Below are 57671 nucleotides of genomic sequence, written 5' to 3'. Positions count from 1 at the left end.
TGGCCCGCCGCTCCGACAACGGCGCCGAACTCGGTCGGCTGCTCGCCACCGTGGATGACCAGACGGCCATCGTGCTCGCCCGCGCCTTCACCTCCTACTTCCAGCTCGCCAACATCACCGAGCAGCTACACCGGTCCCGGGAGCTGTCCGACCGGGCGCAGGGCCCGCTGGCGGAGACCTTCGCCCGGATGGCCGCCGCGCTCGACGCCGGCACCCTCGACCGGTCGCTGGCCGAGTCGATCGCGCGGCGCCTGGAGCTGCGCCCGGTCTTCACCGCCCATCCGACCGAGGCCAGCCGCCGCTCGGTGCTCGACACGCTGCGCCGCATCGCCGACCTGCTCGACGCGGACAGCCCGGACGGCGCGGCGCCGGCCGCCGACCGGGACCGCACCCAGCGGCGCCTCGCCGAGATGGTCGACGTGCTGTGGCAGACCGACGAGCTGCGGGTGGAACGGCCGAAGCCGGCGGACGAGGCCCGCTCGGCGGCCTACTACCTGGAGCTGATCGCCACCGAGGTGCTACCCGACCTGCTGGAGGAACTCGACCTGGCACTCGCCCGGGTGGGGCTCACGCTGCCGGCCGGGGCGCACCCGTTGCGGTTCGGCTCGTGGGCCGGCGGTGACCGCGACGGCAACCCGAACGTGACCCCGGCGGTCACCCTGGAGGTGCTCACCCTCCAGCACGAGTTCGGTATCCGGCTGCTGACCTCCCAGGTCGAGCAGCTCATCAAGGAGCTGACGGCGTCGACCCGGGTGGTGGGGGTCGGCGACGAGCTGCTGTCCTCGCTGGCCGCGGACCGCCAGGCGCTGCCCGAGGTCCACGACCGCTACATCCGGCTCAACGCCGAGGAGCCCTACCGGCTCAAGTGCAGCTACATCCTGGCGAGGCTCGCCGGCACCCGGGAACGGCTGGCCGCCGGCTCGCCGCACGTGCCCGGGCGGGACTACGGCGGCGTAGCCGAGGTGCTCGACGACCTGGAGGTGATGCGCGCCTCGCTCGCCGCCGGCAACGGATCTCTCGTCGCGGACGGCCCGCTACTGCGCGTGATCCGCACCGCGCGCGCGATGGGGCTGTCGTTGGCCACCCTCGACATCCGCGAGCATGCCGACAAGCACCATGCCGCCCTGGCCGCGGTGTATGACCAGGTCGGGGAGCTCGACGTCCCCTATTCCCAGCTCGACCGGCCCGAGCGGCGCACTCTGCTGTCCGCGGAGCTCGCTCGGCGTCGGCCGCTGCTCGGCGCCGTGCCGCCGCCGCTGCCCCCGGCGGTGCTGGGCACGCTGGAGCTGATGCGCACCGTCCGGGAGGCGCTGGACCGCTTCGGCGGGGATGTCATCGAAAGCTACATCGTCTCGATGACCCGCGACGTCGACGACATCCTGGCCGTGGTGGTACTCGCTCGAGAGGCCGGCCTGGTCGGGCTCGGCTTCGCCGACCGCCCCGCCTGGGCCCGCATCGGCTTCGTCCCGCTGTTCGAGACGGTGGCCGAGCTGCGGGCGGCCGGCTCGCTGCTCGACGGCATGCTGTCCGACCCCTCCTACCGCTCGCTGGTGCGTGCCCGCGCCGACGTGCAGGAGGTCATGCTCGGCTACTCGGACTCGTCCAAGGACGCGGGGATCACCGCGTCCCAGTGGGAGATCCACAAGGCGCAGCGGGAACTGCGCGACGTCGCCCGCCGCCACGGCGTCGTGCTGCGGCTGTTCCACGGCCGCGGCGGCTCCGTCGGCCGCGGCGGCGGCCCGAGCGGCGAGGCGATCATGGCGCAGCCGTTCGGCACGCTGGACGGCTCGATCAAGGTCACCGAGCAGGGCGAGGTGATCTCGGACAAGTACACGCTGCCCCAGCTCGCCCGGCACAACCTGGAGATCACCCTCGCGGCCGTGGTCGAGGCGTCGATCCTGCACCGATCCTCGCGGCTGAACCCGACCACCCTCGCCGGGTGGAACGAGACCATGCAGGCCGTCGCGGATTCGGCCCGAATCTCCTACCAGGCGTTCGTCGGCGATCCGGCGCTCGTGCCGTTCTTTCTCGCCGCCACCCCGGTGGAGGAGCTCGGCAACCTCAACATCGGCTCCCGGCCGTCGCGACGGCCCGGCGGATCCGGGGGGCTCGCCGACCTGCGCGCGATCCCCTGGGTGTTCGGCTGGACGCAGTCGCGGATCATCCTGCCCGGCTGGTTCGGCGTGGGCACCGGCCTGGCCGCGGCCCGGGCCGCGGGGGCCGGCGACACCCTCGCCGAGATGTACCGGTCGTGGCACTTCTTCCGGACCTTCCTCGGCAACGTGCAGATGACCCTGGCCAAGTCGGACCTCACGATCGCCCAGCGGTACGTCTCGACCCTCGCCGGCGACGACGGCGGCTCGATCTTCGAGGCGATCCGCGCCGAACACGCCCGCACGGTCACCGAGGTCCTCGCGGTCACCGGCCAGGCCGAGCTGCTGGAGAACACCCCGACGCTGCGCCACACCCTCGAGGTCCGCGACGCCTACCTCGCCCCGCTGCACGCCCTGCAGGTCTCCCTGCTCGCGCGCGCCCGGGCCGCCGGGGAGGGCGCCGATCCCCTNCTGCGCCGGGCGCTGCTGCTGACGATCAACGGCATCGCCGCCGGCCTGCGCAACACCGGCTGACTCCACCCGGCCGGCCGCCGGACCGAACCACCCTCGCGCAGCTTCTCAATTGTCTTGGTTGACAACCTGTTGTGCGCTATCTACCGTCGGACGCATGAGCCGGCGCCTTCTCCTGGTATGCCGTGCCCACATCGACTTCCATCGCGTCGCGAGCGCGCTCTGTAGACCTCGCCGCTGATCCTTCCGAGTCTCAGGGCCAAGCCGCGCGCCGCGGTCGGCCGCGTGAGCCGGAACAGTCGGGACGGCGGGTCGGCTCCTGCCGTTGAGGCAGCCTGGCCGGAGCAAGCGTCGTTGATCGCCGCGCTTGTCGCGGCGCTCCTACCGGTCCGGCTACCGCCACGGGGCCCAAGGTCCGCTACGACTCCCCTCCCACCCAGCCGACCCGCCGGCCGTGGTCGGCGACCACGGTCATCGTCACGCGCCGCGGTCACAGCGCGTCCGGGCGTGGCACCCGCGGGCCGCCGGTGGGACCCTGCCCCGGTCATCCACCCGAGACGCCGCCACGGTGCGCGCCTCGGCACGCCTCACGCCCGCGCCGCGGAACGGCCGCACGTGGCCCGGCTGTGACGCGAGGAGGTTCCCCGTGTCCGTCCAGCGCAGCGTGTCCGTCCGCAACGAGGTGGGTCTGCGCGGCGAGCCGCCGACCACCCGCGCCCCGCGCACCCGGCCCTCCGGCCGCGGGGGCGCCCCCGGAGCAGGCACGGCGCCGTCAGCCGGCCCGGCAGAGGCCGCTTCGACCGGCAGCGGTCCGGCGGAGGCCGGTCCGACCCGCGGTGGGTCGACCGGCAGTGGGTCGACCGGCAGTGGCATCGGCTCCGGCGCTGCGGCGGCGATCCTGCGGACGGTGCTCGACCACGGGCCGGTCGCCCGCACGGCGATCGGGCGGGCCACGGGGCTCAGCCCGGCGGCGGTGTCACGGCAGACCGCGGGGCTGATCTCGCTGGGCCTGCTGCGCGAGCTCCCGGCGAGCTCGCTGTCCCCGCGGGTGGGGCGCCCGCATGTGCCGCTCGACGTCGACACCCGGCGCCATCTCGCCTGCGGCGTGCACATCGCGGTCCCGTTCGTGACCTTCAGCGTGGTCGACNTGCGCGGCCAGGTGGTCGCCCGGGAGCAGCGGCCGCGGGAGGGAGACGCCATGGCCGTCCTCCAGATGATCATCCGGCACCTGCCCGGCTTCCTCGCTCGGCACGCCACCGGAAGCCGGGTGCTGGGGCTGGGCGTGGTCACCGGCGGTCGGGTCGACCCCGAGCTCGGCCTGGTGGTCGAGCACGAGCCACTGGACTGGCGGGACGTGCCGGTGCGCGCCGTGCTGGCGGCGGCCACCGGGTTGCCGGTGCACGTCGACGGGCACGCCCGGGCACTGGCGCAGGCGGAGATCCTCTTCGGCGACCCGCGTGCCCGGCGCAGCCTGCTGCACCTGTTCGTGGGCAACGTCGCCGACGCCGCGTTCGCCACCGACGGCTCGGTGCACATCGNCCCCAACTCGGCCGCCGGCGGCATCGCCCACCTGCGGCTCGCCGACAGCGACGCGCCCTGCCGATGCGGCCGGTCCGGCTGCGTGCAGGCGACCCTGTCCGAACGCACGCTGCTACGGCACGCCGTGGGCGAGGGGATCATCTCCCGGCCGGACCTGCAGGACCTGCTGGCCACGGCCCTCGGCGGCGACCGTCGCGCCGTGGCGCTCTTCCGCGACCGGCTGCGAGTGGTGGGACGGCTGATCGCTCTGCTCGTCGACATGATGGATCCGGAGATCGTCGTTCTCACCGAGGCCGCCACCCTGTTCCTGCCAGCCCTGCGGGCCGACCTGTTCGCCGAGATCTCCGCGTACTCCCGGGTGTGCGCCGAACCCGAACGGATGGTGNTGCCGAGCAGCTTCGGCCCCGACGTGCTCGCGGTCGCCGCGGGCGCGGCGGTGCTCGACGCGGTGCACCGCAGCCCGCACAGTCTGCTGGCCGGCCTGACGACGCCGCGGCCGGCCGCGGGGGCGGCTTCTACTCGCCGTCCGGCCACCCCGCTCACCCGCCGCGGCAATTAATTTCAGCGGAACGCAAAATATTGACGGCCCCATCGTTCATCACCGAAGATTGGTCCGTGAACAACATCGGACGCAGCGGCGGGGGNATTTCTCCGCCTCCCGGCCCGTGTTGTCGCCGATGTTGACGCTGGATATCCTCCACCGTACCGAGCGGAGATCCAGGCAGGCTCGCGTCGAGGATGCCGCTACTGCCATCCTCCCCTGCATTTCCGGCTGCTCCGTCGGCCACCCCTGAAACAAGGACGCCGCCTCGGCCGTCGCCGATTCCGGNCGATTTCGGCTGCCCTGAAGGCGTGCAGCCAAAGACCTGGGTCGGCAGCGCGCGAAAACATCGGATGCCCCATTCCCAGCTTCATCCATTCCTTTTCCCGCCCTGGAGGAACTGCAGGATGACCAGCATCACACCCACCGCCCTGGGCATCGACGTCCGCCCGCTCTCCGGCCACACGGGGGCCGAGATCCACGGAATCGACCTGCGCGAGGAGCTCGACGACGCGACCGTGGCGGAGATCCGTTCGGCGCTGCACCAGTGGAAGGTGGTCTTCTTTCGGGACCAGCACATCGACCACGCCCAGCAGGTCGCGTTCGGGCGTCGGTTCGGCCGACTGACGCCGGCGCACCCGCACGAGGAGGCGCCGCCGGCCGGCTTCCCGGAGATCCTGCCGATCGACAGCCGCCGATACGCGAAGGTCTTCGGCAAGCGGAAGGCCACCTACGACAACGGCTGGCACACCGACGTCACCGCCCTGGTGAACCCGCCCACCGCGTCGATCCTGCGCGGCGACGTCATCCCCCCGTACGGCGGGGACACCGCGTGGACGAACCTGGTGGCGGCCTACCAGGGGCTCCCCGAGCCGCTGCGGAACCTGGCGGACGGCCTGCGCGCCCGGCACAGCTTCGGGAACTTCCCCAGCGACAGCGAGTACGGCCGCAGAGTGGCCGCCAATCCGCTGGTGGCAATCCACCCGGTGGTGCGGGTGCACCCCGAGACCGGCGAGCGGGCGTTGTTTGTCAGCCCGAGCTTCACCGCGAAGGACGGCGAGATCATCGGCTTCTCGCCGAAGCAGAGCCGGCAGATCCTCGACGTTTTCTACGACCAGATCTCCCGCTCCGAGTTCACCGTGCGGTTCAAGTGGAACCAGGGCGACGTCGCGTTCTGGGACAACCGGGCGACCGCTCATCTGGGGCCGTCCGACCTCGGCCACCTCGACTTCGACCGGGTGNTGTACCGGGTGACCATCGAGGGCGACATCCCGGTCGGCGTGGACGGTCGAGAGTCGGAACTCGTCGCCGGCGAGCCTTTCCTCGGTACCTGACGAGACTGAACCGGCGGGCCCGCAGGGCCTGACCGACGGTCCGCAGCCGAGGGCCGAGACCCCCCGAGGGCCAAGAAATCCGCCGAGAGCCGCGAGGGCCGTCTCCCTCGCGGCTTTCGGGCGCACGCCGGACGGCCGCCGACCACCGGCCGGGTTTGACCGACCAGCCGAGTTTAACCGACCAGCCGGGTCTGACCGACCAGCCGGGTCTGACCGACCGACAGGGAGATCTCCATGCATCATCGACGACCGTGGGCGCGGCGTCCTTCCCTCCTGACCGCCGGACTCGCCGTGCTCATCGCGGTGGTCCTGGCCGCCTGCGGCAGCGGCGGCGGGGACGGCGCGCGGGCGGCGGCCGGCGACCAGCGGGTGACGNTGCGGATCGGCGACCAGAGCAAGACCCTGGAGCTGCCGCTGACGCTGTCCGGCGCGGCCANGGGCGCCCCGTACGGTCTGGCCTACAGCACGTTCGCCGACGGGCCGCACATGAATGCCGNCTTCAGCGCGGGGCGCCTCGACGTCGGCTACATGGGTGACACGCCGGTGCTGTTCGCGAACGCCGCGAACGCCGGTGTCGTGGCGATCTCCGTCGCCGAGAACCCGGTGAACAGTCAGACGATCATCGCGAGAGCCGGCTCCGGGATCCGCACGCCGGCTGATCTGCGCGGCCGGCGGGTCGCGTTCACCCTCGGCACGTCGCTGCACGGCTACCTGCTCAACCAGCTCGACGGCGCCGGCCTGAACCAGGACGACATCAGCCCGGTCAATGTGCCCGTCACCAGCCTGACCTCGACGCTGGCCTCCGGCAAGGTCGACGCGATCGTCTACACCCGGCAGTACACGGCCGCCGTCGCCAGGCAGGCTCCCGGCTCCTACGAGATCCAGACCCGTCCGCTGCCGCAGTACTCGGTGCTGCTCGCGTCGAAGTCGGCGCTGAAGAACCCGGCGAAACGCGCCGCGATCCAGGACTTCGTCCTGCGGCTGGCACGGGCCTGGTCCTGGCCGAAGGCAAACGCCGCCGTCTGGGTCCAGAAGTACTACGTCGACCAGCTCAAGCAGGATCCGGTCGCCTCGCGCAAGTACTTCGACTCGCTGCCCGAGGCCCGCTACCGGCCGGTCTCCCCCGCCTTCGTGGCCAGCCAGCGGGTGCAGGCCCGGCTGCTGGNCAGCGTCGGTGAGCTGCCGAAGTCCCTCGACGTCGACGACGAGCTCGATCCCGCGTTCACCGGCGAGCTGACCGCGGCCTTCGCGAAGGCGTTCCCCGCAACCTGAGTGGGCCGCAATGCGACTCCGCGCGACCGCCTGCGCGGCGGTCGAACAGAGCCGGTACTGGGACAGGTTCATCTCCTTGGAAAGGCAGGTCAACCCGTGACCAGCAAGGGACGGCGTCTCCTCCCCGCCGTGAACGGCGCAGTCTCCACGCCGCAAGCCCGATGACCGAACGCATCTCGCACCACGACGTAGCCGGGCAGCACGCGACGTCCCCCGGTCCGCTCGCGGCCGAACCTTCGACGACCGCAGCCGAACCGGCGGGACGGTCCCAGGTAGTCCTGGTGGACCTCACCGCCGGGCGGCGCCGCACCACCAGGCGGCGTCGGGTGCCGACGGAGGTGCGCCGCTTCCTCGGCCCGGCGCTGCTGTTCGCACTGTGGTGGGCCGTGACGGGGCTCGACCTCGTCAGCGATCGCGCGCTGGCCTCGCCCGCGGCCGTCCTCGACGCGGCCCGCGAGCTGTGGCGCAACGGAGACCTCGTCGACAGTCTCGGCGCCTCCCTGTACCGGGTGGGGGCCGGCGTGCTGTTCGGCGTCGGCATCGGGCTGGCGCTCGCCATCATCGCCGGCTTCTTCCGGACGGCCTCGGACGTCGTCGACTCGGCGATGAACTTCCTGCGCACGATCCCGGTCATCGCCCTGCTGCCGCTGATCATCGTGTGGATCGGGATCGGCGAGAGCGCCAAGATCTTTCTGATTACCGTCGGCGTCGCGTTCCCCATCTACATGAACACCTACGCGGCGATCCGCGGCGTCGACGCCCGGCTCGTGGAGGCCGGGCAGACCTTCGGGCTGGGCCGGTTCGGGCTGGTGCGTTCGGTCATCGTGCCGGGGGCCGCGCCGGGCTTCCTCGTCGGGCTGCNCTGGGCGCTCGGCGTCGCCTGGCTGCTGCTGGTGTTCGCCGAGCAGGTCAACACCGACTCCGGCCTCGGCTATCTGCTCAACAGCGCGCAGTCCTGGAACCGCACCGACATCATCGTGCTCTGCCTGGTCGTCTACGGAATCCTCGGGCTGGTCAGCGACGGCCTGGTCCGCCTCTTGGAAAGGACGCTGCTGTCATGGCGCCGCAGCTTCGACGGAACGTGAGCACGCAGGATCCGCAGCACCCGGCGTACGCGGCGGCGGCGGATCCTGCGCCGGGGGCGGGCGGCGGGGTCGCCGTCCTCGCTCGAGCCGACACCGAGAGCTCCAGGAACGCCGAGGAAGCCCGTCGCAGGGACGCCGGCACCGTGGACGCCAGCACCGTGGACGCCGGCACCGTGGACGCCGGCACCGTGAGCGTTAGCACCGTGGATGCCGGCAGAGGGACCGCCGGCGGAGGGGCTGCGAGCGGGGTCGCGGTGCGCGTCCGCGGGCTGCGGCGCGTCTTCGGCGAGCAGGTGGTGCTCGACGGGCTCGATCTGACGATCACGCCGGGCGAGTTCGTCGCCCTGCTCGGCCGCAGCGGGTCGGGGAAGAGCACGCTGATCCGGATCCTGGGCGGCTTCGACGATGGTGTGGAGGGCGAGGTGCTGGCCGCCCGGCGGCGCTCGGTCGTCTTCCAGGAGGCGCGGCTGCTGCCGTGGAAGCGGGTCCTGCCGAACGTCACGCTCGGCCTGGCCGGCCGGGACATCGCCGAACGCGGCCGCGTGGCGCTCGCGGAGGTCGGTCTGGCCGGTCGGGAACGGTCGTGGCCGGCGACGCTGTCCGGCGGCGAGGCTCAACGGGTGGCGCTGGCGCGGGCGCTCGTGCGGGAACCGGATCTGCTCATGCTCGACGAACCGTTCGGCGCTCTCGACGCCCTGACCCGGATCCGGATGCATGCCCTGCTCCAACACCTGTGCCGGCGGCACCAGCCGGCGGTGCTGTTCGTGACGCACGACGTCGACGAGGCGATCCTGCTCGCCGACCGGGTGCTCGTGCTCACCGAGGGCCGGTTCTCCCTGGACGTCCCGGTGGAGGTGGCATCACCGCGCCGACGGGCCGACCCCGCCTTCGACCGGCTGCGCGCCACGCTGCTCGCCGAGCTGGGCGTGGACGACCTGGCGGCGGGCACCCACTGACGCCTCCGTGCGGTCGGGCCGCACCACACCNCCCGGCCGCACCACACCGCTGTCGCCGCGGCCGTTCGCGCAGAAACCACCATCGGGCGGATCGTGCGGCCGATGGATCGGCCGGACGATCGGCCGCCACGCCGTCTGAGTGATCGGACGGGTGCGAGGCGGCTCCGAATGCGGCGGATCATCGTCGTCCCCGCACTAAACTCTGATGCCGTGACGGGTCAGGGCGGTCCGCGGGGCAGGGGAGGGGCTCCGGCGGCCATGCCGCCGCCCGAGGAGCCCACGACCGGCACCGGCACCAGCACCGGCGTGGGGGCCGTGCCGCGCCCGCCGGCCGGATGGGCCGCAACCCGCGGCGGGCGGATCGCCCGGACCACGGTGGCGTCACTGCTGACTGTCGGGTTGGCGGTGGCCGCGCACGTCCTCGCCTGCGGCAGGGCGCCGGCCGTCGCGGTCGCGCTGGTGGGGATCGTCCTGGTGATGCGCGTCTGCTGGGGCGTGTCGGAACGCCGGGCGTCGATGCCCCGGCTGGTCGGGCTGGTGCTCGCCGTCCAGGCGTGCCTGCACGTGGCCTTCGGGCTGTCCGCCCCCGCCGGCCATGCCGGCATGGCCGGCGAGGGAAACCACGTGGGGCTCACGGCGGCGTCGCCGGTGGACCTGGTGCCCGGCGGGGCGGCGATGCTCGGCCTGCACCTGACCGCCGCGCTGCTTCTCGCCGGGTGGCTCGCGCTCGGCGAGCGCCTGCTCTGGCAGGCCGCGCGCGGGGCGGTGCGGGTGGCCCGCCGCGCGGTGGACCGGCTGCACCGCCCGCGACCGGGCGACGGTGTGCCCGCAACGGTCGCGAGCCCGCGATTTCCCGCCCCCTCCGGGCCGCCTGGCATGGCGTGCTCGCTGTGGCTTCGGCATGTGGTGGNGCGGCGCGGGCCGCCACGCCTCGCGGCCTGACCCACCGCCGCCCGTCGCGGCGCACAGGATCCGTTTCGTAGCACCGGTCTCCAGGACTCGGAGCAACCATGTCACGCTCATTTCCGGCACTTTCCGCCTCGAATCCGTCGCTGCCGGCGGCTCGCACCTCGATGAGCCGCACCGGCCGGGCAACCACGATCAGCCCGGCAACCACGATCGGCTCGGCGACCACCTTCGGTGCAGCGACCACAACCAGCCCGGCGACCACAGCAGGCCCAGCAACCACGGCAGGCCCAGCAACCACGGCAGGCCCAGCAACCACCACCGGCCCGGCGACGACAGGAGCGGTCAGATCGACCGCCGCCCCCACCGTGGCGCGGCCGTCGGCCGGCTCGGCCGGGACGGTCATGGCAGCGCCGGCTGCCTCCGCCGTGCCCCAGCCCAAGAGGGCGGCCGGGGATCTGGAGCGGGCCGTCCTGACCCTGCTGTGGTCGGCCGACGAGCCGTTGATGCCCTTCCAGGTCCANCAACGCCTCGGCGCCGGTCTCGCGCAGAGCACGATCGCGACGACCCTGCTGCGGCTGGTGAACAAGGGGATGGTCCAGCGGGCGCCGCGGGGAAGGGGTTTCGCCTACCGTCCCCTGCGGCGGGCCGCCGACCACGCGGCGGGGCAGATGCTCGACTTCCTGCTTCGCGGCGAGAATCCCGACAGCGTCCTGCGAAGCTTCGCCCGCCGACTCTCCACCGATCAGCGCGATGTCCTTCTCCGCGCGCTGACCTGATCAGCGGCGGATTCGCCTACGGCGTCGCGGCCGGGTCCTCGCCGGCGGGGTCCTCGCCGGCGAGCTGGGCGGTGATGCGGTCGAGCGCGGCGAGGTCGGCCGTGTCGAGTGCGACGAGCGCCGCGGGCGGCCGGTTGAGCATGTCGTCGGCGAGGCGGGCCGCCGTCCGGCCGGAGGCGGTCAGCTCGACGAGCTTCGAGCGCCGGTCGTCCGGGTGCACGGTGCGTTCGGCCAGGCCGCGCCGTTCCAGCTCGTGAACGGTCAGGGTGGTGTAGGGGCGGTCGATCGACAGGGCGGCGGCGAGTTCGCCCAGCGTCAGTGGCCCGGCCTGTAGCGCCAGGAGCGCCTTGACCCGGATGAAGCTGAGATCGAGCGCCTCGCAGACCTCTCGCCGGCGCTCGTTGCGATCGACCACGACCGCCCGGATCCGCCGCCACACCCGAGCCGCCCGCGCTGACCTCTCCGCCCGCCCGGCCAGCACCGCCGCCCCGGAGCACGCGCCTGCCTCGGTCGGCCCGGCTGCCTCGCCTGGGCCGGGCGCATGGGCCGGGCGGGACGGCTCGGACAGCACGGGCCGCCCGACGGAGACGCCGACGGGCGCGGGCGTCGGGCCCGTCGGGTCGGCCACCGCCGCAGCGGTCAGCGCGGGAGCGCGCCGGTCAGCGCGTGGGAGCGAACTCATCGTGACCATCCTGCCCGGAGGAACCGTGGGACCGAGACCGGGCCGCGGCGCCGGCGCGCCCCACCCCGGACCGCCGCCGGAAAGCGCCCTGCCGCCCGACGGGGCGGCCGGCACGGCGCTCGTCGCTCCCGCCAACCCCCGCCGCCGCGGGCCGCACCGGACGCCGGTGCCGCCCGCCCCCCTGGGTGTCCCCGGGGCGCGGACCGGCCGCGGCCGGTCCGTCGCCCTCGGTCTGCCTCGCCGACGCGGCGTCCCGGGCAGCCGGCGTCCGACGGGCATCGGCATCGGCATCGGCATCGGCGACAGAACCAGCGGCACCAGCGGCATCAGCGGCATCAGCGGCGAGCCGGGCGGCGGTGCGCTGCGCGGTGCCGCGCGCCCAGGTACCGGTGCTCGCGGCTCCGAGCAGCAGCACGCCCGCTCCGCACAGCACGATGGTCCACCAGCCGACGGCACTGGTCGGGTCGACGACCCCGGCGCGGCCGGCGACGCGCGCCGCGGCGAGCGACCCGATGACCGCGACGCCGAGGGACTGCCCGACCTGGCGACTCGTCGAGGCGATGCCAGCGGCCACCCCGGCCTGGGACTGCGGCATGCCGGTCACGGCCGTGTTGGTGATCGGCGCGTTGACCATGCCGAATCCTAGCCCGACGAGCACATACGCCGACACGAGCCAGGGTATCGAGGTGCTCACACCCAGCCCGGTCAGCATCACGCTGCCAGCCGTCATCGTCACACCCGCGATGAGCAGCGGCGTGCGGGCCCCACGACTGGCCACGAGCCGCCCGGCGATCGGCGCGGACACCACCGTCATCCCGGCCATCGGCAGGGTGGTGATCCCGGCGAGCAGCGGCGAGTAGCCCCGGACCTCCTGCAGGTACAACGTGTTGAGGAACAGGAAGCCGGCCAGCGCGGCGAAGGCGAACACGGCGATGCCGGTCGCCCCGGCGAACGGCGCCGCCCGGAAGAAGCGGACGTCCAGCAACGGTTCGGCGCGGCGGCCTTCGTAGCGGACGAGCACGGCCGCCCCCACCGCCGACACCGCGAACAGCGCCAGCGTCCGGGCGGCGAGCCAGCCCGCCGACGGGGCCTCGATGATCCCGTAGGTCAGTGCGGCCAGGACGGCGATCACCAGGGCCTGCCCCACCGGGTCGAACCGGCGGGCCCGCGCCGCGCGCGACTCCGGGACGAACAGGCCCGCGAGCACCAGCGCCGCGACGCCGACGGGGACGTTGACCCAGAAGATCGCCCGCCAGCTCACCGACTCGACGAGCGTCCCGCCGAGCACCGGTCCCAGCGCCATGCTGACGCCGATCACTGCGCCCCACACCCCGATCGCCCGGGCCCGTTCCCGCGAGTCGGTGAAGGTGTTGCTGATGATCGACATGGCGACCGGGTTCAGCATCGACCCGCCGACCGCCTGCACCATCCGGAAGGCGATCAACCAGGTCAGGCTCGGCGCGAGGCTGCACAGCAGCGACCCGAGGGTGAACAGGACCAGCCCGGTCTGGAAGACCCGGCGACGGCCGAGCCGGTCTCCCGTCGACCCGCCGAGCATGAGCAGGCTGGCCAGGACCAGCGTGTAGGCGTCGATCGTCCATTGCAGGCCGGAGGCGGAGGCGTGCAGGTCGCGGCGCAACGACGGCAGCGCGACGTTCACGATCGTGTTGTCGAGCCCGACGATGAACAGGCTCATACAGCAGATCGCCAGGACGAGTAGTCGCCGTCCCCGGGTCAGGTCGGACATCGGCAGCTCCCCAGCGAGCGGCGTGGCCGGCACCGACGGCACTGTGCGGCGGCCGAGCCTGACCACGCCCCCGGATAGTTGTAAATCAACAATTTTTAGCCTACTACAACGGTCTCGCGGTGCGCCCGGCACCGCCGCCCGTCCTGCCCGCCGCGACGAGATCGGCGAAGCACGGGGAGTTGCTGGCGGCCGATGACGAGGGCGAGCCCATGGGACCGTCACCAACCTCCAGCACTTCCCCATCGCTATACGGTCCCGACCCCTCCGACCACCGGGCCGATCGGCGTCACCCCGGCTCGCGCCGGGCCGTGAGCAGGAGGCGGCCGGCGCCCAGGGTGAAGGGCGTGCCGTCCGGGCCGGCATAGCGTCGGATGTCGGTGAACCCGGCGTCCGTCAGCAGGTCGCCCAGATGGGCGCTCGTGTAGATGTGGTGCAGCGCGGTGGCGTCGAGCCGCCGGGCCCCCTGGATGAAGCGGTAGCGGCTGATCAGCCGGCTCGCCGCGACGTCGTACTCGGTGGTCGTCTCCACGGTGATGTCGCCGGTCCGCATGGTGCGCGGCGCCCCGGTGAAGCCGGGCAGGATCGACTCGGCCGTCGCACCGAAGTCGACGACCAGCCCGCCACCCGGGCGGACAGCCCGGCCGAGCGCCGCAGCGAAGGCGCGGGTGCCGGCCAGATCCAGGTAGCCGAAGCTGTTGCCCAGGCAGACCGCGGCGTCGAAGACGCCGAACCGGCCGATGTCGCGCATGTCGCCGTGTTCGAACGCCACCGCCTGCCTGACGACCCGCGCCGCACGCTGGGCGTGGGCGATGGCCTCCGTGGACAGGTCGACCCCGGTCACCCGGTGGCCGCGCGCGGCGAGGGCGAGGCTGTGCCGGCCGCTGCCGCACGGGACGTCCAGGATCCGCGAATCGTCCGGCAGACCGAGCCTGGCCTCGACGAAGTCGATGTCGGCCGCGGTCCATTCCGGTGAGGCGGCGCGCCGCCAGAACTCGTTGGGAAGGTCGGTGAAGAAGTCCGCGTACCACGCGGACGGGATGTGTGCGGATGGGCTGTATGTGGACGGAGTGTGCTCGGACAACNCAGGATGCTCCCGATTGAGGTACCTCGACAGGACGTTGCTGTCGCGGGGCACCGGGAGAAGGACAGCCGCGCGCGGTCAGCCCGACGGCGGACGGCAGTGCTCCGCGGACGGGCTGTGCGCCGCGGAACGGCCCGAGGCCGGCGCGGCGCTGCGCGTGACCGCCGCCGGACCGGGCTGGCCGGGCGATCACCGGTGACCCGGGACGGGGCCCGGGGCAGCCATGGCATCCTCCATGTTTGCCGCCGGGCCGTGGCCCGACGGGTCTACGGGCAAGGCTAGGCCGGCCGGTCCGGGCCGGCAACGGGTTTTCCGCCCCCGGCCCTGGCCGCGCCTACCCGGCTGGGATCCAAGCCGGCGCACGCCCGTATCCTCAGTGCGGGTCGAATCGGGATCGGGAGGGCACTGCGGTGTTACCCCTGCGTCCCGACGATCCGGAGCTGATCGGCGACTACCGGCTGTTGCAGCGGCTCGGCGCCGGCGGCATGGGTCGGGTGTACCTCGGCCGCAGCCCAGGCGGGCGCACCGTGGCAATCAAGGTGATCCGATCCGAGTTCGCCGACGACCCGCAGTTCCGCCAGCGGTTCCGGCGCGAGGTCGACGCGGCCCGTCGGGTGGGCGGGGCGTGGACCGCCCCGGTGCTCGACGCCGACCCCGACGCCGAGCAGCCCTGGCTGGTCACCACCTTCGTGCCCGGTCCGTCGCTGCATGAGGCCGTCCGCGCCCACGGCCCGCTGCCAGCCCGCACCGTCCGGGCCCTCGGCGCGGGTCTGGCCGAGGCGTTGATCGCCGTGCACGGCGCGGGCCTGGTGCACCGGGACCTCAAGCCGTCCAACGTGCTGCTGAGCCTGGACGGTCCGCGGGTCATCGACTTCGGCATCTCACGGGCGGTCGATGCGACCACGCTGACGCACACCGGGGCGGCGATCGGCTCGCCGGCGTTCATGGCGCCCGAGCAGATCAGGACCGGGGACGTCGGGCCGGCCAGCGACGTCTTCGCCCTCGGCGCGGTGCTCGTGCACGCCGCGACCGGCGCCGGCCCGTTCCAGGCCACCACCGTGCCGGCGATGATGTACGCCGTCCTGTCCCGGGAGCCGGACCTGGCCGCCGTGCCGGCCGACCTGCGCGACCTGATCGGCGCCTGCCTGCGCAAGGCCCCCGGCGAGCGCCCCTCCCCCGCCGCGGTGCTGGCGGCGCTGGCGCCCGCCGGTGGCGCGGCCGGGCTGATCGCCGCCGGCTGGCTGCCCGCGACACTCGTCACCGCCCTGAGCCGCCGCGCCGTCGCCCTGCTCGACCTCGACGCCCCGACCCGCCCGCCCCCGCCGCAGGGCCTGTCCGGCACCGGGTCACCGCATGCGGCTGNCACTCCGAACCACCCCGAGCCGCCGCCCACCAGCACCGGCCCGGACGCGAGCCACGGACCGTGGCCGGATCGCGGCCGCACCCGCACCGTCCCCTCCGACCCGCGCGGGTATCCGCCTCCTGGCACCACCCCGCCGCCCGATCCGTACCGACCACTCGGTAACACCCCGCCACCCGACGGCTTTCCAGCACCCAGTGCCCTCCCGCCACCCGGCACACCCTCGCGCCCCGGCACCGGCTCGATGCCCGGGCCCCGGCCGGGTCAGGACCTGCCGTGGCCGCCGGCCGCGCCCAGGCAGCCGGCGACGCCACGCCGACGGTCTCGCGTCCTCGCGGTCCTCGCGGCCGCGGCCGCCGTCGGTCTGGCTCTGGTCGCCCTGGCCGTGGTGCTGATCGTCGATCGTGGCTTCGGCGGCGGCTCCGACGGCGGCACCGCCACTGCCGGCGGTGCCCGCGCGGGTTCCACGTCCGGCGCAACCGCGGGCGCGGCATCGGGGGCGGGGGCGGGGGCGGGGGCGGGGGCGGGGGCGGTCGGCGGCGAACGGCTCACCGGGACGAACCCGTCGACGAGCCCGGCCGTGACCGCGGGCGCGGCGGTGCCGGCCGGATACGTTGGCACCTGGCGTGGCGAGATCGCCACCCCGTCGGGCCTGGCGCAGAACGCCGTCGTCACGGTGCACCCGGGGCGGACCGGGCAGGCCGTGGCGCATTCCGAGATCACCGTCGACGGGCTGACCCAGCCCGACGGGCAGCTCATCCGCTGCACCGCCGATCTGCGGCTCGTGAGCGTCTCCGGCGGCCTGACCCTGCAGGACATCCCCGGTACGGGCTCGGACCCGAAGATCCTTGGCATCTCCGCGTGCTCCCACGGCGGCCGGATCTCGCTGCTCCTGCAGGCGGACGGCACGGTCCNCTTCGCCGCCGAGGCCCCCGGCACCGGCAACCCGACCGGCACCCTGACCCGAGACCGCTGACGGCTCCCGGCCGCCGTCAGCGACGGCGCAGCGCCGACGGCGGCGGCCCGGCCGCGTGTTCCTGGGCGTCGAGGAGTTCGTCGCCATGCTCACGCGTCCAGTCACCGAGCGCCTGCATCGGGCCCTCGACCAGGCTGTGCCCCAGCGAGGTCAGCNCGTACTCGACCCGGGGCGGGGCCTGCGCGAAGGCCCGGCGATCCACCAGACCGTGGGCGCACAGCCGGCGCAGCGCCTCGGTGAGGACCTTGTCGCTCAGGCCACCGATCGCTGCCCGCAGCTCGCGGCGCCGCCGAGGGCCAGGGCGAAGCGCCATCAGGACGACGGGATCCCAGGTATGGGCGAACAGGTCGGTCGTCGCCCGCAGGCGGCAGTCCGCGACCAGTTCGACGCAGGAGTCCTCGGCCTTGCTCATTCCCGCCATCGTCGCAGGTTCCCCACGCACCGATCGGTGCGTAACGAAATCTCTACCGTGGGCACCGAAGCGGTCGGCGACATGGGGAGGTACCAATGCGGATCGGGATTCTGGGCACCGGAGCCCTGGCCGAGGCACTGGGCACGGGCTGGGTCCGCGCCGGGCACGAGCTGGTGATCGGCGGTCGGTCGCGGGCGAAGGCGGAGGCGCTCGCCGGACGCCTGGGCGGCGGGACACGCGCCGACACTCCGCGGGAGGCGGTCACCGGGCAGGACGCCGTGCTGCTCGCGGTGCTGTGGAGCGGCGTCGCGGACGTGCTGCGCGACGTCGATGCGGCCGCCGGCACCCTGGCCGGGACCACCCTGATCGATCCGACGAACGCCGTGGAACATGGCGTCGGAGTGCTGCTCGCCGGGGCCGGGACATCCGCCNCCGGCCAGATCGCCGCCTGGGCACCCGGCTCCCACGTGGTGAAGGCGTTCCATCTGTTCCCCGCCGAGCAGTGGACGGCGCCGCCGCCCGGCGACGCTGCCGGCCCGGCACACGCGACGGTGGTGATCTGCGGCGACGACGCCGGCGCATTGCGGATCACCGGGGAGCTCATTCGCGCCGTCGGCGGGACGCCGGCCGTGCTGGGTCCGCTGGATCGCGCTCGTCAGCTTGAGGAGGCCGCAGGCTTCGTCATCGGCCTCGCCTTCGCTGGCGTCGACCCCAGCTCCGCCATCCCCCGCGTCCCGACCCAGTCACCGTCCCCGGACGGCTCGGTGGTCTGACCGCCGCGATGCGGCCGGACGGCCGGGAAGCAGGAGCGAGGCAACGGCCGCGGTGGCGGTGACGACTGCTGCGCCGAGCAGTGCGTGAGCATAGCCGTCGGCGAGGGCGGCGGCTACGGAGTGGGTTTGCAGGCGCGCGGCGGTGGTGGGGACGGCAACGGCGTGGGCAGCAGCGGTGGTGTGGGCGGCGAGGGTGGCCAGCGCGGCGAGGCCGAGCGCGCCGCCGACCTGCCGTGAGGTGTTGACCAGGCCGGCGGCCAGGCCGGAGTGCGCCCGGTCGATCCCCTGGGTGGCGGTGACGGTGACCGGGGTGATCGCCAGGCCCAGGCCGAGAGCGGTCAGCAGGAACGGTGCCAGCACGTCGGTGCTGTAGTCGCCGCTGACGCCGACCCGCGACAGCCACGCGAAGCCGGCCGTGCTCAGCACCATGCCGGTCGCGAGGAGGCGACGGGGGCCGAGCGTCGCGAGCAGGCGCACGGAGATCCGGGCCCCGACGATGAGGGCCAGGGTGCCGGGAAGGAGGCACAGCCCGGTGTGCACGGCGCCGAGGTGCAGGACCTGCTGCAGGTACAGCGACAGCAGGAACCACATCGGGAACAGCGCCCCGCCGATGAAGATCATGATGAGGTTCCCGCCGGCGAGGGTGCGGCGGCGCAGCATCGCCAGGGGGACCAGGGGTTGCGCGGCAGTGGACTCGATCACGACGAACCCGGCGAGCAGCAGCACCGCGGCGGCGAGGGGAACGGCGACCCGGGGGTCGGCCAGGCCGTGAGTCTCGGTGTTGACCACCCCGTAGACCAGCGCCGTCAACGCGGCGAAGACGGCTGCGGCCCCCGGCAGGTCCAGGCGGCGCAGGGCGTCCGCCGCGCGCCCGTCGGCGGCGGGGATGCGGCCGCCGGCCACGGCGAGGACGGCCGCGCCGGCCGGGACGTTGACGAACAGGACCCAGCGCCAGCCCAGGTACTGGGTGAGCACCCCGCCCAGGACCGCGCCGGCGGCCCCGCCGGTGGTCGTCACGGTGCTCCAGGCGCCCACGGCCCGGGTGCGGGCCGTGGGCTCGGTGAACGTCGTGGTGATCAGAGTGAGGGTGGCCGGGGCGAGGAACGCGGCGCAGACTCCCTGGCCCGCCCGGGCGGCGATGAGCACGGCGCCGCTGGTCGCCAGACCGCCGGCCAGCGACGCCAGGGTGAACCCCGCCAGACCCGCCAGGAAGACACGCCGGACGCCGACGAGGTCCGCGACCCGACCGCCGAGCAGCAGCAGNCCGGCGAACCCGAGGGTGTAGGCGGTGACGATCCACTGCTGGCCCGCGGCGCTCAGGCCCAGGCCGTGCCGCATCGCGGGCAGCGCCACGTTCACGATGGACACGTCGAGAATGACCATGAACTGGGCCACGCAGGCGAGCGTCAGGATCGCGGCCTTCGAGAAGGTCGTCGAGGAGCTCGTCGAGGAGGTCGCCGCCGATGGGGCGGGGCGGGCGATCTCCTGTGGTCGAGCGGACATCGGCATGGACACGGCGCTGACCTCCCGGTCGGTCGGATGATCAGGACTTCGCCGGCTACTGTCCGTCCGTCGGCGTGCCGTCGACGAACTGCGCGAACTGCACGAGCAGGGTCAGCAGCGCCTCGGGGGCCTCGAGATGCGGCAGGTGTCCGGCTGCGGGCAGCAGGTGGAAGGCGGCGCCGGGGATGGCTGCGGCGTACTGCCGGCCGTAGGCCGGCACGGCCATCCGGTCCGCCTCGCCCCAGACCACGAGCGTGGGAACGGCGAGTCCGCCCAGCCGTCCGGCCAGGCTCGGGTCGGCCATCGTCGGGCCGCCGTAGGCCTGNAGGGCCGCCCGGTTGCCCGCGGCGACGGACTTCTGCGCGTCGGTCAGCGCGGCCAGGTTGATCCGGAACCTGTCCGGGTCGGCGTAGCTGAGGTTCACGACCTCGTCCAGCGTCAGGGCGAAGAAGTCGGCGACGGGGTGCTCGGCGCTGGTCGGGCCGACCGCGTTGAGCAGGACGAGGCGTCCGACCCGCCCGGGCGCGGCGAGGGCGAGTTCCGCGGCGGTCCAGCCGCCGATCGAGTTCCCCACGACGGTCACGTCGGTGAGGTCGAGCAGGTCCAGCAGGCCGCGGTAGACCTCGGCGAGCCGGCGGACGGAGTCGATGCCGTCGGGCCGGGGAGTACCGCCGAACCCGGGGTGCTTCGGGGTCAGGACCCGGGCCGGCCCGCGGGCGGCGAGCAGGTCGGCGAAGCCGGCGACCGAGTCAGGACCGGCGCCGCCGTGCAGCAGCAGGACGACCCGGCCCTGCCCGCGCTCGGTGACGGTGACGGGAACGGGGCCGGATGACGTGGGCACCTGGTGGACGGTCGTCGAGAGGTCCGTGGTGGTGGNCATGCGATCTCCTCGTGACAGAACGGGTGCCGCGCGGCGCCGCGCGAAGGGGCGGCGCACCGCGCGGGTTCGGCTGGGGGCGGCCGGGGCGGCCGGGTGCGGGGCCGATCAGTCGGCGTAGTCGGTGGCCACCTCGGTGGCGTACCGACTCATGACCTGTGCGGTCGCCTCGGGCGTCGCGGGGCCGGTCTGGGCGATCATCTCCCGCAGGTCGCGGAAGTACTGCACATACAGGTCCGGGGTGAAGGTGTTGAGCAGCACCAGTGGTTCGTCGCCGGGGTTGGCGAAGGTGTGCGGCGCGCCGGGCGGGATCATCGCGAGGGTGCCGGCCGGCGCGTCGTAGGTGGTGGTGCCGACGGTGAACCGGGCGGTCCCGGAGACGACGTAGAAGCCCTCGTCGTGCCGGCCGTGCCGATGTTGGGGCGGGCCGTCGGTGTGCGGGGCGAGGGTGATCTCGCCGATGCCGATGCGATGGCCGGTGGTGCTGCCGTCCTCCAGGATGCGCATCGTCGCCGGGCCGAGGTGCACGGCCTCTCCACCCCCGGGTCCGACGATCGAAGCCTTGGTGCCCATGGGATCTCCTCCACACTTCTTCGTGAGAGCTGACACGCATGAAGATAGCGAGCTCGCTTCACTGATGCAAGCGTACTCTCGCGAAGAGACATCGCCATCATGATGAGGAGGGGGACGTGAGATGGCCGTATCAGGCGCCACCGGCCGGACGAATCAGAAGGCCAGGACCCGCAAGGCCATCGTGGAGGCATGCCGTGAGCTGATCCGCTCGGGAGCCGAGGTCACGATGCCGCAGGTCGCGCAGCTCGCCCTGGTCTCCGAGGCCACCGCCTACCGCTACTTCCCCGACCTGGTCTCGCTGATCCAGGAGGCCCTGGGCGGACTGTGGCCGGAGCCGGCGCAGGCTCTCGCCCCGATCATCGGGTCGACCGATCCCGGGGAGCGCGTCGCCTTCGCCTGCGAGCACCTCCTGCGCCATGTGCTCGCCTACCAGGGCGCGGTGCGGGCGACGATCTCCCACACGATCACCGCACCGCTCCGGGCGCGGGACCGCCCCGGCCTTCGTTTCGGCCTGATCGACCACGCCCTCGCGCCGTTCCAGGACCCGGCCGGTCCGGCCTACCTCAGCCCCGCCGCGCTGGACCGCCTGAAGCTCGACCTGGCAATCACCGTCAGCGCCGAAGCCCTGTTCGTCCTGACCGACCTGTGCCGGCTGCCACCGGAGGAAGCGATCGCCAGCGCGGTATGTACGGCCACCACCCTCACCCGAGCCGCCTTCACCGACCCGCCCGCCTGACAGCGCAGGACAGGGTCAGCGCCGATAAATCGATGTACTTCCGTGGGCGCGAGATCCACAATGACCCGGTGACTGGGACTCGCACAATTCGGTCCGCGACGATGGCGGATGTGACCGCTCTCGGCGAGTTGAACGCCGACGTTCAGGAGTTGCATGTCCGTATGCAGCCAACCGATTTCCGTGCGCCTGACACAACCGCCGCCGCCGCCTACTTCCGGGAGCGGCTGACCGCACCGAACGTGCTGGTGCTGCTTGCCGACGAGGATGGCCAGGCACTTGGCTACCTGTACGCCGAGGAGCAACGCCTGGAAGCAGACGCCTTCCGGCAGTCATCCAACGTCCTGCATATCCATCACCTCTGCACTCACCCCGCCAGGCGGAGATCTGGCATCGGCCGCGCCCTGATGACCACGGCGGAACAGCACGCAGCCAGCCGATCCCTGGATACGCTGCGACTCAACACGGGAAGTTTCAACACGGACGCACAGCGGTTCTTCGGGCGACTCGGTTACGAGCCGTACAGGATTCGACTCATGCGACGTCCCTGAACTTTCGCCGGCTACCCTACTTGCAACCGTGCCGGGGCGGGCAGCTTGGAGTGCCTGGACACCTGTCGTGGACCGACTCCGTCAGCGAGCGTCGATCCCTCAACCTCGAGTGCACGCGGCGTTCCACTGAAATGCGCGAACTCTCACGCCAGGCCAGCTCAGGGCTGTGGGTGAGACGGCAGCGGCGCCGCGCCGTGGTGGGCGGTGAGCCCTCCGTCGGCGACCAGCGTCGTACCGGTGATGTAGGACGCCTCGGGCGAGGCCAGGAACCAGATGGCCGCCGCGTGCTCACGCGCCTGTCCCCAGCGCTGCATCGGGATCCGCCGGCCTACCGCCGCCGTGGACTCCGGCTCGGTCCGGTGCCGCGCCGTCAAGGGGGTCTCGCTGAGGCCCGGCGCCACCGCGTTGATCCGGATGCGCTGGGCCGCGTGATCGAGTGCCGCGGCGCGCACCATGTTGATCACCGCCGCCTTGGACGCGTTGTACGCCCAGTTCCCCGGCTCCCCCTGCAGCCCGGCACTGGACGCGGTCACGACGATCGCGCCGCCGCCGCCGGCGCGCATGGCCGGAACGACAGAACGTATCCCGATCGCGACGCCTCGCACATTGACGGCAAGGATCCGGTCAAGCCGATCGATCGCATCGGCGTCCTCCCACGGCAGGGTCCCGCCGATCCCTGCATTAAGGACCGCGACGTCCAGCCGCCCGAACCGATCGAGCGCGAGCTGCGCCATGGCCGTACCGGTCTCCTCGCGGGAGACGTCCCCGACGAGCGGCACGACCTGCTCCGATGCCGGCCGGCCGATCAGGGCGGACAGCCCGGCCTCGTCCAGGTCGACCGCGACGACCCCGAACCCCCGGGCGGCGAACAACTCCACGCACGCTCGCCCGATGCCGGACGCCGCTCCCGTGATGACGACCGACGAGGCGACCACGCTTCCTCCAGGGAGCTCGGGGAGACCACCGCGGCGGCGAATCCGGCTGGCGATGCCGACGTAAGCCTCACCCGTCGGAGTGAACGGGAATGTTCCACGTCATGACGCACAGGAGTCGAATCCCGGCCGGGCGCCCAAGCCCGATAGACGAGTCGGCCCGAAGGACGACCACCGGGCTCACCCGGCCAGGCCGCCGAGGGCTTGGAGGGTGCGATCGCGCTCGGCGGGAGTGGTGATCCCGGTGGTGTTGGCGATGAAGTTGGTGGCGCCGGCGTCGGCGAGGCGATGGAGCTGCGCTTCGAGGTGCCGCTCGTCGCCGATGATCGCGACGTCGGCGGGGTTGGTCGCGCCTTCGTGGTCGAGCATGGCCCGGTAGGAGGGCAGCTCGGCATAGCAGGCGAGGTGAGCGGCGGCGCGTCGGCGGGCCTCCTCGGGGTGGTCGGTGACGCAGACCGGCAGGCTGACCGCGACCTGCGGCGCCCCGGCGGCAGCGGCGGTGATGGCGGGCACGATGTGGTGCTCGATCGTCCGGGGCCCGGCCATCCAGGTCATGGCTCCGTCGGCGAGTTCGCCGGCGACGCGGAGCATGGCCGTGCCGAGCGCGGCGACAAGGACGACGGGCGGGGTGCTCCCGGCGACGTGACCGGCGAAACCGCTGGTGTCGGCGGTGATCATGTCTCCCTCGAAGACGACCGTGCCGTCGCGCAGCAGCGGCCGCAGGGCGCAGAGGTATTCGCGCATATACGTAGCGGGGCCGTCGAGATCGATGCCGAAGCGCCGCGCGACCGGCCGCCGGTGCAGCACGCCGAGGCCGAGAGTGAGCCGACCACCACTGGCCGCCTGAACGGTCTGCGCCTGGCTGGACATGGTGATCGGATGTCGGCTGTGGGTGACGGTGACGGCGGTGCCGAGCCCGATCCCGGGCACGTGGACGGCCAGCACGGCGAGGGCGGTGAGCGCGTCGAGGTCGTACTGCTGGCCCAGCCAGACCGAGCCGATGNCGGCCGCCGCGGCGTCTCTGACCTGGCCGACCAGCACATCGATGGCGTTCGACGCCTCGGGTCCGGGTGGCACGAGCGCGAGCCCGATCGGGATCATGCCGCCCACGCTAACCACGTCACCCCGAACTATCGAAACCACTTCAGTGGAATCCAGTGCCGGCGCCGAACCAGGGGCTACCGAAGAAGGTTGGGTCTCGCGGGCGAGGACGCCGCCAGTCCCACCTTGGTCAACCGGCTAGGTGATCCGTGGCGCGGCGGACGGACGCTTCCCCCGGACGCACTCGAGTCGCTGGTCGAACGATCCGCTCACACACTCGCCATACTCTCCGAATCGTTTCTCTCGACTGTACACGGAAAGGTAGAATGGCAGGCCGTCTACNGTGCCGACCCCCAGGGTTTCAGACGCCGCCTGGTGCCAGTCCGGATCGAGGACTGTCGTTGACCAAACCCGATTTCCCCGGCGGCAGACCGCTCGGACCGCATATTCCCAGGAACGCCGCCGATGCCGCCGCACTGTTTGGTGGCGTGCACCCAACCGGGCGGCGGCCTTCTACGGAACCACCCGATTTTCCGCGGACCCTGCGGCACCAACCACCGCGGACACGGGCAGCCGCGAGGCACATGACCGTGGCCGGAAACCCCGACCCCCGGTCGGTCGCCGTTGTAATCGGATGCGTGTTCTGGCCTGCAGATCGTTACAGGTGGATCGACCGCCAATGCCCGTCCGCGCGCGAATCTCGCGATTGTAAACCCGATTCACGAACCGCCCCACAAGAACAAGGATAAATCGGGCGAATATTCTTGCCGGTCGCACCGCGTTGCTCTAACTATCGGCGCCGCGATCACTCTGGTCGCTCCGGTAATCCTGGTCATGAACTCTCCTAGGTCGCCGTCAGGGCCGACAGCAACGGTTCCCGGTACGCCGACACCAACTTCACCCTAGATCCTAGAAGTGGAGTCCGTGGGAAACCTGGAGTCCGCGGGAAACCCGGCAAGGCCGGCGTCGAATATTCCCCGACGGGAACCCGTACCCTCGCCAGTGGAGCCGGTGAGTCCGCGGACGAATACCAGATTTTTTCCAGGGACGAGGAAGCCAGTCGAAGCGACAGGACTACATACCGTATATATGCCAGNGATCCCGGCGAGCAAAGAGACGTGACATTTTGGTTCAAAAATAACGAACTCTGTCCGCCAGACAGAGCGAATGGCGGCTTAATTTACCACATACTTCACGAGGGATAAGGGGCCGTCCTCGCCGAAGGGGGCACACGCCTCGTGCCAGCCGGGCAGCGCCACGCCGGCCGCCGNGAGAAACTCGCGCCCAGCTCGTCNGGGTCGAACGCCCCGAGCTCCGCCCGATCCCCGTCCTACTCCTCGGATCGGGGTCACGAACGAGGCGCCTTGGATCTCCGGCGACCTCCGAGGTCCACTCAGGCAAGTGCCAACCAGCGAAGGCTGGGAAGGGGTCCGAGCCGGCCGTAGAGCGATCATGCCGGACTTCGCCCGGCATGGCGACCGTCGTCGGCGAGGTCGACGCGCAGTGAACGGACTGATACATCCCCCTCCCCGGACGTGGTCCGGTCAGCCCGCGGCACGTGGCGGTTGTGTTGCTGTACAGGCGAGCGACACATAAAGGCCAGGTCGTAGTGCTGTGCAGCAGCTACGGTCCCCTGCTAGGTCCGACGGGGGTCGGACAGAGGGGACCTACCTGTAGATGCGTAGATCGCTGTTCGCCATGGGGGCCGCCGCCGTGCTCGTGGCGTTGACCGCACTTCCTGCCGCGGCCAGTCCGCCGGCCGATCCGGGTGCGCTCACGCTCGCTGTGTACGGCGACGAGCCGTATGGCACCACGCCGACGGACAACTCCGAGTTCCTCGCCACTCCGGCGTTCATCAACTCGATCAACTCGGACCCGGCCGTCGGCCTGGCCATGCACATCGGGGACATCCACTCGGGCAAGCAGTACTGCACCGCCCAGTACGACCAGTCGATCGCACAGCTCTGGCAGCAGTACCAGGTGCCGCTGGTCTACACCCCGGGCGACAACGAATGGACCGACTGCCACAAGGCGGGTGAGGGCGGCGGCACGTACGACCCGACCACAGGGAAGATCAAGTATGTGACCGACCCGGCCACCGGCCAGCCGGTCGACTACGCCGGCGGCGACCCGGTCGCGAACCTCGCGCTCCTGCGCTCGCTGTTCTTCCCCACGGCCGGGAAGACCCTCGGCAGCGGCAAGCTGCCCGTCCAGTCGCAGGCGAAGGAGTACGACCCGGCGTTCCCGTCGGACGCGCAGTACGTCGAGAACGTCATCTTCGAGCGGAAGGGCACGCTGTTCGTCACGCTGAATGTGCCGGGTGGCTCGAACAACGACGCCGACATCTGGTACGGCGCGCCGACGATGAGCACCGCGCAGGCGCGGGAGGCCGCGGAACGCACCGGTGCCGACCTGCGTTGGCTCGACCACGCGTTCGCCCAGGCCCGCCAGAACGGCGACACCTCGGTCGTCATCTCCACGCAGGCCGACATGTGGGACCTCGACGGCAAGACCGCGGCNCACCTGACCAACTACGAGCCGCTGGTCTCCAGCATCGCGTCACACACGACCGCGTTCGGCAAGCCCGTTCTGCTGATCAACGGTGACTCGCACGTCTACAGATCGGACAACCCNCTCTCGCCGACCGCTCCGTGCGTCACCGACTCCGCTGCCGGCGAGGTCAGCTGCGCAAACGAGTCCGCTGCGCACCCCGGGTACGACGTGGAGAACTTCCACCGGATCGTCGTGCACGGCAGTACGTTCCCGCTCGAATGGCTCAAGCTGACCGTGAAGCCCAGCGCGAACTACCCGGCGGGCGCCAACGCGTTCGGCCCGTTCGCCTGGCAGCGCCAGCCGCAGGCCTGACACGCCCCGCGGCGGGGCCGGTGGCTACCCGCCACCGGCCCCGCCTTCCTGAGACGCCGGCGAGGGGCAGCACACAACGGCCCCCGGCAACGTGTCCCGCGCACGCCACTATGCCTCCGAGGGGTTCGCGGCCGTCGCGATCGGCGCGCCCAACGGGGTGCTCTCGATCCGCGGCAGTCAACCCACCACCAGTCGCGTACCTCATACACACGACCTATCCGCAGAAGCATGCATCATGCACCTCTCGACCCCGCGGGTAAAAGCTCGTCAGCTCATACGGCGCCGCAAACGCCCGCTCCAACGGGATCTGCTAATCCCAGCAAGTTCGGTAAACAAGGAACGGACGGCCCCGACATCTAATGATCTTCATTGCCTCCCGGCGGTCCCCGCCGGCGGCAGCGGGTAGCACAAGTGCTATCATGAGGTCATGGACGAGATAGGGCTGCGTGAGGTGCGNCAGAACGCGAGCGAGCTGGTGCGGCGGGCCCAGGCCGGCGAGCGACTGACGATCACCGTCTCCGGTCGGCCGGCAGCCGTTCTCGGTCCAGTGACCCCGCGTGCATGGCGGCGTTGGGACGATTTCGCGGAGGTCTTCGCCCTGCCGGCCGTCGCCGACTGGTCCGGGGATCGCGACCTCGTCGACAACACCCTGACGGACCCCTGGGAAGATCGATGAATCGTGGCGTCCTCGACACCAGCGTGCTGGTCGCCACCGATGTCCTCCCGATCCCCGGCGAACTGGCGGTCAGCGTCATCAGCATCGCCGAACTCCAGTTCGGCATTCTCGTCGCTAAGACCCCCGAGGCCCGCGCGAACCGACTCGCCCGGCTCAGTGCGCTCCAACGACGATTCGACCCGCTACCGGTAGACGACGCCGTCGCCGACAGCTACGGACGACTGGCCGCCCGAGTGGTCGAAATCGGCCGCCAGCCACGGGCACGGACGATGGACCTGCTGATCGCGGCGACGGCGCACGCCCACGGGGCCAGCATCTACACCCGCAACGCCGCCGACCTTGCCGGCCTCGAAGATCTCATCACGATTGTGGCGATCTAGAAAAAGGCTGCCCCTCCGGACGTGACGTCGAAGACCAGTGACTCGGGATAGCGCGATATCGACGATCAGGGCGGCTACGCCTTGGCCGCCACCTTCATCGCCTTCTTGTAGTCCCGGACCTTGCTGCGGGACTCGGGGCTGCTGATGTCTGCGACGGAGCGGTAGCTGCCGTCCTCGCCGAACGGCGCACACGCCTCGCGCCAGCCGGGCGGGGTCACGCCGAGCTGCTTGCCGAGCAGGGCGACGAAAATCTTCGCCTTCTGCTCGCCGAAGCCGGGCAGCGCCGCGACCTGCCTGAGGAGCTGACGGCCATCGTCCGCCGTCGTCCACACCGCCGCCGCGTCACCACCGTAGGAGTCGAGCAGCAGCCGGCACAGCGACTGCACCCGCTTCGCCATCGAGCCCGGGAAACGATGCAACGCCGGCTGCCGGGAGAAGATCGCCCCCAGCTNGTCCGGATCGAACTCCGCGAGCTCCGCCGGATCCAGCGGCCGTCCCAGCCGCACTACCAGCTCGTACGGCGCGGCGAACGCCCGCTCCAACGGGATCTGCTGATCCAGCACCATCCCGATCAGCAGCGCCAACGGGTCGTTCGTCAGCAGCTCGTCCGCCTCGTCGATCTGGCTCAGGTGCAGTCCCACGGCATTACGGTAGCCGACCGCCTGACGCGGACCGCTACGGCGCCCGCCACCTGGAAGGGACCGGGACGGACAAATACGGACTGAGGCACGGGACGGATGAGNATCGAGCCTGGACGCGGGACGGCTGACACCGTTCCGGATCACCACACCGGACGACACACTGGAGCAGATCCGACGTAGTTCACCGNGATCGTCGACGGGGTCGAGGCGCGCCTTCTCCGCGAGCCCGTTCCGGAACCACGCCTCCGACGCTGCTGCTGCACGGATGGCCGACCTCGTTCGCGACGTTCCGCACGGTCATCACAGGCTCGCGCACCCGGAGACCGTCGGCGGCGATCCTCTGCTCGCAAGCCGTGGCTGGTTGGGCACCGGAACACCTCGATCGGACATCCGCATCTACCGCGGACAACGCGCGTCCCGCCGCTGCGGCTCGTCACCTTATGTGATCGCGACGCTCGCGGCCGTCGACGGTGCCGACGGTCACGGACCGAACAGCGCCAGCGGGACTACGCCGACATCATCACGTCGACGATAGGCGTGCTCCCCCGCGTAGATGACGAGGGCGTCGATCAGATCTGTCCCGATTCGGTCGCGTAGCCAGGTCAGGTGCCTGACGTCGGAATCCTCAACCCGGTCGGCCAACNTCACCTCGACCGCCAGCACGCGGCCGTCCGAGCGCTCGACTATCAGATCGACCTCATGGTCGTTGTTCTGGGTACGTAGGTGACCTACCCGGGCCTCGGCGGCCTCGGCGTAGGTATGGATGCTGAGCGCGGCGAGATGCTCGAACAGGGCCCCGAGTATCGTCCCCGCCGACAGGACGGTATTGCCCTGCTCGGCCCGCAGCAGCGCGGAGTTGTCGAGTCCGAGCAGCCGCGCGGCCAGCGCTGGATCCGCCAGATGATGCTTGGCGGACCGGCCGAGCCGGTCGAGATGGTTCCGGCTGGGAATCCACGGCGGGACCGCGTCGAGCAGCCACAGTGACGACAGAGCATCACGATAGGCAAGAGTGGTCTCCTTCGCTGGCTTGTTACCCAGGCCGGGAGTCGCCGCATCCAGAANTTTCGAGTAGGCCGTCGTCGTCGACGTGGCGGCAGCATAGGCGGCGAGCCAGGCGCGCAGTACCGTCGGGCGCCGGATCGGGTAACCCTGCTCGGGAAACTCCCGTTGAACGACATTGTCCAGGTACGCATCGAGTTCGGCTCGACGCACCCGCGGCGGCAGGCTGCGGATAGCGGGAAAGCCCGATGCCGTGATCTCCTCGACGTAGTCCGTCAACCGCACGGCGGTCGCACCCCCGACGTCGCCGTTTCCTTCGAGGAGCGCGGCGAGGCTCACAGTCGGCTCGTCGACGTCCCGCTCGGCCATGCTCAGCGGGCGCATTCGCAACGGCACGATACGCCCTGCGCCCGAGTGGACCACTGCCCCTCTGGGTACGGAACTGCCCGCCATGATGAAGTGACCGGCCGGCGAGCCAGCGTCGACCGCGCGCCGCACGTGGTCCCACACCTCGGGAAGGCGCTGCCACTCGTCGACCAGGACCGGCCCCGGCAGCCGGGTCAGGACGGTCGGATCGGCGGCCACGATCTCACGCTGGCCGGGAAGGCTGAGATCGATGATCGACTCTGCGCGCCGCATCGCGGTCGCGGTCTTGCCCACCGCCTTCGGCCCGTGGATCGACAGAGCGCGAAGATGCGGCTGAAGTGGGTCCAGTGTGTCGTCGAGGACACGACGCCGATAGTGGACCACATCCCTACTCTACCAACAGCAGATACTCTAGTCTTCCGATAGCAGGCCCGCAGGTCTGCCGATCCGACCTCGCAGGCAGCCCCGCCGCGGAGGGCAGCGGGGGTTACAAACGCGGTGCGGCGGACCAGAACCTGGCGCTACGTGTCAGGCGCTACGTGTCAGATGGGTGCGGACCGTCCCGTCCTGTTCCAGCCTGCCGATACTGGCTGGTCCAGCACCATCCCGATCAGCAGCGCCAACGGGCGTTGGTCAGCAGCTCGTCCGCCTCGGCGATCTGGCTCAGATGNAGTCCCGCGCCATCACCGTAGCTCCCGCCAACCCGGCCTCGACAGGCAACCGGCCGCGGGATGAGTTCGCCGGTGTTGCCGGTCAGCCCAGACCGGCAACACCGCACGGTCGTCGTCGGCGCTCAGGTCGATGACCTGCGTGCGCGAATCTGGTGCGGCCGCGTGCATCGAGCCATCGCTGTTTGACCGAGCCGGGTCCGCCGGTCCGTAGCGAGTGGCTGTTGCTCAGCAGGCGCTCCCCGAATCCTCGGGTGCGCGACCGGCTTCGTCGGCGAGCGCGCCCGCCAACAGTCCAAGCTGACCGAACGCCCGGGCCCGGCCTATGTGGTCGCCGTAGTCGCNGGACTCGACGATGTGCCCGTCGTGGACACGGACGACAAAGACGCACGGCAGTGTGAACTCGCCGCGGTCGCCCGTCCCGACGTACGTGAACTCGACGACGATCAGCTCGGGGTCCGCCGTCCGATGCACGACGATGTTCGTCGGCTCGAACCGTCGGATGCCGGCTGCCCCACCGGCCCCCGCCGCGAAGTGCTCCCGTAGCTCGGCACGGGTTCGCAACGGATGATCGCCGAGCGGTGCGAGCGGATGCCGCACATCCGTCCGTTCCGCATACAGACCGGCGAGTACGTCGAGCTGACGTTCTCGCTCGTCCGACGCTAGATCGTCGGCCATCAGCCGGCCCACGCCAGCGACAACCATGCGAATGACGTCACCTGGATCAGGTGCCGGCAGCATCGAACCGCCAAAACAAAGTCGCGACTCCGCAACGGTATCGAAGTCTGGACTCCACTTGCAAGCTTGGCTGGTCCGACCGGGAGGAGGTGGGCCATCCGGAGGAACGCCAGCCAGGGCGGTCCGCTCACGGCCAACCACGCCCGCCGGACGGTCGTCACATCGCACGGAGGAGGGGCGGAAAGGAGTGGTCCTGCCAGATCAGCCGGGATCGCTCCTCCGGGTAGGCGGTGACGAGCGAGGTGGAGTCGAAGACCTGGGTGAGGCGTCGGTCGCGATCGTAGGGCGGCCAGCCGGGGTCGCCCCGGGTGGCGAACGTGGTCCAGGCGGCCCGCATCCGCGCCGACAGCGCCATCGCCTCGGAGGTGGGGCGCTCGCCGATCAGCAGGGCAGGCTGGCCGCTGGTGAGGGTGCCGAACACAAGCGGAACGTCGAGGCCGTGGCAGGCGCCGAGGGCGCCGCCCAGGCCCGGGGCCGGCCAGGTCAACTCGTAGAGGTGCACCTGGCCGCCGCCCGCGACCTGCGCCTGCGCGAGGTGCAGGGTGGGCATCCGGAACAGCCAGTCCGAGTGCACCAGTTCGTACAACTCGTCGGGGCCCGCGTCCGGGTAGGCGTCACGGTAACGGCGGGCGCCGTCCGGGCCGGGGGCGAAGACCTGGAGCGCGGTCGCCGCCTGATCGGATGTCACCTGGCCGAGCAGGCCGGTGAGGGCGGTGAACAACCGCTGTTCGTCGCGGGTGTGGCCGGCGAGAAGGTCTACCTCCCGGCTGGAGCCGGCCGCCACAGCCTGCCACGGCGTGGCCGGCAGGACCTCGCCGTCGACGACGGGCGCGAACAGGATCGACCGGTGTGCGGCCTGGCCCCAGCGCTGCGCCCGGGCGGCCATCGTGGCGGCCACGGTGTCACCGGCGAGGGCCAGCAGAGCCGGGTCCACGCCTGCCAGGTCCGCGACGCAGGGACGCAGTCCCAGTTCGTCGGCGCAGGTGCTGGCGATGTCGGCGGCGAGCTGCGGCGAGAAGAAGGTGCCCGGCACGCTCTGGGCGACGGCTCGGCGGAACAGCCCGGCCGCCCGGGGCATGGCCAGCAGGGCGGCGACCGATCCGCCGCCGGCGGACTCGCCGAACACCGTGATCTCGTTCGGGTCGCCACCGAAGGCGGCGATGTTGTCGCGTACCCATTCCAGGGCGGCGACCTGGTCGAGCAGGCCGCGGTTGGGGGGCGCTCCGGCGATCTGGGCGAAGCCCTCCATCCCGAGGCGGTAGTTGAAGGTCACCACGACCACGCCGCCGTCCCGGGCCAGGTGACCGCCGTCGAACTCGGGCCGGCTGGACGCGCCGATCGCGTACGCACCGCCGTAGATCCAGACCATCACCGGAAGCGTCGCGGCCGGGCCGGGCTCAGGCGACCAGACGTTGACCGTCAGCCAGTCGTCGCCCGCCGCGCCCTGGGATGACGGGTCCCGGCCGAGCACCTCGGACTGCGGCGGTGGGGGGCCGTAGGACCGGGCCGCCCGCACTCCGTCCCAGCTCGCGGCCGGCCGCGGCGCGGCGAAGCGGAGCCCGCCGACCGGCGGCTCGGCGTAGGGGATGCCACGAAAGACCGCCACGCCCGACTCCAGGCTGCCGCGCAGCGCCCCGCCCGCCGCGCGGACCTCGGGCTGGGACGCGGCAGACGCCGGTCCGGCGACGGCGGTCGTCATGGTTCCTCCTGCGCGGACGCCGGGCACTCGATCGTGACCGCGGGCGGCAGCATCATCACGCAGGACCGGAAGCCTCGCCAACCATTTATCGGCGATCAATACGCGGGGAGGTGGCCAGAGGTGCACGCGTGCGAGCTGACCGGAGCGGGCGGTTGACGGTAGGGATCAATCCCCCGTCGAGGCGGAGGTTGACGCCCGTCCCGAGTCGCCTATGACGACGAGGGGTCGGAAAGTGCCCCAACTATGATCATCGCGCAGAGCAGGCCGACCACGACTCCGATCACGACCCAGATCCGGCTCCATTGCCATGCTCGGCGAGCAGCCTGGAGATCGTTCCGCGCGAGATCCCTCCTCCATCTTCTGCCATACCAGACGGCGAGCAGTCCGGCCGGCGGCATCAGGATTACCGCAAAGAAGACCATGATCTCGTAAATTTCGGTTGCCAGCAGCGATGGCGGCGACATCGCGGAATTGGGAAACACTCGCGGCTGGCCGGGAAAAGGCGAAGGGCGCCCCCGGGGCGGATAATTCCGCCACTCGTAGTGACCGGTTGGATAGTACCGGTTCGTCGGCCACTGGTAGGCACCCGGGTAAGACCCTCCGGTCGGCCACGAAGGTGGCGGAGGTGGCGGCGGAGGCGGAGGCGGTGGTGGAGGAGGTGGCGGNGGAGGTGGCGGCGGAGGCGGAGGCGGTGGTGGAGGAGGTGGCGGAGGTGGCGGAGGTGGCGGACCTTGCGGTGAGGGCTGATCCCACAGGCTGGTCCGGCGTGGGTTCCTGGCGTTCTGGCTGGTCGATGCCGCGCGAGATTTTCGGGGGCCGCCGGCCGACCCGGCCACCGAGGCGGCCGAAACCGACCGCAGGTGGGCGTCATAGCCGTCCCGCCATCTTTTCAGGATCTCGTAGGCGAGGGTGATGAGCCGCATCCGGCGATCCGAATCCCGGTCTCTGCTGTCCGGATTATCGGGATGGTTTTCCCGGGCGCGGGCCCGGTACTGCCGGTGGATTTCCGCCTGACTGGCGGTGCTGGTCACCCCGAGTATGTCGTAGGCATTGTTGTCACCGAGATCGCGAATCAGTCGTCCGAGCGGGGTCATCGTCCGATCCGCTGGACGACGTCGCCGCGGTAGCAGGCCAGTGACCAGTGCGCCGTCGCGGCCGTGTGACCCGCCGGCACGATCATGCTTCCGGCCGCGACGGTCACCTGGGCTGGACCGGCCAGGACGAAGGTGTAGTTGGCGAGCTCGGAAGGCCAGCCGTTGTTGTCGTATCCCTCGTAGTGCCACTCGGTCCNCAGAATCTCCTGCCCGTCCAGGAAGGGCTCCTGCAGCAGGTGTTGCGCATACGCGGGAAGGTAGCCGAAGGCCCGCCGCGCCGGCGCACCGATCTTGATCGGCAGCGCCGCGCGGGAATCCGGCGGTGGCAGGTAGCGATTCTCCAACCCCGGCGTGGTGCCGACAGTCGGGCGGCTGCGGCCGGGGCCGGGCGGTGGCCGGTGCTCGATCGCCTTGCGCCGCAGAGACCCCTCGCGCAGCAGGTACGAGCTGAGCCGGTAGGTCGGCGAATGATCCGTACGGATCGCCGGTTCGGCGAGNCAGAGTCCCCTGGGCCCGAAGGCNACGCCCTTGACCCGCTGGTCGTCGCCCTGCACGATCGCCCACCAGGCGTAGATCGGTCCGGTCCGGGCCTCCATGCGGGCCTTCACCGCGCCATCGAGCTCACTCCAGCACTCGTCGCGCAGCTTCGCGCCCGACGAGAAGGGCAGCTCCTCCGCACGGAAAGTGGTCGACGTCCGCGCCTGGCCCACGACGGCCGGGGAACGTCCGGCCGGGGAACGTCCGGCCGGGGAACGCAGCACCACGTCACGACCGGGATGGGCGTTCCCCGGTGAGCCGACTGGTGACCACGGCTGCACGGGTCCGTGGCCTGAATCGGAAGGGGCATTTTCCCACTCGGAAGGCATCATCGAACCCATCCATCGTGTTGTCAGCCGACCACCTTTGGTGCGAATTCTACGTGATGGCCGGCCGTCTCCCGCGTTTCTCTCATCGCCCGGCTTCGCTTGGAGATATGGTTGCCGCCGAAGTGATCAGCACACCTGATCAAAGACGAGCGCTGCGGTCGTCACTGCCGGTCGTACGGAACCGCAGCTCATGCGGCTCCGGCCTCACCGGCGGCCTTCCTCTGCTTTTTGTCGCCGCGGACCTTGTCGCGATAGTGCTGATCGACGATGTCGGCCACCGAGAGGTAGCTCCCAGCCTCATCGAACGCAGTGGCGGCCTCCCCCAGCCCGGAGGATCGACACCGAGTTGCCGGCCAGCAGTGCAACGAAGATCTTCGCCTTCTGCGCGCCGGAACCCGGCAGTGCCGCGACCTATTTCAACAAGCACACGGCCGTCCGCCGCGCTNGTCCGGACCGCCGCCACGTCGCCGTCGTAGGAGNCCAGGATCAACCGGCAGAGCGACTGCACCCGCATCGTTCGTCAGCGGATCGTCCGCCGCGGGAAGCCGGCTGGTGGGTTGTCAGCAGCGCACCACCACGGCTGGTACGCCGCCCGCCTGAACGAGCCGGGTAATGTCCTTGGGGTCGCTGGTCAGGATGCGGTCGCCTGGGCGGACGAGCAGGGCGACCATCGCGTCAACCACATCGGAGGTACCGGTGCGGCCAAGTAGCACACCGGCATCGCGGCCGGTCCGGTCGTCAACGGTGCACACCTCCACCGCGCGTAGCAGGCGGGTCAGCGCGGCCTGCCGCCCGGCGTGATCCCGCCAGACCTGGGCAACGACGACGGCGTTGCTCCGTAGCCCGATGCCCCNCTGCTGCGCAACCCGGAGTCGGGCGACCATCTCCCGATCGCCGCGCTCGACAGCCAGAAGCGCGCCCGCGTCGAGAACGAGCGCGCTCACGCCGCCGACTGATCCGCGCGCAGGCCCAGCTCGCGCTCAGCCCGCGCCAGTTCCTCCGGCGTCAACGCCGGGTTTGCCGTCTCCCACGAGTCAAGGAACTCGGCGAGGGCATCGGCTCGAAGCTTCGCGGCAGCGGCGCCCGCGAGCCAGGCCGACAGCCCGACGCCAGCGCGCCGGGCGGCGTCCCGAACCGCGTCGCCCAGTTCGCCGTCGAACGAGACGCTCATCTTGTCGACCTTCACCGCTCCAGAATACCGGGGTAGCAACTACCGCGGTATGTCATCTCGGTGTGGCTCGTCCACGATGTCTGCCGGGCAGGAGGGATCAGGGGCGGCGGTGGGTAATCGGCGGCTCTGCCATCGCCGTGGGCGAGCCCGATCGCGGTCAGGACTGTCGCGCCCGCCGGACAGTCCTCACATCACGCGCAGGAGGAGGGGCGGAAAGGAGTGGTCCTGCCAGATCAGCCGGGATCGCTCCTCCGGGTAGGCGGTGACGAGCGAGGCGGTGTCGAAGACCTTGGTGAGGCGTCGGGCGGAATCGTGGGCCGGCCAGCCAGGGTCGCCCCGGGTGGCGAACGTGGTCCAGGCGGTCCGGCGACGGCGGCTCGGCCACCGATGGTCGGTGGCCAGCAGGTCATTCGCCAGCAGCTCGTCCGCGTCGTCGTCCCTCGCCCCTCGTCTCGCGATCGCCGGCGTCCGAGCAGTGACATCGCGGTCGCCGCGAGTCCGAGAGTTCAGGGCAGCTTCTCCTGCTGTCACTGAGCAACGGCACCAAACACGGTTACGCGATCGCCACGAATGTGTTGGAACAGACCGCGGCCGGTCTGACTGCGGCCCGCCGGTCCCCGCGCCCGCGCCGACGCCCTGACTCGCTCGGCCAGGGTGAGGAGGGCCCGGGCTGGAGGCGTGGGCGGTTAACGCCCGGCACGGCATTCGGCCGGTGCGTGGGTGGGTAGGCACGTCCATCGCTGCCGGTGAGCCGTCAGGCGGCCGGGCCTCCCACTGGCAGGCGCCGCCGCGAGTACAACCCACAGCGGCGCCGTGGCGGGCCGGTGCGCACGGCGATCAACTGATTACCAGTGCCGGGCACGCCCGGACCACCGCGATACCCCGGCTCGGGCTGCCCAGCCGGAAGCGGACCCGGTTGTACAGGACGGTCCCCGACACGGCGCGGCCCTTGACCATCGGCTCGCCGGGCAGAAGCGTGAAGGTCCAGTGTCCTGCCTGTTCGCAGTCGGGCAGCTGGGCGCCGCTCTGCAACACCCGGGCCCCCCAGATCTGCCGGACCATGAGACGGCGGGTGTCGACGCCCGCCACGGTGTACGCCGCCTCCGGGCCGTTCACGATGTCGTTGTAGCTGCCGAGGTGGATGCCTGCGGCGCCGGTGATCGTGGCGACCATCGTCCACGGGACCCCGGGTTCGACGGCCACCTCGCCCGCCGGCAGAGCACGGTCCACGACATCGCCGGCGTCCGAGCCGGTCTGATCCCGGCGGACAGCCGGGTCGAGCCCGCCGCGGGTGTCGAGCCGGCCGGGATCGGGCACCAGCAGGATGCCGTAGACGGCCGCGTCGGCGAACCGGGCGTCGGCAAAATGAGTGGACAGCGCGACCGTCGCGCGGCGTGCCCGATCCCACTGGTCCGGGGTGAAAGCGTCCCGCAGGTATTCCGCCGAGGGCACCGGAAGACCGGCTCTTTCGGTGCCCTCGCGTACGGACTCGCAGGTGTTCCAGCCGGAGCGGGCCAGTATCTCGATCTGCGCGCGCGCGAAAGCGGTGGTATCCGACACCGGGAACCTGTCCATGCTCAGATGCAGTCCCACCACGTCACCGTAGCCCGGACCGAGCGAATGTCCCACGACGGGGCGGTGCCGGCTCCCGCGGTGGCACGGCACCGAGGCCAGCCGGCTCCCGCCGGCATGCCGGAGCACAGTCGATCTGGTTCAGGGGAAGCCTCACCGCACAACCGCTGCTATCGGTTGGGAAGGTCGGCCGCCACCAGGTCGGTGTGGATGAAGTCCAGGCCCTTGAACAGCAGCGGCTCCCGCCGCGCGGCCGTGAGCGCATACGCAAAGCAGTCACCGAAGTTCAGCCGGGCAGGGCTACCGCTCCCCCGGCCAAAGTCCCGGTACGCCTGCCTGGCCAGAGCCGCGTGCTCCGCGGTGACCGCGACCACCTCTATGTCAGCCACCCTGACGAGTTCGTCAAACCGCCGACTGGCGACCGGGTCACGGACCGAATCGACGACGACCGCGGCCTCCACGTAATTCACGGCTGACATCGCCGGGCTGGCCGCGTTGGCCAGGGCAGCGGCATAACGAGGCGCCTCGGGCTCCGCTCGGATGATGGCGACGAGTGCGGAAGAGTCCACGATCATGCCGGCAAACCATAATCATCATAGAGGTCGTCGATGCTCATAGTAGAGGCGGAAACCGCCGACGCTATCTGGCGGCCAAGGTCCACGATGCGGGCGGCTCGCCGTTCACCCGACTCGCGATCAGCACGAATCCGGTCCAGACGTTCACGGATGGCCACGGTCACGGCCGTTGTGATGGTCTCCCCTGTCAACTCGGCCAACTCGCGGCTGAGCCGCTGCGCCTCCTCGTTCTTGATGTTCAGCGCCATCTCCGACCCCGTCCACCATGGAAGCTCCAAGTTCCACCATGCTACACCGACTGGCCGGATCGCCGCCCGCCGCGCGGACTTCGGGCCGGGAGCGGCTTCTCAGTTCGGGCCCACGTCGAAGGCGACGACCCACTGCTCCTGGCCGCGGACCATCGCGTGGATCTCCGTCACCCGCACGCCGGTCTGCGGATTCGACTCGTAGATCTCCCGAGATCTCCCGATGCACGCCGACCCCCACCGAGAAGTTGGGCGTCTCGGTGTCGGCCACCGCGTACTCGACGACATCGGCCAGGCCGGCGACGGAAGCACGCCGCGGCGCGGTGAGGTCGATGCTCGCGCGCAGGAACAGGATTCGCAGGACGTCGTCACCGGCTATCGGCACCACCCGACCGTCCGCCTGGGTGAGCTCGCTCCTGGCCACCCAGCGGAACTCGTAGGTGGGGAACGACGCCCCGCGGAAGGTGAAGGCGATCCGGTCGTAGCCGGCGGGCCGACCGTTCTGACGATGACCGATCGCGGCGATTCCCACCAGGTTCGGCGTCGGGCCGTCGTACGGGTGGGCGACCGACCCACCGTTCCCGGAAGCGTTGGGCCACTGCCACTGGTACGCGACCCGCGAGGAGATCACCCGGATCGTGGCCGGCGCGGTAGGCGTCGGACGCGGGCTGAGCCGTGCGCTCGGTGTTGCCCGCGGCGGGGTTTGCAGCGGGGTTTCTCCGGTCCCGGGAGCGCTGTTCGACGGCCTGGTCGCCGTGATGCCGGGGGACGCGCCGGTTCCGCCGGCCGACCCGCGCGGCCTGTACCGACCAGCCCGGGTTCCGGTTGCGGCCCGTCGACCAGTTGCGGGCACGGCGGGCCGCGCTGCGGGCCGCACGGTGGGCCGGGTGCGGCCGGGTCGTGCGGTCGCGGGTCACGATGTGACGCCGGGTTTCACGCCGGAGCAGGTGACGGCGTCGACGAACATGGGAGGTAGGTCATGCCGCGCACCTGTAAGGACGAAGCCCCGCTGCTGGTGGACTCGCCCGTCATCAAGGGTCGATACGTCGACCTTGACGGTTTCACGGTTGGATTCGAGACGTTCGAGGCGGATGCGGACGGGGCGCCGGTGTTCCGGGGCCTGCCCGACGACCGCTGCCAGTGCCAGCACTGGGGACTCGTGCTGTCCGGCCGGTTCGTGCTGCGTTACGCCGACCGGGAGGAGACCTACGTGGCGGGCGACGCCTACTATGCCCCGCCCGGTCACACCCCGGAGGTGACGGCCGGCACGCAGGTGGTCGAGTTCAGCCCGTCGGCCGAGATGCGGGCGACGATNGCCGTCGTGTCCGCGAACATGCAGGCACAGTCCGAGAGCGGTGAGTAGGCGATGACTCTCGACGAGGCGACGGCCCGGGAGCTGGCGGAGAAGCTCGTGGTCTTCCTGGAGACGAACACCCCGCCGGACGGCCTGTTCACGCCGGACGTGTTCTGTGATCTGAACGTGCCGCTGTGGCGGCTGCAGGCCGTCGGCCTTGAGGAGTCGGTCGCGCTGCGCAAGGCCGGGCATCCGGTGTCCGGCCGGGTGCCGCGATCCCGGTTCGACGTGACCGGCGGCGGCTTCCTCCTCGAGGTCGAGGAGGAATGGGAGCAGGGCGCGGAGACGTGGTACTGCCGTGAACTGATCCGAGCCGACGTCACCGACGGCGCGGTCTGCGCCCTCACGGTCTACTGCACCGGGGACTGGGACAGCGCGCTGGTGGCCCGGCATGCGGCCCAGGTGCGCCTGGCCCGGCCCTGACGGCATGCCTCGATCCTCACCCGGCGGCGGACGAGGTCCCGGCGGCGGATCAGCCGCCATACACTCTCAGCCGTGAACAGCCCGGCCGTGGACGGGGCGCGGACGGAGTCTGCCGCCGCGTCCACGGCCGAGGTGCCGTCCCCGGCGGACGCCGCCGCTGCCCGCAGCGAGGATCACGTCGACGCGAGGCGGGCGTCCTACGTCGAGGCGTTCGCGGCGGCGCGCGCGGCGGGTGACGTCGAGGCCATGGCCGCGGCGGCGCGCGCGGCGGGTGACGTCGAGGCCATGGCCGCGGCGGCGCTGGGGCTGCCGTCCACGCAGCGGTTCGGCAGTCATCCGGGGCAGGTGCCGGCGCTGCTGCACGAGGCGTATGCGGTGGCCGTCGCGCCCTCGACCCGCTGCCGGCTGGCCGCGGCGCTCGCCCGTGCCTGGGTCTACGGCGGCGATGCCGGCCGGGCCGGCGGCTTCGCCCGACAGGCCGAACGGCTCGCCACCGACATCGGGGACCCGGCCCTGCTCGCCGATGCGCTCGACGCGGCGCTGTCGGCGCGGTGGGGGCCCGACGACTACCGGGAGCGGACCAGGCTCGCGGCCAGGCTGGAGGACGCCGCCGCGCACCAGGCGGACCCGGGGGTGCGGCTCTCGGCGCACCTGTGGCGGCTGACCGCGGCCTGGGAGGCGCTGGACGTAATCGCGGTCCAGCGGCAGCTGCGGGCCCTGGAGCTCCTGGCGGCGGACTCAGCCTCGCCGCGCGATGCGTTCTTCGCCGTGTCCCGCCGAGCCATGCACGCCCTGGCCACCGCCGACCTGGCCCGCGCCGACGATCTCATCGCCCGGACTCGCGAGCTCGGCGCCGCGCTCGCCGAGCCGGACCGGGAGGCGGTGCTGCACAGCCTCGCCGCCGACCGTGCCCTGCAGGCCGGCGACCGGGAGGCGTTGCGGCAGGAGGCCGCGGGATTCGAGGCGTTCGGGACCGCCGAGGGCATCCCGTCGGTGACCGCCGAGGCGGCCGTGTTCTGGCTGGAAGCCGGCGAGCCCGATCGCGCCGAGCGGCTGGCCCTACAGCTGGCCGGACCCGGCCTGCACACGGTCGCCCGTGACGTCGACTTCCTGCTCACCGTCGGGTGCCTGGTGCAGGTCGCCGCGGCACTGCGACTGGACGATCTTTGCGATGAGGGTGTCGCGCTGCTGGAGCCGTACGCCGGCCGGGGTGTCCTCAACGCCGGGGCGGTGACTTTCCACGGCGTCGTCGACGACTATCTCCACCAGGCCTGTCGCCGGCTGGGCCGAGCCGACGCCGCCCGTTGGCGGCACAGCGCCCTGACGGCCTACCGGCGCGTCGGCGCCGCCTGGTGGGCCGGCCGCCTGGTGGAGTCCGGTCCCGCTGCCGGCGACAGGGACGTCGGCAGCCCGCGCGAGCCCGGTACCACGACATCCGGCCCCACGACGCCCGGCCCCACGACGCCCAGCCCCCCAACGCCCAGCACCACGACGCCCAGCACCACGACGCCCAGCACCACGACGCCCAGCACCACGACGCCCGCCGCCCCGGTTCTGGTGATCCATCTCCAGCCGGGCCCCGCGGACGTCTGGACCGTCGGCCCGCGCGACACGGCCGTCGCGATTCCGGGCGTCAAGGGGTTGCACTACCTGCGCCATCTCGTCGAGCGGCCCGGCCAGGACATCAGCGCGCTCGTCCTCTCCGACGCGGTCGCGGGTCATGCCGGCGCCGGCGTCGGGGATTCGGACGCCGGCGAGCTTCTCGACGCCCAGGCTCTCGCGGCGTACCGGCGCCGGTTGTCCGAGATCGACGCCGACCTGGCCGAGGCGGATGCCTGGGCCGACCCCGTACGGCTGGAGCGGGCGCGCCTCGAACGGCAGGCCCTGCTCGACGAACTGGCCGCCGCGACCGGGCTCGGCGGACGCCGCCGCCGTGCCGGCTCCACCCGGGAACGCGCCCGCGTCGCCGTTCGCAAGGCCATCGTCGCGGCCGTCGACCGGATCGACCGGATCGACCCCGCGGTCGCCAGGCTGCTGCGCGACACCGTGCGCACCGGCACCACCTGCCGCTACGACCCCGACCCGAGCCGCCCGGTCCGCTGGGTCACCGGCCGATCCTCGACCTGACGCCGACGCGGGAGGAGGTTCGTGCGGGGCCGGACCGCGCTCCCACAGCCGGGCCACCCTGGCCCGGCTACCGGGCCTGTGCTGGTCGTCCTCGCCACGGACAGGCCAGGAGTAAGTTCACCGTGTCTGTCCGGCGTGGGGGTGCGTCGGCGGGCGCCGACAAGTGGGGGATTCGGATGGCTCGTCCTGTGATGAATCGGATTCACGTCGCCGCCCGCGGAACACTGCCAGCGCTCGCGGTCCTCNTGGCGCTCGGCTTGTCCGGATGCGGCCCCTCGAATGGGGCTGCTGCGCCCTCGAGTGGGGACACTGCGCCTTCGCCCGCAGCCGGACACCAGGGCGCGGCGGCCACCGGGGCATCGAAGAGTGGGACACCAGCGACGCCGGCGGCCAGCGCGGCAGTGAACCCCTGCGCGATCGTGTCCAGACAGGAGGCCGAGCACCTTGCCGGCACGTCGCTCAACAGCCCCGTGTCGGTAGCGGAGAAGTGCACCTATTCAGCGCCACCCAGCGGTCCGACTACCCAGGTGGAAGTCTTCGTCGGGGAAACGGCAAAGGACTATCTCACCNCCGAGCGCGGCATCGGCCACGAGCTCCGACCGTTGTCGGGCATCGGCGACGAGGCTTATATCGAGGACTACGCGGTCTTCGTCAAGAAGGCCGACTTCTGGGTATCCATCGACCTGGTGCGTAGCAATGACCCGGCGGAAAACCGCGGGCCACTCGAGGGCCTGGCGCGCACGGTGGCCGACCNGATCTGACCGCCAGGCCACGTGGGTCAGGCCGCGAGTTGACGTGTTGGGCAACTCCGAACCCTGACCAGTCCGCTTCACTACCTTGACGGGTTCCGCGTGGCCGGTGACGGTCAGTGGTCCACTCCCGCCGCCTCGGCCACGCCCCGAATGGGAGCCCATCCGGGGTGCCAGCGTGGCCTGGAGCGCGGGCACGGGTCCGTCCCCGACGGGGAGACCAGCGCAACCGTTGCATCGCCGGTCGGGCCACCGCACGGTGGGCGTCGTCGCCCCTCGTCTCGCGATCGCCGGCGTCCGAGCAGTGACATCGCGGTCGCCGCGAGTCCGAGAGTTCAGGGCCGCTTCGCGCTTTGCCGCCCCCCACTACTACGCCATACGATGCATCGCATGGCGAGATTCCAACGAGATGAGGGCTTGGCACGCTTCGGCGAGCCGGGAGTTCTGGTCCTGCTGTCACTGAGCGACGGCGCCAAACACGGTTACGCGATCACCGCGGATGTGTTGGAGCAGACCGGGGTCCGGCTCGGTCCCGGCACCCTGTACGGCTCACTGACCAAGCTGGTGGAGCGCGGCCTGATCGCCGCACTGCCCAGCGACGATCGCCGCCGCCCCTACGAGATCACGGCGGCGGGGAGAGCGGCACTGGCCGCCCAGTTGGCGACCTGGTCCCGGGTCATCCAGACCGGGCAGTCACGGCTGGCCCAGGCATGAGGCGTCTCCTTCTCGCCCTGTATCCCAAGCCGTGGCGGGCGCGCTACGGCGACGAGTTCGCCGCGCTCCTCCAGGAGACTCCACTTACCTTGGCCGCCATCGTCGACGTCCTGCGCCACGCCGTCGGGCTCCGCCTCCGGGCCAGGCCACGCGTCGCCCAGATCGCGGGATCGGTACTCGCGACGGCCGCCGTCGAAGCCATGGCTTCGCGGGCAGGGCTGACCGACAACATCCTCTGGGCTCCGACCACCCCGCTCCGGGCGTTGGCGCTGGTGGCGGTTCTGGCACCGACAGCGCTGGTGACCGGCTCCGCGACCAGGCGGCGTCTCCGGCGCCGCGATCACGAACCGGCGTGACGGGCCTGCTCGTAGCGGCGCTGGTCGCGGCGGGCCTGATCACGCTGGGCCTGATCGTGGCACGCCGGCCCGCGCCACCGCCGGCCGGTGGCTGGGGCGCCCGACTACGGCGCGCGGCGGCTCGCCTTCTCCTCCTGGCGGCCGGTGCCTTCCTCGTCGCACGGGCCGGATACATCCTCGCCACCGAGCACCCCGGCCGTCCCGAGACCTACCGACGAGCCTGGGGCGGCCCTCACTACATTGGGTTCATCACCGTGCACGTCGGTCCCGCCGTCCTCGTCCTGTTCCTGACGGGCCTGTCGCTGTTCCGCTGGTTGAAGCGGAGACCCGACCAGCGAGCATGAGGNAGCCCTCGCGTCGTCAGACGGGCAATCGCACGCCGGGGCTGTCGGCCTCACAGGCTCTGGAAAAAGGCACGGATGTCGGCGGCGAGCAGCTCGGGTACCTCAAGCCCCGGGAAGTGCCCGCCACGGTCGGCCTCCGTCCACCGGGCGATCGGCATCCGCCGCTCGGCGTACGGACGGATCGGGCGGGTGATGTCCTCGGGCAGGACGAGGACGCCCACCGGTTGGACGGTCCGCCACGATGGCGGCCCGCCGGTCTCCCGGTGCAGGCGCGGTGCCGAGCCGGCGGTGCCAGTCAGCCAGAAGAGCGTCACGTTCGTGAGCACCCGGTCGGGGCTGATCGAGAAGTCCGGGGCCGCCCACATCGTCATCGGGTCGAGCAGCCAGGCGAGCAGCCCGACCGGCGAGTCGTTGAGGGCGTACGCCGGGGTCTGCGGCCGGGTGCCGTTGATCTTCCGAACCGCCGGCTGGTCGCGCAGGTAGGCCTCGGTCTGGGCGAGNCGCTCCTGGTCTCCCTGGGCCAGCCGGGCGCGGTCCGGGTCGCCGGGCAACGGTGGGGTCGGGAGATAGTTGAGGTGGATCCCGACGACGTGTTCGGCGTCGTGCTGCGACAGCGCCCGGGACACCGATGTCCCCCAGTCACCACCATGGGCGCCGTACCGCCGGTAGCCCAGGCCGCGCATCAGCTCCGCCCAGGCACGTGCCACGCGGTCGACATCCCAGCCGCGCTCGCGCGTCGGGCCGGAGAAGCCCCAGCCCGGGATCGACGGGACGACCAGGTGGAACTCGGCCGAGAGCGGCCCGATCACGTCAAGAAACTCCACCACCGATCCCGGCCAGCCGTGGGTCAGCACCAGCGGGAGCGCGTCCGGCCGCGGGCAGCGCACGTGGAGGAAGTGGATCCGCTGGCCGTCGATCTCGGTGATGAACTGCGGATGGCTGTTCAGCTCGGCCTCCGCCGCCCGCCAGTCGTAACGGCGGCGCCAGTGGTCGGCCAGCTCCCTGACCCTGGCCAGCGGCACGCCGAACTCGTCTCCGGCGCCGGGCAACTCGTCGGGCCAGCGGGTGCGGTCGAGGCGTGCGTGCAGGTCGTCGAGGTCGGCCTGCGGCACGTCGACGCGGAAGGGTTCGATCCTCATCGTTAGTCCTCCTAACGTTCGGAACACTAACGTAAATCGTTGGTGCGACAAACGCAAGGCGCTACGATGCGGTCCATGCCGGAACGCGGCCACCACGGGCCGACCGACCCCTCTGCCGTCCCCGCGCGCCTACGGTCGCTGGCTACCCGGCTCCTCGGCCGCGGCGCGGTGCACGCGGACCGGATCTCGCACGCCCGCCTCACCGCGGCGGGGGCGACGCGGTGGCAGTACGCGACGCTTGTCACGCTCCGCGACGGCGGTCCGGCGAGTCAGTCCGCACTCAGCGAGCGCACCGGCATCCACCGCAGCGACATGGTGGCCGTGCTGGGCGGCCTGACCGAGGCCGCGTACGTGGAACGCGCCCCCGACCCCACCGACCAGCGCCGCAACATCGTCACGCTGACCCCGGCCGGACGCTCCCGGCTGCGCACCCTGGACCGGCTCGTCGACCAGACCCAGGACGAACTGCTCGCCCCGCTGACCCCGACCGAACGTGCGGAACTGATCCGTCTCCTGCAACGCATAGACGATCATCACTCGGCACGCTGACACGGCTGGCGGGCAGACATGAGATCGCAGAGATACAACGCTGCTCATGTAGTAACGTGGAGCGCATGACAGCGTCGGCAGACGACGGTCAGCCTCGGGTGGGGATGCGCGAGCTCTCCCAGCGGACCGCCAGGGTCCTCGCGCTGGTCCGCGCGGGTGCGACGGTCGAGGTGACCGACCGAGGCAGAATCGTCGCGAGGATCGTTCCGGCGGAGGACGACCGCTACGAGCAGCTTGTCGCCGCCGGCCTGATCCGCCAGGCCACCGGTCCTTTCAACCTTGCGCATCTACCGGAGCCGGCGGCCAATCCGACCGGTCGTTCCACCGACGAATGGCTCGCCGACCTGCGCGGCGAAGGTTGATGCCGACGCGGATCTATCTCGACACCTCCGCCCTGGCGAAGATGTTCATCGCCGAGAAGGAGTCAGGTGACCTTCGTCAGTGGCTCGTCGAGCAGGAGCCGCCACTGCGCCTCGTCTCCTCGGCCCTGCTGGCAGTCGAACTGACCCGGCTCCTCAGACTGGTGAACCCAGCCATGCTCGACCTGGCGGAGTCCTTCCTTTCCAGCGATGTGGATCTCATGCAGATCACGCCACCGCTGCTCGCCGACGCGGCCCGCATACCTCCAGCCCGGTTGCGGACCCTCGACGCGATCCACCTGGCGACAGCACTCGAGCTCAGAGACTCCCTGGACGTCGTGCTCAGCTACGACAAGCTGTTCATCGAAGCCGTGAGCGCGTCCGGCCTGACGCTGGCGTCGCCCGGCTCGGGGACTTAGATCCCGTCGCCGCAGAGGACGACCACCTTTCCGCGGGTGTGCTCGCGCAGGAGATCGACACATGCCTGGGTACCGTCCGCAAGCCGGTACTGCCTACTGATCGTGGCAGGCAGCGCTCCCTTCAGCGCTTGTTCGGCCAGCGCATCCAGGTGTCCCGGACGCGCCGCCCGGGTCGGCCGCGGCCAGGCCGTACATCGGACGCCTCGGGACCGAGCGGGGCACGCCCGTCCCGAGGGAATCCACCCGCTACAGTGCCGGCGTTCCCGGCTCCTGTCTCAGGGCGGCCAGTTGGCCGGGAAAGGCCTTGCAGGCGCGGATCCGGCCGGTTGTCGTGACGGTAAGCCACGCCCAACCCGCCCGAGTGAGCTCGGCGAGCAGGCCGCCCGCCTCCGACCCGGCGGCGAGCGCCGCGGTCGCGTAGGCGTCCGCCAAGGTCAGGTCGGGCCCGACGACCGTCGCGGAGGCCAGACCGCTCGCGGGTGCGCCGGTCGACGGGTCGACGACGTGGCTGCCGCGCTCCGCGATACCGGACGTGGCCACGGCGAGATCGGTGCCTTCGACGATTGCGACCAGNCCGCCCCGATCGAACGGGTCGACGATGCCGATCCGCCAGGGCTTACCGGACCCCGATCCCTCAGCTGACGATCCCTCGGCTGACGATCCGGCCGCGCCGCGGATCCGCAGGTCNCCGGCCGNGTTGACGCAGTGGTCCGGGGCGCCGGCCTCGAGCAGAGCGGCGGAGGCCGCATCGGCGGCCCAGCCTTTCACCAGCCCGGTGGGGTCGAGAGTGCCGTCCTGCCGCCAGGCCGGGTCGAACCAGCCGCCGGTGGCGTCCCGGCAGCGCCCGGCCAGCCGATACACCTCGCGCACGTGCTGCGGGCAGTCGACGAGGTCGACCTCGCCCCGCCGCAGCCGCGACACCCAGGACTCCCGCCGGAACGTACTGAAGTCCTCGTCCGCCTGATGCAGGACGGCGACGGCCGTCTCGATCGCCGCGTCGAGAGCCGACGGCGGCAACGGGGTTCGCACGTCGATGCTGACGACCGTGCCCATCACCGGCTCGGGGTGAACCCGGCCGGTCCGGCCGGCTGGCCTCGGCGCGCTCGTCGGGCTAGGCACCGAGCTTGTCCAGTACCGACTGGACGGACCACGCATACCCGTAGCTGGTGAACGACGCGCCGGAGACAGAATCGATCTTCGCGCTCTGCGCATCGAGGACCTCCTGCCGCAGGAGCGGCACGGCGTACTCGTTGATCTGGCGGTCACGTGGATCCTGATCCGGCACCACCACCGGCACCACGTCGACGATCGTGCTGCCGGCCAGGACGACGTCGACCTGTACCGGCCCGAACCTGGTGTCGATCGCATCCCCTCGCACGGTCTGTCGGGCGCTGGAGCCGCCGGAGCCGGCCGCAGGCGATGGGCTTGTCGAACCGTCGGAGCCGGACGACCCCCCGGAACCGGATGCACCACCGGAACCAGACACACCACCGGAGCTGGACGAGACGGATGGGTCGGGCGCGGCGGATGGGTCGGACGCGGCGGACGGGGCGGCATCGGGTGAGGTCGAGGGGGCCGCGTCGGCTGCCGTGGCCCGGCCCGGCGGCGCGGACGCCAGCGCGGAGCTCGGTGCGGACCCGTCGCCGGAAATCGTCTTGACGCCGACGACGAGGACGACCGCGCTCGCCAGGGCGGCGAAGCCGAGTGGACCCCGGTAGCGGCGACTGCCGATGTCGTTCATCGCAGGCTGTACTCCTCCGTGTGGATCTGACCCGTCGGGACGCCGAGATCACGCAACCCGCGTGCGACAACCGCCGTCATCCCGGGGGGTCCACAGACAAAGACGTCACGCTGCGCGACGTCCGGTACGGAGACGGCGATGACGCCGGCTGCGAGCGGGTCGTAGCCGAGTTCCCGCCGGCTGCCGACGACCTGGTGGAACACGAGGCGCCCGTGCGCGGCGAGAAGCGACAGCTCGCCGCCGAGCGGCAGATCGTCCGGCCGGCTCGCCCGCTGCAGGACGATGACGTCCCGGCCCCGGTTGACGAGGTCCTCGGCCACCGCCCGGACGGGCCCGATGCCGCTGCCGCCGCCGATCAGCAGCGCCTTGCGGGCGTGGGCGTGGGCGGCGGTGAAGTGCCCGAACGGCCCTTCCGCGAGCACGCGGGTTCCGGGCCGGAGCCGGGCGAGGTCCCTGGACTGGTCGCCGAGATCCTTCACGGTGATCCGCAGCAGGTCCGGATGCGGGGGCATCGACAACGAGTAGGCGTGGGCGGACGCCCACTGCCCGCGGGCGAGGAACCGCCACAGCAGGAACTGCCCGGGAAGGGCGCCGAGCTGGTCCAGCCGCCGCCCCCGAATCCAGACGGACACGACCCCGGCTGCCTCCACCACCACCCGGTCGACGGTCATCCGGTGTCGCAGGACGGCCCGCACCGGCAGGACGATCCGCCAGACCACGAGGCAGGCCGCCACGGCCAGGTAGAGGGCCGTCCACAGCAGCCTGTTCCGGGGATGGCCGACGAAGTCCTCGCCGCTGGCGATCTGATGGAAGAAGGTGAGCGCGACTGCCGCGTAGACCGTCAGGTGGACCGCGTACCACGCCTCATACGAGATCCGGGCGCGCAACGACCGGGCGCTGCTGATCCCCACGGCGACGAACAGCAGTGCGCCGATGGTCGCCTCCCACTCGTCCGGGTACCGCGTGATCACCGTGACGAGTTCGGACAGCGGCTGCTCGTGCGCGCTCAGCCCGTAGCCCCACACCGTCAGCAGGACGTGCCCACCGATGAGGAGCACGATGTTCGTGCCCAGACCTCGATGCCAGGACGCGAGCCGGTCGAAGCCGATCGCCCGCTCGAGCGCCGGCACCCTGGCCATCAACATCAGCTCCACCAACACGAGATAGGCGGCCAGCAGGCCGGCCACCCGGCCGAGCGCGGTCATTGTGGCCGCCGCCGTCTGCACCCGGGACGAAGGCGTGTCCACCCACCACAGGGCGATGACGGCGACGCCGACCGCGGTGAGCCCGAGGCGCACCGCCAGCTCGGGGAGCCGATCCTCGGACAGCAGATCGCGCGACCACGCCGTGACGCGCGGCCGCCTGGGTTTCAGCCCGAGGCGAGCGCGCGGCTCGGGCGCCGGAGGAGGCATCCACGTCATGTGGCAACGTTGGGCGAAAAGGCTGAAAAGTGGCTGACCTCGGTCGATGTTGAACCTGAAAAACACCTGTGGACCAACTGGAGAATCCTCTGCGGTCCCCACCCGCCGCCCCTCGACGTCCCACCAGGTGACGTCCCACCAGGTGGAGTGGCTCGGGTGCAGTGTGAGAATTCGAACCCGCCTCCGGTTGAACCATGTGCCGTAGTCCCCGAAGGATGCAGGTCACCGCCGCCGGCCAGCGCCCCGGGCCGATCGAGGCCCCTCGTCCGCGAGTCCGTGCCAAAGGAAACTGTCGGAGGCTGGGGCCACACTCCATGGCATGTCGCTGACAGCCGTCTCGGCCCTGACCCGCGGAACCATCCACGCGCTGGCACCCGATCATGCTTCCGGCCGGTCGGGTGAACGGCTCGGCACCCCAGGAAGCTGGTCGGACCTGGGCATGACCGGCGAGACGCTGTGGGGGGNGTGCCGCGGAAGTGGGGCCACGCCGTACCGGGTGGTGGTGCTGGCCGGGGCCGAGTTCGCCTCCTCCTGCACCTGCCCGAGTCGCAAGTTCCCCTGCAAACACGCTCTCGGCCTGCTGTTCCTCGCCTGCGACACGCCGGCTGCGCTCACGACCGGTGACGACCCGCCGGACTGGGTGGCGCAATGGCTCGCGCGGCGGGCGGCCCGCGCCGCGCGAGCGGCCTCCCCTGACGCGGCCCCAGAACAGGTTGCGGGAACAGGCGAGGCTGGAGGCGCAGGGAAGGCGGGGGTGTCTCGAGCCGCCTCGTCGGCGCGCGCGCAGGCCCGCCGCGACGCCCGGGTCGACGCCGGAGTCGCGGAGCTGAGCCGCTGGCTGGTCGATCTCGCCCACGGCGGGCTCGGCGCCGCCCAGGTCCAGCCGGCCTCCTGGTGGGAGGCGACCGCGGCGCGGATGGTCGACGCGCAGGCGCCAGGGCTGGCCGAGGTCGTCCGCGACATGGCGCGCATCGCCGCGGTGGGCGGTCCCGACTGGCCCGCTCGGCTCACCGACCGGCTCGGCCGGCTGTACCTGCTCTGCCAGGGCTGGTCGAGGCGGGCTGAGATCTCACCGGCGCTCGTCGAGGTGGTGCGCGACCGGATCGGTTTCCCCCGGAGCACGGCGGACGTGCTCGGCGGTGAGCGGCTCACCGGGCCGATCGACGTCCTGGGCGAGCGCCTGTTCGCCACCGGAAAGCTGAAGGGGCGCCGGCAGTGGCTGCGAGTGCCCGGGTCCGAGCGGCTCGCGCTGCTCGTCACCTACGGCACCGGCAAGCAGCCGCCACCGCCGAGTCTCCCCGTCCTCACCCGCATCGACGCCGACGTCGCTCCGTACCCCGGGCGTCACCCGACCAGACTGGCGCTCGCCGCCACGCGCGCCGGCCCGGTGCCCCTCACCGAGTTGGCCGCCGCCGGTTCCGGCGACGCGGCGGGGAGCTGGCAGGAGGCGCTGGCTGCGCTCACCCCGGCCCTGACCGCGGATCCGTGGGCTGATCCCGTCGGGTTCGTCGTCCGGCAGATCACCGTGCTGCCACCCGCCATCGGCGCTGCGCGCGAGGCTCCAGCGGGCGCGGCGAGGAAAGGTCGGCGGGACGGCCCTTCCTCGGGTGACGGTGCGGGTTGGCTGCTGCGGGACCGGCTCGGGCAGGCCCTGCCGCTGGCGGCCGACACGGCCGCCGTGTGGGGCTGGCACCTGCTGGCCGTCGGCGGCGGCCACCCCCTCGACCTGGTCGTGGAGTGGGATGGGTTCGATGTGGTGCCGTTGGCGGCAGCTCCGTCCCGGCCGCAGCCCGGCACGGAGCTTCCCGCACCGATCAGCCCGCCGGTTCCTCACAGCGAGCCCCCCCAGCCGGCCGCCTGCCCGCGACCGACGCCAGGATGGTCCGGCCTGGTCGACGCGGCCGTCGTCGGGGCGACGCGGGCCACCGTGCCTGCCGTCCCGCATCTTGACGACATCCTGGCCGGCAGGGCGAACGGCGGGGCCTCGGCGGGCGGCGGCGGCGCCGAGGACGGGCCCTCGCGCGCCGTTGCCCTGCTGCGCGCCGCGGCCCTCGCGGCCTGCGCGCGGCGCGCCGGCCTGCTCGCCGCCGACGCCGGCGCGTTGCCGGCCCCCAGCCCCGCCTCGCCCGAGCGGGCGGCGGCGCTGGTGCCGCCGGCGGCGCGCATCGTCGAGGGCGCGCTGGCCGGCTCCGAACCGGAAGGGACTCGCGAGTACCTGGAGCTGGTGGCCGAAGCGGGATGGCGCGTCCCGGAGCTGCTCATTGCGGAGCTGCTCTCGCTGGGCCGACGGAATGTCGAGGTGCGGGCTCCGATCGTCGAGGTCCTCGGCGAGCGCGGGCGGTGGCTGGCCGGCCTGCACCCGGACGGCCGGTGGGTAGCGGGCACGGATCTGGCCGACTGGCCGACCGCGAGCGCCCTGGAACGGCGCACGCTGCTGCAGGAACTGCGGCAACGCGACCCGGCCGCCGCAATCACACTGTTGCGCGGCTCGGCGGACGGTCCCGCCTTCGCCGCCTTCGACGCGGCCAGCGCCGCGCAACGCCTCGCCTTCTGCGAGGCACTGCGCGTCGGTCTCGGTCCCTGGGACGTCGACCTGCTCGAACACGCCCTGGACGACCGGCGCCCCGACGTCCGGCAGGCTGCGATCGAGATCGCTCTGCTGCTGCCCGGCGCCGGCTTGCAGGCACGCGCCGAGGCGCGCACCGAAGGAATGATCACAGCACGGCGCGACGGCCTGAGCCGGCGCCACCATCTTGAGATCGTCCTGCCCGCAGAGTGCACCGACGAGATGCGGCGCGACGGCATCAGCGACACGGTTCCGGCCCACTCGCACCTCAGCACGGCGACGGCCGGCGAGATCATGTTCGTGGCCGAACTCGCCCGCGTCGATCCGACCGTGTGGACGCGCCGCACCGGGCTGACCCCCGAGGAGTTCCTCGACGCCGTGGCCGACCTGCCGGGCACGACCCGTCCAGTGAGCGAGCTGCTGAGCGACGGGCTGCTTCCCGCCGTCCTGCGCCATGGCGATCCCGGCTGGGTCGCGGCGTTCCTCCCCCGCGTCGGGCGGGTGGGTCAGGGGCAGCTCATCGCGTGCCTGGCCGAGCCCGCCCGCACGCAGGCCCTCACGCACACGCTGCGCGAGCTGAGGCTCGACTCCTACCACCCAGACGGGTCAGCCGCCCGAGACCGGGACGGGCGGTGGCGGGACACGCCGGTCGAGCGGATCACGACGCTGTTGACCGCGGTGCCCGGCCCGTGGTCCGAGCCGTTCTCCCGGGCGGTGTGGACCGCGCTCACCGCCCTGTCCGCCAGGGGCTACTCCGACGACTACCGCCTGCGTGAGCTCATCGGACCCATGGCCTGGGCGCTGCATCCCGACACCGATCTCGGCGATCCCGACCCGGATCGGCCGAAGTACCTGGATCTCGACGGACGCACCCGGCTGAGCACGATCCTCGGCGCCCGACGGCGGCTGCGCGCCGCGCTGACCAACCCACCCCCCGCCGGCACCGGGCCGGCCGGCCCGGTCCCTCTCCCCCAGGAAGGCCCCTCGTGACCCTGGCGCCCCCGTCCACCAGCCCCGCCGCGCCCGACACCGTTCCCCCGGCGGGCGGCGCGCCGCTGCTGCGTCCACACGCAGAGCAGGCGTACGCCGGCGAACTCGCCGCGCTCGCCGCTGCCGACACCAGGACGCGCCCGCCGTCCTGGCGGCTGTCGCCGTGGGCGGTCGTCACCTACCTACTCGGCGGCGTGCTCGACGACGGGACGGTCATTTCCCCGAAGTACATCGGCTCCCGGCGCCTCGTCGAGGTCGCGGTCGCCACCCTCGCCACCGACCGGGCGCTGCTGCTGCTCGGCAGCCCCGGCACCGCCAAGACCTGGCTGTCCGAACACCTCGCCGCGGCGGTCAGCGGCGATTCGACCCTCGTCGTGCAGGGCACCGCCGGCACCTCCGAGGACGCCGTCCGCTATGGCTGGAACTACGCCCGCCTGATCGCCGAGGGGCCCTCCCCCGACGCGCTGGTGCCCTCACCGGTGATGCGTGCGATGACCCGCGGATCGATCGCCCGGGTCGAGGAGCTCACCCGGATGGGCGCCGAGGTACAGGACGCACTCATCACCGTGCTGTCGGAGAAGACCCTGCCCGTTCCCGAGCTGGCCAGCGAGGTGCAGGCCGTCGCCGGGTTCGCCGTGATCGCCACCGCCAACGACCGTGACCGCGGCGTCAACGAGATGTCCTCGGCGCTGCGCCGCCGGTTCAACACCGTCGTGCTGCCGCTGCCCGCCAGCGAGGACGCCGAGGTGGAGATCGTCACCAAGCGGGTCGCCGACCTCGGCCGAGCGCTGGCGCTGCCGGACGAACCGCCGGCCGCGAGCGAGGTGCGCCGCGTCGTGAAGATCTTCCGGGAGCTGCGCGCCGGCGTCACCAGCGACGGGCGCACCACGCTGAAGATCCCGACCGCCACCCTGTCCACCGCCGAGGCGATCAGCGTGATCACCGGGGGAATGACGCTGGCCACCCACTTCGGCGACGGCCGGCTGCGGGCCGAGGACGTCGCCGCCGGGCTCATCGGCGCGGTGATCAAGGATCCCTCGGCGGACCCCGTGGCCTGGCGCGAGTACCTCGAAGGTGTGGTCCGGGACCGGAAGGGCTGGTCGGACCTGTACCGGGCCTGCCGTGACCTGGACGACGACACGAGCGTCTTCGGCGGCGCCTGATGCCCGTCACCGTTCTGGGAGTACGCCACCACGGCCCCGGTTCGGCGCGGGCGGTGCGGGCAGCGCTCGCCGAGCTCGATCCGGACCTCATCCTCGTCGAGGGACCGCCCGAGGGGGACAGCGCGCTCATCCACGTCGGCGCACTCACCCCACCCGTGGCGCTGACCGCCTACGCCGTCGACGAGCCGCGGGACGCCGCCTTCTGGCCCTTCGCCGAGTTCTCCCCCGAGTGGCAGGCCCTGCTGCACGGCCGTGCGGCGGGCGTGCCCACCCGGTTCATCGACCTGCCCTTCGGTCACGACCTGGCGCTGCGCCGGCGCGACGCCGAGACCGGCCCCTGCGATGACGCGGCGGGATCAGTCGACGCGGCGGAAGCAGGCGACGCGGCGGAAGCAGGCGACGCGGCGGTCCCGGAGCTGGCGGCCGACCCGCTCGGCTGGTTGGCGTTCGCCGCCGGCCACGACGACCCGGAACGGTTCTGGGAGGACCTCGTCGAGCACCGCCGACCGGCGAGCACGTCGGCGGCCGGCGCGGGCGGCCGTTCCCCGGCGCTGGAGCTGTTCGCCGCCGTGGCCGAGTCCATGGCGGCGCTGCGCGATCCCGAACACCAGTCCGGTTCGGACGCGCCTCGGGGGGCGCACGCTCGACGCGAGGAACTACGGGAGGCGCACATGCGCCTGGAGATCCGCGCGGCCAGCACCGGCGCCGACGCCGCCGCGCGGGTCGCCGTGCTCTGCGGTGCGTGGCACGTCCCGGCGCTGACCGGCCGGACGGGCCGGATCACCGTCGCGGCAGACCGTGAGCTGCTGCGCGGCGTCCGGCCGGTGCGCACCGCCACGACGTGGGTGCCGTGGACGCACGCGCTGCTGAGCGCCGAGNCCGGCTACGGCGCCGGCGTCACGTCACCGGGCTGGTACCACCACCTGTGGACCGCGCCCGATCAGGTCGGCGCCCGGTGGGTCGCCCGCGTCGCGGCGCTCCTGCGCGCCGCCGACCTGCCCGCCTCGACGGCCTCGGTGGTGGAGACCGTGCGGCTGGCCGAGGCCCTCGCCGCGGTGCGCGAGCGAGCCGTCCCAGGGCTTACCGAGCTGACCGACGCGGTGCTGGCCGGACTCTGCGCCGGTGACCCGGTGCCGCTGGCCGTCGTCCGCGAACAGCTCGTCGTCGGTGACATCGTCGGCGCCGTCGGCCCCGACGTGCCCACCGTGCCGCTGGCCGCCGACGTCGCCCGCGCGCAGAAAAGACTGCGGCTCGCGCCCACCACGGTGGAGAAGCCGCTGCGCCTGGACCTGCGCCGCGAGCTCGACCGGGAGCGCAGCGCCCTGCTGCACCGGCTGCGCCTGCTCGACGTCGACTGGGGTACCCCCACCGCGACCAGCAGCACCGGCACGTTCGCCGAGGGTTGGACACTCTGCTGGAAGCCGACGTTCGCGCTGGCGCTCGTCGCGGCCGCCAGGCACGGCGCGACCGTCGAGGACGCCGCGGGCGACGTCGTCGCCGGACGCACCCGGGACGCGCCCGACCTCGCCGCCATCACCCGGCTGTTCGAGCAGGTGGTCCTCGCGGACCTGCCCGCCGCGCTCGAGGCGGTGCGCGCGGGGCTGGAACAGCGCGCGGCCACGACCGGCGACGTCGCCCACCTGATGCTGGCGCTGGCGCCGCTGGCACGGGTCCACCGTTACGGCGACGTGCGCGGCACCGACACCGGCCTGGTCGTCGGGCTGACGACGAGCCTGATGATCCGCATCTGCGCGGGGTTGCCGCCGGCCTGCGCAAGCCTCGACGACGACGCCGCGGACNCCATGGTCGCCGCCATCGACACCGCGGACACCGCCTTCGGGCTCGTCGCCGACCCCGAACACATCGCCCGGTGGCACACGGCGGTGGGCGTCGCCGCCGCCACGGCCGGCGGTAACCCACTGGTCGCCGGGCGGTGTACCCGCATCCTGTCCGACGCCGGCGGACTTGCGGCCGCGGAGGTGGCGACCAGGCTGGCGCGGGCGCTGTCCACGGCCGGCGGCGCCCCCGCAGACGCCGCGCGCTGGCTCGCGGGCTTCCTCGGCCGGTCCGGCGCGGTGCTGGCCCGCGACCCCGCGATGCTGTCGCTCGTCGACACCTGGTTGGCCGACCTCGACGGGGACGCCTTCACGGTCGTGCTGGCGCCCCTGCGCCGCACGTTCGCCGACTTCACCGGTCCGGACCGTCGCCTGATCGGCGAACGGGTCCGCTCCGGTCTGCCCCGGCCGACCGCCGGCCCGCCGGGCGGCGCCGCGACAGACCAGGCGGACGCCGCGCGCCCGGGAGGCAGTCGGGCGGGGAACCCGGCCCGGGCCATCCCGCCGGCCGGCGCGGTCCCTGCCGGTGACGGCCCGGCCTGGGACCTCGACCGGGTCGCGGCCGTGTTGCCCGCCCTCACCGCCTTGCTCGGTCCTGCCGGCACGGCACCTGCCGCCGGCCTCACGCCGGCCGACACCACACCGGCCCG

General features: G+C 72.1%; 41 protein-coding genes and 28 pseudogenes (2 of these 69 running past the window's edge). 36 read left to right on the top strand and 33 right to left on the bottom strand.

Going from position 1 to position 57671, the window contains the following annotated elements; genetic code table 11:
• The 12 genes and pseudogenes from ppc to FF86_RS14775 all read left to right on the top strand — a co-directional run.
• Nucleotides 1-2563 (top strand): annotated as a pseudogene (ppc, locus tag FF86_RS14815) (phosphoenolpyruvate carboxylase) (its annotated part extends 155 nt beyond the left edge of the window); the annotation flags it as partial.
• A gap of 1 nt (nt 2564) precedes the next feature.
• The coding region (locus FF86_RS48825; RefSeq protein WP_242418790.1) for a phosphoenolpyruvate carboxylase at nt 2565-2627 on the top strand (63 nt) is incomplete at its 5' end.
• Between the two features lie 1096 nt (nt 2628-3723).
• Nucleotides 3724-4102: pseudogene (locus FF86_RS48820) on the top strand (ROK family protein); the annotation flags it as partial.
• Between the two features lies 1 nt (nt 4103).
• Nucleotides 4104-4488, top strand: a pseudogene (locus FF86_RS48815) (ROK family protein); the annotation flags it as partial.
• 563 nt (nt 4489-5051) lie between these two features.
• A pseudogene (locus FF86_RS14800) lies at nt 5052-5885 on the top strand (TauD/TfdA dioxygenase family protein); the annotation flags it as partial.
• Nucleotides 5886-6415: 530 nt separating this feature from the next.
• Nucleotides 6416-6474 (top strand): annotated as a pseudogene (locus FF86_RS62435) (hypothetical protein); the annotation flags it as partial.
• Between the two features lies 1 nt (nt 6475).
• Nucleotides 6476-7143 (top strand): annotated as a pseudogene (locus tag FF86_RS48800) (ABC transporter substrate-binding protein); the annotation flags it as partial.
• A gap of 268 nt (nt 7144-7411) precedes the next feature.
• Nucleotides 7412-8111, top strand: a pseudogene (locus FF86_RS14790) (ABC transporter permease); the annotation flags it as partial.
• Between the two features lies 1 nt (nt 8112).
• Nucleotides 8113-8335 (top strand): ABC transporter permease subunit (locus tag FF86_RS48790; RefSeq protein WP_396229889.1); only part of this gene is annotated, 223 nt, incomplete at its 5' end.
• Nucleotides 8308-9291 carry an ABC transporter ATP-binding protein gene (locus FF86_RS14785; RefSeq protein ID WP_052681608.1) on the top strand — a complete coding sequence of 328 codons (984 nt, stop codon included), beginning with the start codon at nt 8308-8310 and terminating at the stop codon, nt 9289-9291. The genes FF86_RS48790 and FF86_RS14785, both read left to right, overlap by 28 nt.
• A gap of 1010 nt (nt 9292-10301) precedes the next feature.
• Nucleotides 10302-10720 (top strand): annotated as a pseudogene (locus FF86_RS64110) (hypothetical protein); the annotation flags it as partial.
• Nucleotide 10721: 1 nt separating this feature from the next.
• Nucleotides 10722-10976: BlaI/MecI/CopY family transcriptional regulator (locus FF86_RS14775; RefSeq protein ID WP_242418780.1), on the top strand; the 255-nt coding region annotated here is incomplete at its 5' end.
• A 16-nt stretch (nt 10977-10992) separates the two neighbouring features.
• Here FF86_RS14775 and FF86_RS48785 read toward each other — a convergent pair.
• The 3 genes from FF86_RS48785 to FF86_RS14760 all read right to left on the bottom strand — a co-directional run bounded on the left by FF86_RS48785 (nt 10993) and on the right by FF86_RS14760 (nt 14486).
• The gene (locus tag FF86_RS48785) at nt 10993-11658 is read right to left on the bottom strand and encodes a MarR family winged helix-turn-helix transcriptional regulator (protein WP_236706520.1); all 666 of its coding nucleotides are present in this window, start codon (nt 11656-11658) and stop codon (nt 10993-10995) included.
• Nucleotides 11636-13405, bottom strand: coding sequence for an MFS transporter (locus FF86_RS14765; RefSeq protein ID WP_044888529.1), 1770 nt, complete (start codon nt 13403-13405; stop codon nt 11636-11638). The genes FF86_RS48785 and FF86_RS14765 overlap by 23 nt, the downstream gene beginning before the upstream one ends.
• Before the next feature lie 286 nt (nt 13406-13691).
• The gene (locus FF86_RS14760; protein ID WP_044888530.1) at nt 13692-14486 is read right to left on the bottom strand and encodes a cyclopropane-fatty-acyl-phospholipid synthase family protein; all 795 of its coding nucleotides are present in this window, start codon (nt 14484-14486) and stop codon (nt 13692-13694) included.
• Between the two features lie 410 nt (nt 14487-14896).
• On the opposite strand from FF86_RS14760, the pseudogene FF86_RS48780 reads away from it, so the two are divergent.
• A pseudogene (locus FF86_RS48780) lies at nt 14897-15848 on the top strand (serine/threonine-protein kinase); the annotation flags it as partial.
• Nucleotides 15849-16838: 990 nt separating this feature from the next.
• On the opposite strand, the pseudogene FF86_RS48775 reads toward FF86_RS48780, so the two are convergent.
• Both FF86_RS48775 and FF86_RS62425 read right to left on the bottom strand, forming a co-directional pair.
• A pseudogene (locus FF86_RS48775) lies at nt 16839-16977 on the bottom strand (hypothetical protein); the annotation flags it as partial.
• 1 nt (nt 16978) lies between these two features.
• The coding region (locus FF86_RS62425; protein WP_255355796.1) for a helix-turn-helix domain-containing protein at nt 16979-17234 on the bottom strand (256 nt) is incomplete at its 3' end.
• 95 nt (nt 17235-17329) lie between these two features.
• Here FF86_RS62425 and FF86_RS48765 point away from each other — a divergent pair.
• Nucleotides 17330-17665: pseudogene (locus FF86_RS48765) on the top strand (NADPH-dependent F420 reductase); the annotation flags it as partial.
• A 1-nt stretch (nt 17666) separates the two neighbouring features.
• A pseudogene (locus FF86_RS66490) lies at nt 17667-18007 on the top strand (NADP oxidoreductase); the annotation flags it as partial.
• Here FF86_RS66490 and FF86_RS48760 read toward each other — a convergent pair.
• Together FF86_RS48760 and FF86_RS48755 are read right to left on the bottom strand one after the other, a co-directional pair.
• Nucleotides 17978-19270, bottom strand: coding sequence for an MFS transporter (locus tag FF86_RS48760; protein WP_304438145.1), 1293 nt, complete (start codon nt 19268-19270; stop codon nt 17978-17980). The pseudogene FF86_RS66490 and the gene FF86_RS48760 overlap by 30 nt on opposite strands.
• Before the next feature lies 1 nt (nt 19271).
• Nucleotides 19272-19345 (bottom strand): hypothetical protein (locus FF86_RS48755; RefSeq protein ID WP_242418788.1); only part of this gene is annotated, 74 nt, incomplete at its 3' end.
• A 37-nt stretch (nt 19346-19382) separates the two neighbouring features.
• On the opposite strand from FF86_RS48755, the gene FF86_RS48750 reads away from it, so the two are divergent.
• Nucleotides 19383-19550, top strand: coding sequence for a hypothetical protein (locus FF86_RS48750; RefSeq protein WP_242418779.1), 168 nt, complete (start codon nt 19383-19385; stop codon nt 19548-19550).
• A 15-nt stretch (nt 19551-19565) separates the two neighbouring features.
• On the opposite strand, the pseudogene FF86_RS48745 reads toward FF86_RS48750, so the two are convergent.
• From FF86_RS48745 to FF86_RS14730, 3 genes and pseudogenes are all read right to left on the bottom strand, one after another.
• A pseudogene (locus tag FF86_RS48745) lies at nt 19566-19835 on the bottom strand (alpha/beta fold hydrolase); the annotation flags it as partial.
• A gap of 1 nt (nt 19836) precedes the next feature.
• A partial coding sequence (locus FF86_RS14735; protein ID WP_242418778.1) for an alpha/beta fold hydrolase occupies nt 19837-20351 on the bottom strand: 515 nt, incomplete at its 3' end.
• 144 nt (nt 20352-20495) lie between these two features.
• Nucleotides 20496-20960, bottom strand: a complete 465-nt coding sequence (locus FF86_RS14730; protein WP_044886011.1) for a cupin domain-containing protein — start codon at nt 20958-20960, stop codon at nt 20496-20498.
• A 121-nt stretch (nt 20961-21081) separates the two neighbouring features.
• On the opposite strand from FF86_RS14730, the gene FF86_RS14725 reads away from it, so the two are divergent.
• On the top strand, nt 21082-21696 hold the full coding sequence (locus FF86_RS14725; protein WP_044886010.1) for a TetR/AcrR family transcriptional regulator: 615 nt from the start codon (nt 21082-21084) through the stop codon (nt 21694-21696).
• Nucleotides 21697-21806: 110 nt separating this feature from the next.
• Nucleotides 21807-22244, top strand: a complete 438-nt coding sequence (locus FF86_RS14720; RefSeq protein ID WP_157866949.1) for a GNAT family N-acetyltransferase — start codon at nt 21807-21809, stop codon at nt 22242-22244.
• Between the two features lie 158 nt (nt 22245-22402).
• On the opposite strand, the gene FF86_RS14715 is transcribed toward FF86_RS14720, so the two are convergent.
• From FF86_RS14715 to FF86_RS62420, 3 genes and pseudogenes are all read right to left on the bottom strand, one after another.
• Entirely contained in the window at nt 22403-23179 is a 777-nt protein-coding gene (locus tag FF86_RS14715) for an SDR family NAD(P)-dependent oxidoreductase (RefSeq protein WP_044886008.1), read from the bottom strand.
• A gap of 177 nt (nt 23180-23356) precedes the next feature.
• Nucleotides 23357-24179 (bottom strand): annotated as a pseudogene (locus tag FF86_RS14710) (LLM class F420-dependent oxidoreductase); the annotation flags it as partial.
• A gap of 1 nt (nt 24180) precedes the next feature.
• A pseudogene (locus tag FF86_RS62420) lies at nt 24181-24277 on the bottom strand (LLM class F420-dependent oxidoreductase); the annotation flags it as partial.
• Between the two features lie 90 nt (nt 24278-24367).
• Here FF86_RS62420 and FF86_RS66485 point away from each other — a divergent pair.
• The 5 genes and pseudogenes from FF86_RS66485 to FF86_RS14695 form a co-directional block, all read left to right on the top strand.
• Nucleotides 24368-24559 (top strand): annotated as a pseudogene (locus FF86_RS66485) (hypothetical protein); the annotation flags it as partial.
• 1 nt (nt 24560) lies between these two features.
• Nucleotides 24561-24622, top strand: a pseudogene (locus FF86_RS66480) (toll/interleukin-1 receptor domain-containing protein); the annotation flags it as partial.
• Between the two features lie 2229 nt (nt 24623-26851).
• Nucleotides 26852-27082 (top strand): annotated as a pseudogene (locus FF86_RS35915) (hypothetical protein); the annotation flags it as partial.
• 457 nt (nt 27083-27539) lie between these two features.
• On the top strand, nt 27540-27758 hold a 219-nt coding region (locus tag FF86_RS14700; protein WP_242418776.1), incomplete at its 5' end, for a type II toxin-antitoxin system Phd/YefM family antitoxin.
• On the top strand, nt 27755-28138 hold the full coding sequence (locus tag FF86_RS14695) for a type II toxin-antitoxin system VapC family toxin (protein ID WP_044886004.1): 384 nt from the start codon (nt 27755-27757) through the stop codon (nt 28136-28138). The genes FF86_RS14700 and FF86_RS14695, both read left to right, overlap by 4 nt.
• A gap of 74 nt (nt 28139-28212) precedes the next feature.
• Here FF86_RS14695 and FF86_RS14690 read toward each other — a convergent pair.
• The 13 genes and pseudogenes from FF86_RS14690 to FF86_RS31935 all read right to left on the bottom strand — a co-directional run.
• Nucleotides 28213-28589 (bottom strand): annotated as a pseudogene (locus tag FF86_RS14690) (HhH-GPD-type base excision DNA repair protein); the annotation flags it as partial.
• A 1-nt stretch (nt 28590) separates the two neighbouring features.
• Nucleotides 28591-28779 (bottom strand): annotated as a pseudogene (locus tag FF86_RS48740) (Fe-S cluster assembly protein HesB); the annotation flags it as partial.
• 480 nt (nt 28780-29259) lie between these two features.
• Nucleotides 29260-29422 (bottom strand): annotated as a pseudogene (locus FF86_RS66475) (AAA family ATPase); the annotation flags it as partial.
• Between the two features lies 1 nt (nt 29423).
• Nucleotides 29424-29840, bottom strand: a pseudogene (locus FF86_RS48735) (DUF4143 domain-containing protein); the annotation flags it as partial.
• 1 nt (nt 29841) lies between these two features.
• Nucleotides 29842-30528 (bottom strand): ATP-binding protein (locus FF86_RS48730; protein ID WP_255355795.1); only part of this gene is annotated, 687 nt, incomplete at its 3' end.
• A 629-nt stretch (nt 30529-31157) separates the two neighbouring features.
• Nucleotides 31158-31490, bottom strand: a 333-nt coding sequence (locus FF86_RS48725; protein WP_242418774.1) for a nuclear transport factor 2 family protein, incomplete at its 3' end; no start/stop codon positions are given.
• A gap of 217 nt (nt 31491-31707) precedes the next feature.
• Nucleotides 31708-33249 carry a carboxylesterase/lipase family protein gene (locus FF86_RS14675; protein ID WP_044886001.1) on the bottom strand — a complete coding sequence of 514 codons (1542 nt, stop codon included), beginning with the start codon at nt 33247-33249 and terminating at the stop codon, nt 31708-31710.
• 666 nt (nt 33250-33915) lie between these two features.
• Nucleotides 33916-34343: J domain-containing protein (locus tag FF86_RS66470; protein WP_206778952.1), on the bottom strand; the 428-nt coding region annotated here is incomplete at its 3' end.
• Nucleotides 34344-36149: 1806 nt separating this feature from the next.
• The gene (locus FF86_RS14660; RefSeq protein ID WP_128423324.1) at nt 36150-36380 is read right to left on the bottom strand and encodes a hypothetical protein; all 231 of its coding nucleotides are present in this window, start codon (nt 36378-36380) and stop codon (nt 36150-36152) included.
• 186 nt (nt 36381-36566) lie between these two features.
• Nucleotides 36567-36911 carry a hypothetical protein gene (locus FF86_RS48720; RefSeq protein WP_044885996.1) on the bottom strand — a complete coding sequence of 115 codons (345 nt, stop codon included), beginning with the start codon at nt 36909-36911 and terminating at the stop codon, nt 36567-36569.
• A gap of 306 nt (nt 36912-37217) precedes the next feature.
• Nucleotides 37218-37940 carry a hypothetical protein gene (locus FF86_RS14650; protein WP_199865418.1) on the bottom strand — a complete coding sequence of 241 codons (723 nt, stop codon included), beginning with the start codon at nt 37938-37940 and terminating at the stop codon, nt 37218-37220.
• A 182-nt stretch (nt 37941-38122) separates the two neighbouring features.
• Complete coding sequence (locus FF86_RS14645) at nt 38123-38527, bottom strand: type II toxin-antitoxin system VapC family toxin (protein WP_044885995.1); 405 nt, start codon at nt 38525-38527, stop codon at nt 38123-38125.
• Nucleotides 38524-38775 (bottom strand): type II toxin-antitoxin system VapB family antitoxin, encoded by a 252-nt coding sequence (locus FF86_RS31935; protein ID WP_044885994.1) that lies wholly within the window; start codon nt 38773-38775, stop codon nt 38524-38526. Before FF86_RS31935 ends, FF86_RS14645 begins: the two co-directional genes overlap by 4 nt.
• Before the next feature lie 1363 nt (nt 38776-40138).
• On the opposite strand from FF86_RS31935, the gene FF86_RS14630 reads away from it, so the two are divergent.
• The 5 genes from FF86_RS14630 to FF86_RS14605 all read left to right on the top strand — a co-directional run bounded on the left by FF86_RS14630 (nt 40139) and on the right by FF86_RS14605 (nt 44839).
• Nucleotides 40139-40549: a hypothetical protein gene (locus FF86_RS14630; protein WP_044885992.1), complete on the top strand. Its 411-nt coding sequence runs from the start codon at nt 40139-40141 to the stop codon at nt 40547-40549.
• An 87-nt stretch (nt 40550-40636) separates the two neighbouring features.
• A complete protein-coding gene (locus FF86_RS34230; RefSeq protein ID WP_206778459.1) occupies nt 40637-42676 on the top strand; it encodes a hypothetical protein in 2040 nt (679 codons plus the stop codon).
• Between the two features lie 1139 nt (nt 42677-43815).
• Entirely contained in the window at nt 43816-44139 is a 324-nt protein-coding gene (locus FF86_RS14615) for a PadR family transcriptional regulator (RefSeq protein WP_044885989.1), read from the top strand.
• Nucleotides 44136-44495 carry a hypothetical protein gene (locus tag FF86_RS14610; protein ID WP_044885988.1) on the top strand — a complete coding sequence of 120 codons (360 nt, stop codon included), beginning with the start codon at nt 44136-44138 and terminating at the stop codon, nt 44493-44495. Before FF86_RS14615 ends, FF86_RS14610 begins: the two co-directional genes overlap by 4 nt.
• Complete coding sequence (locus FF86_RS14605; protein WP_044885987.1) at nt 44492-44839, top strand: hypothetical protein; 348 nt, start codon at nt 44492-44494, stop codon at nt 44837-44839. The genes FF86_RS14610 and FF86_RS14605 overlap by 4 nt, the downstream gene beginning before the upstream one ends.
• A 50-nt stretch (nt 44840-44889) precedes the next feature.
• Here the strand turns inward: FF86_RS14605 and FF86_RS48715 are convergent.
• Together FF86_RS48715 and FF86_RS48710 are read right to left on the bottom strand one after the other, a co-directional pair.
• Nucleotides 44890-45339: pseudogene (locus tag FF86_RS48715) on the bottom strand (alpha/beta fold hydrolase); the annotation flags it as partial.
• A 1-nt stretch (nt 45340) separates the two neighbouring features.
• A partial coding sequence (locus FF86_RS48710; RefSeq protein WP_242418772.1) for an epoxide hydrolase family protein occupies nt 45341-45978 on the bottom strand: 638 nt, incomplete at its 3' end.
• Nucleotides 45979-46053: 75 nt separating this feature from the next.
• On the opposite strand from FF86_RS48710, the gene FF86_RS14595 reads away from it, so the two are divergent.
• The 3 genes from FF86_RS14595 (at nt 46054) to FF86_RS14585 (ending at nt 47305) form a co-directional block, all read left to right on the top strand.
• A complete protein-coding gene (locus FF86_RS14595) occupies nt 46054-46527 on the top strand; it encodes a MarR family winged helix-turn-helix transcriptional regulator (protein WP_044886031.1) in 474 nt (157 codons plus the stop codon).
• A gap of 65 nt (nt 46528-46592) precedes the next feature.
• Complete coding sequence (locus tag FF86_RS14590) at nt 46593-46889, top strand: type II toxin-antitoxin system Phd/YefM family antitoxin (protein ID WP_052681171.1); 297 nt, start codon at nt 46593-46595, stop codon at nt 46887-46889.
• Nucleotides 46889-47305: a type II toxin-antitoxin system VapC family toxin gene (locus tag FF86_RS14585; RefSeq protein ID WP_044885984.1), complete on the top strand. Its 417-nt coding sequence runs from the start codon at nt 46889-46891 to the stop codon at nt 47303-47305. The genes FF86_RS14590 and FF86_RS14585 overlap by 1 nt, the downstream gene beginning before the upstream one ends.
• Nucleotides 47306-47551: 246 nt before the next feature.
• On the opposite strand, the pseudogene FF86_RS48705 reads toward FF86_RS14585, so the two are convergent.
• From FF86_RS48705 to FF86_RS14570, 5 genes and pseudogenes are all read right to left on the bottom strand, one after another.
• Nucleotides 47552-47878, bottom strand: a pseudogene (locus FF86_RS48705) (FAD:protein FMN transferase); the annotation flags it as partial.
• A gap of 1 nt (nt 47879) precedes the next feature.
• Nucleotides 47880-47992, bottom strand: a pseudogene (locus FF86_RS48700) (FAD:protein FMN transferase); the annotation flags it as partial.
• A gap of 9 nt (nt 47993-48001) precedes the next feature.
• On the bottom strand, nt 48002-48358 hold a 357-nt coding region (locus FF86_RS48695), incomplete at its 3' end, for an FAD:protein FMN transferase (protein WP_242418771.1).
• Nucleotides 48359-48416: 58 nt separating this feature from the next.
• The gene (locus tag FF86_RS34765; RefSeq protein ID WP_173667275.1) at nt 48417-49046 is read right to left on the bottom strand and encodes an FMN-binding protein; all 630 of its coding nucleotides are present in this window, start codon (nt 49044-49046) and stop codon (nt 48417-48419) included.
• Entirely contained in the window at nt 49043-50467 is a 1425-nt protein-coding gene (locus tag FF86_RS14570) for a ferric reductase-like transmembrane domain-containing protein (protein WP_236705882.1), read from the bottom strand. The genes FF86_RS34765 and FF86_RS14570 overlap by 4 nt, the downstream gene beginning before the upstream one ends.
• A gap of 496 nt (nt 50468-50963) precedes the next feature.
• Here FF86_RS14570 and FF86_RS14565 point away from each other — a divergent pair, with 496 nt between their 5' ends.
• The 5 genes and pseudogenes from FF86_RS14565 to FF86_RS48680 form a co-directional block, all read left to right on the top strand.
• On the top strand, nt 50964-54023 hold the full coding sequence (locus tag FF86_RS14565) for an SWIM zinc finger family protein (RefSeq protein WP_313954339.1): 3060 nt from the start codon (nt 50964-50966) through the stop codon (nt 54021-54023).
• Between the two features lie 2 nt (nt 54024-54025).
• On the top strand, nt 54026-55186 hold the full coding sequence (locus FF86_RS14560; RefSeq protein WP_220386714.1) for an AAA family ATPase: 1161 nt from the start codon (nt 54026-54028) through the stop codon (nt 55184-55186).
• Nucleotides 55186-56064 (top strand): annotated as a pseudogene (locus tag FF86_RS48690) (DUF5682 family protein); the annotation flags it as partial. The gene FF86_RS14560 and the pseudogene FF86_RS48690, both read left to right, overlap by 1 nt.
• A gap of 1 nt (nt 56065) precedes the next feature.
• A pseudogene (locus FF86_RS48685) lies at nt 56066-56985 on the top strand (DUF5682 family protein); the annotation flags it as partial.
• A gap of 1 nt (nt 56986) precedes the next feature.
• A pseudogene (locus FF86_RS48680) lies at nt 56987-57671 on the top strand (DUF5682 family protein) (its annotated part continues 14 nt past the right edge of the window); the annotation flags it as partial.

Source organism: Frankia sp. CpI1-P (genome assembly GCF_001421075.1).
Classification (GTDB): Bacteria; Actinomycetota; Actinomycetes; order Frankiales; family Frankiaceae; genus Frankia; species Frankia torreyi.
This window is presented reverse-complemented; position numbering and strand designations above follow the sequence as displayed.

Excerpts from the sequence above, each read along its gene's own strand:
- FF86_RS14785 (WP_052681608.1), top strand. The coding sequence starts at position 8,308 with ATGGCGCCGCAGCTTCGACGGAACGTGAGCACGCAGGATCCGCAGCAC.
- FF86_RS48785 (WP_236706520.1), bottom strand. The coding sequence starts at position 11,658 with ATGAGTTCGCTCCCACGCGCTGACCGGCGCGCTCCCGCGCTGACCGCT.
- FF86_RS14765 (WP_044888529.1), bottom strand. The coding sequence starts at position 13,405 with ATGTCCGACCTGACCCGGGGACGGCGACTACTCGTCCTGGCGATCTGC.
- FF86_RS48750 (WP_242418779.1), top strand. The coding sequence starts at position 19,383 with ATGACCATGAACTGGGCCACGCAGGCGAGCGTCAGGATCGCGGCCTTC.
- FF86_RS14730 (WP_044886011.1), bottom strand. The coding sequence starts at position 20,960 with ATGGGCACCAAGGCTTCGATCGTCGGACCCGGGGGTGGAGAGGCCGTG.
- FF86_RS14725 (WP_044886010.1), top strand. The coding sequence starts at position 21,082 with ATGGCCGTATCAGGCGCCACCGGCCGGACGAATCAGAAGGCCAGGACC.
- FF86_RS14695 (WP_044886004.1), top strand. The coding sequence starts at position 27,755 with ATGAATCGTGGCGTCCTCGACACCAGCGTGCTGGTCGCCACCGATGTC.
- FF86_RS14675 (WP_044886001.1), bottom strand. The coding sequence starts at position 33,249 with ATGACGACCGCCGTCGCCGGACCGGCGTCTGCCGCGTCCCAGCCCGAG.
- FF86_RS14660 (WP_128423324.1), bottom strand. The coding sequence starts at position 36,380 with ATGAGCGTCTCGTTCGACGGCGAACTGGGCGACGCGGTTCGGGACGCC.
- FF86_RS14645 (WP_044885995.1), bottom strand. The coding sequence starts at position 38,527 with ATGATCGTGGACTCTTCCGCACTCGTCGCCATCATCCGAGCGGAGCCC.
- FF86_RS31935 (WP_044885994.1), bottom strand. The coding sequence starts at position 38,775 with ATGGCGCTGAACATCAAGAACGAGGAGGCGCAGCGGCTCAGCCGCGAG.
- FF86_RS14630 (WP_044885992.1), top strand. The coding sequence starts at position 40,139 with ATGACTCTCGACGAGGCGACGGCCCGGGAGCTGGCGGAGAAGCTCGTG.
- FF86_RS14615 (WP_044885989.1), top strand. The coding sequence starts at position 43,816 with ATGGCGAGATTCCAACGAGATGAGGGCTTGGCACGCTTCGGCGAGCCG.
- FF86_RS14610 (WP_044885988.1), top strand. The coding sequence starts at position 44,136 with ATGAGGCGTCTCCTTCTCGCCCTGTATCCCAAGCCGTGGCGGGCGCGC.
- FF86_RS14595 (WP_044886031.1), top strand. The coding sequence starts at position 46,054 with ATGCCGGAACGCGGCCACCACGGGCCGACCGACCCCTCTGCCGTCCCC.
- FF86_RS14590 (WP_052681171.1), top strand. The coding sequence starts at position 46,593 with ATGACAGCGTCGGCAGACGACGGTCAGCCTCGGGTGGGGATGCGCGAG.
- FF86_RS14585 (WP_044885984.1), top strand. The coding sequence starts at position 46,889 with ATGCCGACGCGGATCTATCTCGACACCTCCGCCCTGGCGAAGATGTTC.
- FF86_RS34765 (WP_173667275.1), bottom strand. The coding sequence starts at position 49,046 with ATGAACGACATCGGCAGTCGCCGCTACCGGGGTCCACTCGGCTTCGCC.
- FF86_RS14570 (WP_236705882.1), bottom strand. The coding sequence starts at position 50,467 with ATGACGTGGATGCCTCCTCCGGCGCCCGAGCCGCGCGCTCGCCTCGGG.